Annotated in this window: 38 protein-coding genes and 5 pseudogenes; 25 read left to right on the top strand and 18 right to left on the bottom strand. The window is 70.9% G+C overall.

Features of this window, described 5'->3' with window-relative positions; genetic code table 11:
- Positions 1-84 precede the first annotated feature (84 nt).
- The 5 genes from IE251_RS05270 to IE251_RS40800 are packed head-to-tail and all read left to right on the top strand — an operon-like array spanning position 85 to position 14,412.
- Positions 85-894, top strand: coding sequence for a sterol desaturase family protein (locus IE251_RS05270; RefSeq protein ID WP_189751680.1), 810 nt, complete (start codon positions 85-87; stop codon positions 892-894).
- A gap of 40 nt (positions 895-934) precedes the next feature.
- Positions 935-10,414, top strand: a complete 9,480-nt coding sequence (locus IE251_RS05265) for a non-ribosomal peptide synthetase/type I polyketide synthase (protein WP_189751679.1) — start codon at positions 935-937, stop codon at positions 10,412-10,414.
- Positions 10,415-10,439: 25 nt separating this feature from the next.
- Positions 10,440-12,128 carry a phytoene desaturase family protein gene (locus IE251_RS05260; RefSeq protein WP_189751747.1) on the top strand — a complete coding sequence of 563 codons (1,689 nt, stop codon included), beginning with the start codon at positions 10,440-10,442 and terminating at the stop codon, positions 12,126-12,128.
- Complete coding sequence (locus IE251_RS05255; RefSeq protein ID WP_189751678.1) at positions 12,125-13,183, top strand: MDR family NADP-dependent oxidoreductase; 1,059 nt, start codon at positions 12,125-12,127, stop codon at positions 13,181-13,183. Before IE251_RS05260 ends, IE251_RS05255 begins: the two co-directional genes overlap by 4 nt.
- Before the next feature lie 35 nt (positions 13,184-13,218).
- A complete protein-coding gene (locus tag IE251_RS40800) occupies positions 13,219-14,412 on the top strand; it encodes a cytochrome P450 (RefSeq protein WP_229896607.1) in 1,194 nt (397 codons plus the stop codon).
- A 272-nt stretch (positions 14,413-14,684) separates the two neighbouring features.
- Here IE251_RS40800 and IE251_RS40795 read toward each other — a convergent pair.
- The 3 genes and pseudogenes from IE251_RS40795 to IE251_RS05240 all read right to left on the bottom strand — a co-directional run.
- Positions 14,685-15,194 (bottom strand): annotated as a pseudogene (locus IE251_RS40795) (relaxase domain-containing protein); the annotation flags it as partial.
- A 71-nt stretch (positions 15,195-15,265) separates the two neighbouring features.
- The gene (locus tag IE251_RS05245) at positions 15,266-15,928 is read right to left on the bottom strand and encodes an HNH endonuclease family protein (RefSeq protein ID WP_229896606.1); all 663 of its coding nucleotides are present in this window, start codon (positions 15,926-15,928) and stop codon (positions 15,266-15,268) included.
- 249 nt (positions 15,929-16,177) lie between these two features.
- Positions 16,178-17,014, bottom strand: coding sequence for a helix-turn-helix domain-containing protein (locus IE251_RS05240; protein ID WP_189751676.1), 837 nt, complete (start codon positions 17,012-17,014; stop codon positions 16,178-16,180).
- Between the two features lie 117 nt (positions 17,015-17,131).
- Here IE251_RS05240 and IE251_RS05235 point away from each other — a divergent pair, with 117 nt between their 5' ends.
- Positions 17,132-18,196, top strand: a complete 1,065-nt coding sequence (locus IE251_RS05235; RefSeq protein WP_189751675.1) for an aldo/keto reductase — start codon at positions 17,132-17,134, stop codon at positions 18,194-18,196.
- Positions 18,197-18,259: 63 nt separating this feature from the next.
- Here IE251_RS05235 and IE251_RS05230 read toward each other — a convergent pair whose 3' ends face one another.
- Positions 18,260-18,907, bottom strand: coding sequence for a hypothetical protein (locus IE251_RS05230; RefSeq protein WP_189751674.1), 648 nt, complete (start codon positions 18,905-18,907; stop codon positions 18,260-18,262).
- Positions 18,898-19,476: an RNA polymerase sigma factor gene (locus IE251_RS05225; protein ID WP_189751673.1), complete on the bottom strand. Its 579-nt coding sequence runs from the start codon at positions 19,474-19,476 to the stop codon at positions 18,898-18,900. The genes IE251_RS05230 and IE251_RS05225 overlap by 10 nt, the downstream gene beginning before the upstream one ends.
- A 152-nt stretch (positions 19,477-19,628) precedes the next feature.
- Here IE251_RS05225 and IE251_RS05220 point away from each other — a divergent pair, with 152 nt between their 5' ends.
- The 5 genes from IE251_RS05220 to IE251_RS05200 all read left to right on the top strand — a co-directional run bounded on the left by IE251_RS05220 (position 19,629) and on the right by IE251_RS05200 (position 22,098).
- Complete coding sequence (locus IE251_RS05220) at positions 19,629-20,117, top strand: Asp23/Gls24 family envelope stress response protein (RefSeq protein WP_189751672.1); 489 nt, start codon at positions 19,629-19,631, stop codon at positions 20,115-20,117.
- A gap of 48 nt (positions 20,118-20,165) precedes the next feature.
- Positions 20,166-20,333, top strand: a complete 168-nt coding sequence (locus tag IE251_RS05215; RefSeq protein WP_189751671.1) for a hypothetical protein — start codon at positions 20,166-20,168, stop codon at positions 20,331-20,333.
- A complete protein-coding gene (locus tag IE251_RS05210; RefSeq protein ID WP_189751670.1) occupies positions 20,330-20,734 on the top strand; it encodes an Asp23/Gls24 family envelope stress response protein in 405 nt (134 codons plus the stop codon). The genes IE251_RS05215 and IE251_RS05210 overlap by 4 nt, the downstream gene beginning before the upstream one ends.
- Before the next feature lie 166 nt (positions 20,735-20,900).
- Positions 20,901-21,470 carry a DUF6286 domain-containing protein gene (locus IE251_RS05205; protein WP_229896605.1) on the top strand — a complete coding sequence of 190 codons (570 nt, stop codon included), beginning with the start codon at positions 20,901-20,903 and terminating at the stop codon, positions 21,468-21,470.
- 22 nt (positions 21,471-21,492) lie between these two features.
- Entirely contained in the window at positions 21,493-22,098 is a 606-nt protein-coding gene (locus IE251_RS05200; RefSeq protein ID WP_189751669.1) for an alkaline shock response membrane anchor protein AmaP, read from the top strand.
- A gap of 113 nt (positions 22,099-22,211) precedes the next feature.
- Here IE251_RS05200 and IE251_RS05195 read toward each other — a convergent pair.
- Positions 22,212-22,688: pseudogene (locus IE251_RS05195) on the bottom strand (IS5 family transposase); the annotation flags it as partial.
- A gap of 469 nt (positions 22,689-23,157) precedes the next feature.
- Here IE251_RS05195 and IE251_RS05190 point away from each other — a divergent pair.
- Entirely contained in the window at positions 23,158-24,339 is a 1,182-nt protein-coding gene (locus IE251_RS05190; protein ID WP_234470172.1) for an IS110 family RNA-guided transposase, read from the top strand.
- Between the two features lie 22 nt (positions 24,340-24,361).
- On the opposite strand, the pseudogene IE251_RS05185 reads toward IE251_RS05190, so the two are convergent.
- Positions 24,362-24,703 (bottom strand): annotated as a pseudogene (locus IE251_RS05185) (transposase); the annotation flags it as partial.
- 210 nt (positions 24,704-24,913) lie between these two features.
- Here IE251_RS05185 and IE251_RS42295 point away from each other — a divergent pair.
- The 4 genes and pseudogenes from IE251_RS42295 (at position 24,914) to IE251_RS42280 (ending at position 25,984) form a co-directional block, all read left to right on the top strand.
- Positions 24,914-25,093, top strand: coding sequence for a transposase (locus tag IE251_RS42295; protein ID WP_434095171.1), 180 nt, complete (start codon positions 24,914-24,916; stop codon positions 25,091-25,093).
- A 15-nt stretch (positions 25,094-25,108) separates the two neighbouring features.
- Entirely contained in the window at positions 25,109-25,264 is a 156-nt protein-coding gene (locus IE251_RS42290) for a hypothetical protein (protein ID WP_434095172.1), read from the top strand.
- Between the two features lie 157 nt (positions 25,265-25,421).
- Positions 25,422-25,712, top strand: a pseudogene (locus IE251_RS42285) (DDE-type integrase/transposase/recombinase); the annotation flags it as partial.
- Between the two features lie 5 nt (positions 25,713-25,717).
- Positions 25,718-25,984: an integrase core domain-containing protein gene (locus IE251_RS42280; protein ID WP_434095174.1), complete on the top strand. Its 267-nt coding sequence runs from the start codon at positions 25,718-25,720 to the stop codon at positions 25,982-25,984.
- 243 nt (positions 25,985-26,227) lie between these two features.
- Here IE251_RS42280 and IE251_RS05175 read toward each other — a convergent pair whose 3' ends face one another.
- Positions 26,228-27,211 carry a transcriptional regulator gene (locus IE251_RS05175; protein WP_189751667.1) on the bottom strand — a complete coding sequence of 328 codons (984 nt, stop codon included), beginning with the start codon at positions 27,209-27,211 and terminating at the stop codon, positions 26,228-26,230.
- A gap of 278 nt (positions 27,212-27,489) precedes the next feature.
- On the opposite strand from IE251_RS05175, the gene IE251_RS05170 reads away from it, so the two are divergent.
- Positions 27,490-30,480 carry a S8 family serine peptidase gene (locus IE251_RS05170; RefSeq protein WP_229896604.1) on the top strand — a complete coding sequence of 997 codons (2,991 nt, stop codon included), beginning with the start codon at positions 27,490-27,492 and terminating at the stop codon, positions 30,478-30,480.
- Between the two features lie 75 nt (positions 30,481-30,555).
- Here IE251_RS05170 and IE251_RS40790 read toward each other — a convergent pair.
- Positions 30,556-30,753: pseudogene (locus IE251_RS40790) on the bottom strand (L-threonylcarbamoyladenylate synthase); the annotation flags it as partial.
- A 353-nt stretch (positions 30,754-31,106) separates the two neighbouring features.
- Complete coding sequence (locus tag IE251_RS05160) at positions 31,107-33,830, bottom strand: helix-turn-helix transcriptional regulator (protein WP_189751665.1); 2,724 nt, start codon at positions 33,828-33,830, stop codon at positions 31,107-31,109.
- Positions 33,831-34,007: 177 nt separating this feature from the next.
- Between IE251_RS05160 and IE251_RS05155 the strand changes: the two genes are divergently transcribed.
- The 3 genes from IE251_RS05155 (at position 34,008) to IE251_RS05145 (ending at position 38,675) form a co-directional block, all read left to right on the top strand.
- The gene (locus tag IE251_RS05155) at positions 34,008-36,155 is read left to right on the top strand and encodes a M4 family metallopeptidase (protein WP_189751664.1); all 2,148 of its coding nucleotides are present in this window, start codon (positions 34,008-34,010) and stop codon (positions 36,153-36,155) included.
- A gap of 221 nt (positions 36,156-36,376) precedes the next feature.
- The gene (locus IE251_RS05150) at positions 36,377-37,663 is read left to right on the top strand and encodes a phytase (RefSeq protein WP_189751663.1); all 1,287 of its coding nucleotides are present in this window, start codon (positions 36,377-36,379) and stop codon (positions 37,661-37,663) included.
- 565 nt (positions 37,664-38,228) lie between these two features.
- The gene (locus IE251_RS05145; protein WP_268253312.1) at positions 38,229-38,675 is read left to right on the top strand and encodes an Lrp/AsnC family transcriptional regulator; all 447 of its coding nucleotides are present in this window, start codon (positions 38,229-38,231) and stop codon (positions 38,673-38,675) included.
- 282 nt (positions 38,676-38,957) lie between these two features.
- Here the strand turns inward: IE251_RS05145 and IE251_RS41885 are convergent, their stop codons facing one another.
- Positions 38,958-39,131, bottom strand: a complete 174-nt coding sequence (locus tag IE251_RS41885) for an alpha/beta fold hydrolase (RefSeq protein WP_189751661.1) — start codon at positions 39,129-39,131, stop codon at positions 38,958-38,960.
- 17 nt (positions 39,132-39,148) lie between these two features.
- Positions 39,149-39,316, bottom strand: a complete 168-nt coding sequence (locus IE251_RS41880) for a hypothetical protein (RefSeq protein WP_189751660.1) — start codon at positions 39,314-39,316, stop codon at positions 39,149-39,151.
- Between the two features lie 36 nt (positions 39,317-39,352).
- Between IE251_RS41880 and IE251_RS05130 the strand changes: the two genes are divergently transcribed.
- The gene (locus tag IE251_RS05130; RefSeq protein ID WP_189751659.1) at positions 39,353-40,150 is read left to right on the top strand and encodes an MFS transporter; all 798 of its coding nucleotides are present in this window, start codon (positions 39,353-39,355) and stop codon (positions 40,148-40,150) included.
- Positions 40,151-40,306: 156 nt separating this feature from the next.
- On the opposite strand, the gene IE251_RS05125 is transcribed toward IE251_RS05130, so the two are convergent.
- On the bottom strand, positions 40,307-41,935 hold the full coding sequence (locus IE251_RS05125) for an alkaline phosphatase D family protein (RefSeq protein WP_189751658.1): 1,629 nt from the start codon (positions 41,933-41,935) through the stop codon (positions 40,307-40,309).
- Between the two features lie 133 nt (positions 41,936-42,068).
- Here IE251_RS05125 and ppk2 point away from each other — a divergent pair, with 133 nt between their 5' ends.
- A complete protein-coding gene (gene ppk2, locus IE251_RS05120) occupies positions 42,069-43,064 on the top strand; it encodes a polyphosphate kinase 2 (protein ID WP_189751657.1) in 996 nt (331 codons plus the stop codon).
- Between the two features lie 150 nt (positions 43,065-43,214).
- Positions 43,215-43,763, top strand: coding sequence for a P-loop nucleotide/nucleoside kinase family protein (locus IE251_RS05115; protein WP_189751656.1), 549 nt, complete (start codon positions 43,215-43,217; stop codon positions 43,761-43,763).
- Positions 43,764-44,117: 354 nt separating this feature from the next.
- On the opposite strand, the gene IE251_RS40775 is transcribed toward IE251_RS05115, so the two are convergent.
- Positions 44,118-44,555, bottom strand: coding sequence for a hypothetical protein (locus IE251_RS40775; protein WP_229896603.1), 438 nt, complete (start codon positions 44,553-44,555; stop codon positions 44,118-44,120).
- Between the two features lie 1,012 nt (positions 44,556-45,567).
- Here IE251_RS40775 and IE251_RS05105 point away from each other — a divergent pair.
- Together IE251_RS05105 and IE251_RS05100 are read left to right on the top strand one after the other, a co-directional pair.
- Positions 45,568-46,377 (top strand): alpha/beta fold hydrolase, encoded by an 810-nt coding sequence (locus IE251_RS05105; RefSeq protein ID WP_189751655.1) that lies wholly within the window; start codon positions 45,568-45,570, stop codon positions 46,375-46,377.
- Complete coding sequence (locus IE251_RS05100) at positions 46,377-47,690, top strand: PP2C family protein-serine/threonine phosphatase (protein WP_189751744.1); 1,314 nt, start codon at positions 46,377-46,379, stop codon at positions 47,688-47,690. Before IE251_RS05105 ends, IE251_RS05100 begins: the two co-directional genes overlap by 1 nt.
- Positions 47,691-47,746: 56 nt before the next feature.
- Here the strand turns inward: IE251_RS05100 and IE251_RS05095 are convergent, their stop codons facing one another.
- From IE251_RS05095 to IE251_RS40520, 4 genes are all read right to left on the bottom strand, one after another.
- Positions 47,747-48,484, bottom strand: a complete 738-nt coding sequence (locus IE251_RS05095) for a glycosyltransferase family 4 protein (RefSeq protein WP_189751654.1) — start codon at positions 48,482-48,484, stop codon at positions 47,747-47,749.
- A 194-nt stretch (positions 48,485-48,678) separates the two neighbouring features.
- Positions 48,679-49,842, bottom strand: a complete 1,164-nt coding sequence (locus IE251_RS05090) for a macrolide family glycosyltransferase (protein ID WP_200692134.1) — start codon at positions 49,840-49,842, stop codon at positions 48,679-48,681.
- Entirely contained in the window at positions 49,842-52,094 is a 2,253-nt protein-coding gene (locus tag IE251_RS41875; protein ID WP_189751653.1) for a cytochrome P450, read from the bottom strand. The genes IE251_RS05090 and IE251_RS41875 overlap by 1 nt, the downstream gene beginning before the upstream one ends.
- On the bottom strand, positions 52,091-57,671 hold a 5,581-nt coding region (locus IE251_RS40520; protein WP_229896601.1), incomplete at its 5' end, for a type I polyketide synthase. The genes IE251_RS40520 and IE251_RS41875, both read right to left, overlap by 4 nt.

Raw genomic sequence — 57,671 nt, 5'->3', positions numbered from 1 at the left:
CCGTCTGCGAGGAGGTGCACTCTGAACGGGAACAGCGTCCGCCGCGTCGCGTGTCAAATCGCCTATCCGGCACTCTTTCTGACAATGACCGCCGTGGCCTTGACGGCGCTTTATTTCCATCTCGATCCGGGTCCGGTCACCGCTCTTTTCCAAGTAGCCGTCATTTGCTATCTCGCGGCACTGGAGCGGCTCATCCCCTACGATCGCGAATGGCATCCGAGCCGCGGCGAATGGGGTTGGTACGGCGCGTATTTCCTGCTGACCGTCGCCGGCAGCATCGCCGCGCAGCTCCTCGTGTCGCTCTGCGTCCGTGTCATCTCTCCGGCGAGACCGGAACTTTCACTGTGGGCCGACATTCCGCTGGCACTGGCCGTCGGTTCCCTGGCCAGCTATCTGGGGCACCGACTGAGCCACGTCAACCCGTGGCTGTGGCGGCTGCACGGGATCCATCACGTCCCGGACAAGGTCAACGTCGCCAGCAACGGCGTCAACCACATTCTCGACATCACCTTGGCACAGAGCGCCGTACAGCTTTCTCTGGCATGGGTCGGATTCTCCCATGACGCGGTGTTCGTGGTGGGCCTCTTCGTCATCACCCAGGGTTACTTCATCCACGCCAATATCGATGTGCGTATCGGTGCGCTCAACCAGATCCTCGCGAGCCCCGAGCAACACCGTCTGCATCACAGCATCGATCTCTCCGAAGCCGGTCACTACGGCTCGGATCTGGCAGTGTGGGACCGGATATTCGGCAGCTACACCTGGTATGACGGCCGGAAACCGGAACAGGTCGGTCTGCACGATCCGGCATCCTTTCCAAGAACCGAGGCCATCGTCTCCAGCCATGTCCAGATCGTGCGTCGCCGAGCGGTACCCGGCCGACAGCCCACCTGACGACGAAAATCCGCCACTCCGGTATTGCAAGGATTCAGCCATGTCGGAATTACACCACGCACAGCGAGAAAAGATCGCCATCGTCGGAATCGGCTGTCGGCTGCCCGGCGGAGCATCCGACTATCGGACCTTCTGGCGGAACCTGGTCGACGGTAAGGACTGCCTCACCCCGACACCCTCCGATCGGTACGACATCGCCACACTCGCCAGCCGGGACAAGTCGAAACCTGGGCGACTGGTCGGCGGCCGCGGCGGATACATCGACGGATTCGACGAGTTCGACCCGGCCTTCTTCGGTATCAGCCCGCGTGAGGCCGCCCATATGGATCCGCAGCAGCGCAAGCTGCTGGAGGTCGCCTGGGAGGCTTTGGAGGACGGCGGGCAGAAGCCCGCGGAGTTGGCGGGCCGGAACGTAGGCGTCTTCGTCGGCGCGTTCACGCTCGACTACAAGATCCTGCAGTTCGCCGATCTCAGCTTCGAGACCCTGGCCGCCCACACCGCGACCGGCACGATGATGACGATGGTGTCGAACCGCATCTCGTACTGCTTCGACTTCCGCGGCCCCAGTGTCTCCATCGACACCGCATGCAGTTCTTCCCTGGTGGCCGTGCACCTGGCCTGCCAGAGCCTGAGCCGCGGTGAGAGCGAACTGGCCCTCGCCGGTGGGGCGCTGCTGCACAGTGCCCCGCAATACACCATCGCCGAGACCAAGGGCGGCTTCCTCTCCCCCGACGGCCGGTCCCGCACCTTCGACGCCTCGGCCAACGGCTACGTCCGAGCGGAAGGCGTCGGCCTGGTCGCTCTCAAGCGTCTGGACGACGCCCTGCGCGACGGCGACCCCGTCCACGCGGTCATCATCGGCAGCGGCGTCAACCAGGACGGCCGTACCAACGGCATCACCGTCCCGAACGCCGACGCCCAGATCACCCTCATCGAGCGGACCTGCGCCGAGGCCGGCATCACCCCCGGCAGCCTCCAGTACGTCGAGGCGCACGGCACCTCCACACCCGTCGGCGACCCGATCGAGGCGGGCGCGCTCGGCCACGCGCTGTCGATCGGGCGCCCACCCGGCGCTCCTTGCTACGTCGGGTCGGTCAAGACGAACATCGGCCACTCCGAATCGGCCGCCGGTATCGCCGGGCTGGTCAAAACCGTACTCAGCCTGAAGCACCGCACCATCGCGCCGCACATCAACCTCGACGAGATCAACCCCGCGATCGACCTCGCGTCGCTGCCCTACGAGATCCCTACGCGCACGGTCCCCTGGCCCTGCCACGACGGTCCGGCGCGCGCGGGCGTCAACTCTTTCGGCTTCGGCGGCACCAACGCGCACGTGCTGCTCGAAGCAGCCCCCGCGCCTGAGGCGACCGACGCACCGCAGCCACTCCCGTCGCCCTCCGGCTATTCCGTTCTGCCGTTGACCGCACGGGATCCTGAGCTTCTCTTCGACGTCGCCGAGAACATCCGGCAGGAGCTCTCCGGCGTCCACGGTCCCCCAGCGCCGCTGCCCGACCTCGCCTACACCCTGGCCCGGCGCCGCCAGCATCTGGAGTCGCGGCTGTCCGTCGTCTACGACTCGCCCGCCTCGCTGGACGAGGCCCTCGGCGCCCATCTGAGGGGCGAAGCCCACCCCCGCGTGCTCCTGGACCAGCAGCGCGAGGAGCGGGACCGGCGGCTGGTCTGGGTCTTCACCGGCATGGGGCCCCAGTGGTGGGGCATGGGACGGCAGCTGTTCGACACCGAACCGGTCTACCGGGAGGCGGTCGAGGCGTGCGACCGCGAAATCCGTGAGCTCACCGGCTGGTCGCTGGTGAAGGAACTGGCCGCCGACGAGGCCCACTCCAAGATGAGCGAGACCTGGCTGGCCCAGCCCGCCAACTTCGCCGTGCAGGTGGGCCTCGCGGCACTGTGGCGCAGCCATGGCGTGCGACCGGACGCCATCGTCGGGCACAGCACCGGTGAGGTCGCCGCCTTCTACGAGGCCGGTGTCTATACCCTGCGTGACGCGGCCAGGATCGTCGTCCACCGCAGCCGTCTCCAGCAGCGGTTGGTGGGCACCGGTTCCATGCTGGCGGTGAGCCTGTCCGAGACAGATGCCCTGCGGCGTCTGCAGCCCTACGCCGGCCGCCTGTCGGTGGCCGCCGTCAACAGTCCGGGCGCTCTCACCCTCGCCGGAGACGAGCAGGCCCTCACCGAGCTCGCCGACGAGCTGCGGTCCGAGGAGATCTTCGCCAAGTTCCTGACCGTGCGGGTGCCGTACCACTCGCCGTACATGGACCCCATCAGAGACGAACTGCTCTCCTCGCTCGCCGGCATCGAGCCGCGGCCGGCGTGCGTCCCGCTCTACACGACCGCGGGCGAGGAGGCGGCCGGCCGACGCGCCGAGGGTCCCGAGCTGGACGCCGGCTACTGGTGGCACAACGTCCGTGACAGCGTCCGGTTCAGTGACGCCATCGACCGTCTCGCCGATGACGGCCACCGGGTCTTCCTCGAAATCGGCCCGCACCCGGTCCTGGGCCATTCGATCAACGAATGTGCCGGCGCCCGGGGCGGCGAAGTGCGGGTCCTGCCGTCGATCCGCCGCCAGGAGGACGAGAGCGAGCGCTTCACCCTCTCTCTCGCGGCGCTGCACAGCCTCGGCGTCGACATCGCCTGGGACGTCCTCCATCCCACAGGCCGGCCGGTGCCGCTGCCCCGCTATCCGTGGAAGCGAGACCGGTACTGGACGGAGCCCAAGCCGGTCGAGCAGGTCCGTCTCGGCCGCCTGGACCACCCCCTGCTCGGGCGCCGCCTCGATACCGCCGAACCGGTCTGGGAAGCCAGGCTCGATGTGGAGTCCCTGCCGTATCTGCGGGACCACCGGATCCAGGGCAGCACGGTCTTCCCGGCGGCCGGCTACGTGGAGATGGCGACGCAGGCCGCCCGGGTACTGACCGGCGGCGACGCCGTCCTCGCCGACATCGACCTGCGCAAGGCGCTGTTCCTGCCGACCGGCCCCGAGAGCCCTGTCGGCGAGACTGCGACGGTGCAGCTGTCCGTCTGCACCGAAGACGCCGCGTTCACCATCGCAGGCGTTCCGCGGGAAGATACGGGTGAGCGGAGCGTGCACGCCCGTGGTGCCCTGCGCTCCGCGCAGCGCGGACTCCGTAGGAGCGCACCCCGGCTCGACACCGACGCGATCCGTGGGGGCGGCGCTCGTCGGATGGACGGTGCCGAATGCTACGCAGCACTCGCCGCGCTCGGTTACCACTACGGACCGGCGTTCCAAGGGATCGAAGAGGTATGGATCGGCTCCGACGAGGCGCTCGCCCGCATCCGACCGCCCGTGTCGATCGGCGACGACGCCGCCCGCCACCATCTGCACCCTGTGCTGCTCGACGCCTGCTTCCAGACGCTGCTGACGCCGCAAATCCTGGTCCAGGGCCAGGATGCCGCGCCCGGCACCGGCATCCGGCTGCCGCTCTCGATCGACGAGGTACGCCTCGACGCCGTCGGGGACCAGCCGCTGTGGGCGCACGCCACCCTCACCAGCCGCGCCGACGGCGAACTCGTCGGGGACATCGCCGTCTACGCCGACGACGGCACTCCACTCGGCGGTATCACCGGGTTCCGCGCCGCCGACGTCGAGAAGGCATCCGCAGCCGTCGGCCTGACCACCATCGATTCCTGGCTCGCCGACATCTCCTGGGTCGAGACCCCGCACGAGTCCGGGACGGCGAGTACGACCGAAACTCCCGCCCGGGACTGGCTCGTCCTCGCCGACGCGCAGGGCGTCGCCGATGAGCTTGCCACGCAGATCACCGCCCTGGGCGGGCGGTGCCATCTGGTGCGGCCAGGCCCGGGCTACGGCATGTCGCCGGACCAGCGCGAGTCGACGGTCGCACCGGGCTCCACCGCCGACCTGGAACGTCTCTTCGCCGAGCTGAGCGCGGCCGGGCAAGGGCCCTACGACCACGTAGCCCATTTGTGGAGTCTCGACCTCCCGCCCATCGACGCGGTCCGGACCGCAGCCGGCCTCCGCGAGCACGCCGGCCTCGGCGGCTACGCACTGGTCGCGCTCGCCCGGACACTGCCGGTCCACCATCCGGGCAGCAGGCTGCACATCGTCACCCGCGGCAGCCAGGCCGCCACCCCCGGCGATCCGGTCGAACCGCTGTCCGCACCGGCCTGGGGCATCGGGCGCGTACTGGGGCAGCAGGAGCTGACCGCCCACCGCGGCAGGCTCATCGACCTCGACCCCGCCTCCGGCGACGACGGCGCGGCCCGTTGGGCGGACGCCCAGGCCATCCTGCGGGAAGCGACCGCCGCCGACGGCGAGGAGGAGATCGCGCTGCGCGGCGACCGCCGCTACACCAGCCGCCTCACACCGGTCGCCGACCTGCCCCGCCCGCTGCCGCTGCGTCTGCGCGCCGACGGCGCGTACCTGGTGACCGGCGCGTTCGGCGCGCTGGGCCGGCACCTCTGCCGCCGGCTGGTCGCCCGCGGCGCCCGCCGCCTCGTCATCGTCAGCCGCACCCCGCTGCCCGACCGGGACCAGTGGCGCACCATCGACCCCGCCTCCGCCGCCGGCGACCGCGTCCGCTTCCTGAAGGAGCTGGAGGAGCTGGGCGCCCTGCCGATCCTGGCCACGCTCGACACCAGCGACGAGACGAGCCTGACCGCATGGCTCGCCGACTACAGGCGGCGGGAGTCACCGCCGATCCGCGGCGTGTTCCACCTCGCCGGCCAGGTCCTGGACACCCTCCTGCCGGAGATGGACCGGGCGGCCTTCGACGCCGTGTACGACCCGAAGGTCCTCGGCGCGTACCTGCTGCACCGTCATCTGGCGGACGAGCCGCTCGACCACTTCGTCCTTTTCTCCTCGATCGCCTCGCTGCTGACCACCGCCGGCCAGACCAACTACGCTGCGGGCAACGCCTTCCTCGACGCGCTCGCCCACCACCGCCGCGCCCGCGGCCTGCCCGCCCTCAGCCTGGACTGGGGTCCCTGGGCCACGGGCATGATCGAGGAGCTCGGGCTGATCGAGCACTACCGCACTCATCGCGGCATGAGCTCGCTGTCCCCCGAAGCAGGCATGGCCGTCCTCGAACGCGTCATCTGCCAGGACCGCTCACAGTTGCTCGTCGCCACCGTCGTCGACTGGCCGGTCTTCCTCGCCTGGTACCCCTCGCCCCCGCTGCTGGTCACCGACCTGGCTGCGGCGGCGGACGGCGCGTCCTCCGCTGCGGACAGCGACGGCAGCGGCCTCGACACGCTCCACGCCTCCTTCCGCGGCGCCGACGCCGACACCCGCCGGGCGCTGCTGACCGACCGTTTCACCCACATCGTCGCCGGTGTGCTGCGGGTGCGGCCCGAACAAGTCGACCCCGACGCCGGCCTGGGCGCCCTCGGCCTCGACTCCCTCCTGGCGATGGAGCTGCGCTCCCGTGTCCAGGCCGAGCTGGGCATCGCGCTGCCGGTCGTCGCCCTGCTCAGCAGCGCGCCTGTCAGCGACCTGGTCAGCCAGCTGTACGACGGACTCGTCGACCTGGTCTCAGCCGACGCGGATGCCGCCGGGGACGAGGCCGTCGTCGAACTCTTCCACGACGAGCGGCAGCATCCCCTGACCCAGAACCAGAAGGCGTTGTGGTTCCTCAAGCAGCTCAACCCCGACGGGTTCGCCTACAACATCGGCGGCGCCGTCGAGGTACGCGTGGAGCTCGACCCCGACCTGATGTTCGCGGCGTTCCGCGTCCTGATCGAACGCCATCCCAGCCTCCGCGCCAACTTCACGCATCAGGACGGCCGGCCCGTCCAGAAGGTCGCCCCGCCCGAGGACGCCGTGTTCCGGCAGGACGTCGGAGTCTTCGACGTCCAGGACTGGCCGTGGGAGGAGATCCACGATCTGATCGTCAGTGAGTACCGCGAGCCGTACGACCTGGAGCACGACCCGCTGGTCCGGCTGCGCCTCTTCCAACGCGGCCGTGACCGTTGGGTGCTGATGAAGGCCGTGCACCACATCATCTCCGACGCCATCTCGACGTTCACCTTCATCGAGGAGCTGCTCGCGGTCTACGAGGCGTTGAGCCGGGGCCGGCGCCCCGAGCTGCCGCCCGTCCCGGCCCGCTACCTCGATTTCCTCAACTGGCAGAACCGGTTCCTCGCCGGCCGCGACGCCCGGCGGATGCTCGACTACTGGAAGAGTCATCTGCCGGCCGACACGCCGGTCCTGAATCTGCCGACGGACAAGCCCCGCCCGGCCGTCCAGACCCACAACGGCGCCTCAGAGTTCTTCGTCCTCGACACCGACCTCAGCGCACGCGTCCACGCCCTCGCCCGCGAGCACGACGTCACCGTCTTCATGGCGCTCATCAGCGCCTACTACCTGATGCTCCACCATTATTCCGGCCAGGACGACATCATCGTCGGCAGTCCGGTGACAGGCCGCACCCAGGAGGAGTTCGCCGGGGTCTACGGCTACTTCGTCAACCCGCTGCCGCTTCACCTCGACTTGGCCGGCTCACCGACCGTTGCCGAGCTCCTCGCCCGTGTCCGGGACGTCGTGCTCGGCGGCCTGGACCACCAGGAGTACCCGTTTGTGCTTCTGGTGGAGGAGCTGGGCCTGCGGCACGACCCGAGCCGGTCCGCCGTCTTCCAGGCGATGTTCATCCTCCTGACCCACAAGGTGGCCACCGAGAAGTACGGCTACCGCCTGGAGTACATCGAGCTGCCCGAGGAGGAAGGGCAGTTCGACCTCACCCTCTCCGTGTACGAGGACGAAGCCGACCGGCGTTTCCACTGCGTCTTCAAGTACAACACCGACCTGTTCCTCGCCTCGACGATGCGGCGGCTGGCATCCCACTATGTCAACCTGCTCGACGCGCTGACCCGCGCCGCCCCCTCGCAGCCCGCCGGCCGGTTGCAGATGCTCGGCCATAAGGAGCGCGAGCGCATCGTGGGCCAGTGGAGCGGAGCGGGGCACCGGGCCGCCGCGCCGGACGTGCCGGTCCATCGGCTCATCAGCCGGATCGCCGCCGAGCGGCCCGGAGCGATCGCCGTCTCCGCTCCCACCGAGGACGGCGGGAGCCGACGACTGACCTACGGCGAGCTGGAGCACCGCAGCCACGGCCGCGCCCGGCGGCTGCGCGAGCTGGGTGTCGCCGACGGAGCGGTGGTGGCCGTCTGCCTGGACAAGTCAGCCGAGCTCGTCGTCACCCTGCTGGCGGTGCTCAGGGCAGGCGGCGCCTACCTGCCGCTCGACCCCGACAACCCGGCCGACCGGATGGCGTACATGGTCGCGCACGTCGGAGCCGCAGTGCTGGTGGTCGACGACGCCGGACGCGAGCGGTTCGCCGGCCTGCCGTGCCAGGTGCTCACCCTCGGCGACCTCACCGTGGAGACGTCCGGTGACGCACGTGAGCCGGCCGTCGACATGGACGCCCCCGCCTATGTCATCTACACCTCCGGCTCCACCGGCAACCCGAAGGCGGTGTCGGTCAGCCACCGCAACATCGCCTCGGCGTACGAGGCATGGCGGGTGGAGTACCGCTTCGGCCACGAGGTCACCGTCCATCTCCAGATGGCGAGCCCGTCCTTCGACGTCTTCACCGGCGACCTGGTGCGCGCCCTGTGCTCGGGCGGCACCCTGGTGCTCATCGGGCGCGAGCTGCTGTTCAACACGGCGATGCTGTACACCGCCATGCGGGAGGAGCGCGTCGACTGCGGGGAGTTCGTGCCCTCCGTCGTACGGGGCCTGATCGCCCACTGCGAGCACGAGGGCAGCCGCCTGGACTTCATGCGCCTGCTGATCGTCGGCTCCGACAGCTGGAAGGTCGAGGAGTACGACCGGCTCCGTTCCCTGTGCGGCCCGGACACCCGCCTGGTCAACTCCTACGGCCTCACGGAGGCCACCATCGACAGCACCTACTTCGAGGGGCCGACGGACGGCCTGGAGCCGAGCCGGATGGTGCCGATCGGGCGGCCTTTCCCGGGGACCGAGGTGTACATCCTCGACAAGCACGGCGATCCGGTGGCGCCCGGAGTCCCGGGCGAGCTGTGGATCGGCGGCGCGGGTGTCACCACCGGATACGTCAGGGACCCGGAGCAGACCGCGCACCGCTTCGTCACCCGCACCCTCAGCCGCGAGCCGGGTACACGGCCTGTGCGTCTCTACCGCACCGGCGATCTCGCCTGCTGGGACAGCGACGGGCGAGTGCACCTCCTCGGCCGCGCCGACTCGCAGGTCAAGGTGCACGGCCATCGCGTGGAGATCGGCGAGATCGAGTCCCGTCTCGCGCAGTGGCCCGCGCTGGCGCAGACGGTCGTCACCCTGCGGCCGGACCAGCGCGGGGAAAGCACGCTGTGCGCGTACGGCGTAGCGGCTCCCGGTACGGAGCTGGACTGGCGGCAGCTCCGCCGCCATCTCGCCGCGCACCTACCGACGTATCTGATCCCCGCCGCTTTCACCGAGCTGCCCGAGCTGCCCCTCACCCTCAACGGAAAGGTCGACATCGCGGCGCTGCCCGCGCCCCGGTACCCCGCCGACGACGAACGGCACGACCCGCCCGTGACCCTCTACGAGACGCGGATGGCCGAGCATTGGCGAGCCGTCCTCGGCCTCGGGCACGTCGGTCTCCAGCACGACTTCTTCGAGTCCGGCGGCAGCTCCATCAAGCTGATCGAGCTGATCCACAGCCTGCAGAACGAGTTCGACATCGCCATCCCGGTCAGCCAGCTCTTCAAGGTGACCACGCTGCACGGCATGGCCAGGACGGTGGAACACATCGTCACCGGAAGGCTCCCCGGCGCCCAGCCCTATCTGCGCTTCAACCGCGGCGCCGGGTCCGTCGTCTTCTGCTTCCCGCCCGCCGGCGGTCACGGACTGGTCTACCGGCTGTTCGCGGCCGAGCTGCGGGAGTACGAACTCGTCGCGTTCAACTACGTCACCGGTGACGACAAGGTGGCCCGCTACGCCGATCTGATCGACGCCCTCCAGCCGCAGGGCCCCTGCGAACTGCTCGGCTACTCGCTCGGCGGCAACCTGGCCTTCGAGGTCGCCAAGGAACTCGAACACCGCGGGCGCGAGGTCGGTGACGTCGTCATCCTTGACTCCTACCGCATCCCCGCCTGCTTCACCGCCGACGCCGACCATCTGGAGGAGTTCGAGCGTGAACTGCGCGAGCACCTGCGCAAGCACACCGGGTCGGAGCACCTCGCCCAGGAGACTCTCGACCAGGCCTGGGACTACATCGGCTTCTGCGGCCGTACACCCAATCTCGGTATGGTGCGCGCTCCCCTCACCGTGATCTCCGACGAGCGTAAGGTCGCCTTCTACGCGGCCGGCGAGCGCGGCACCTGGGACGGCAGCTCCGCCACGCGCAGCACGGTGTTGTGCGGCTCCGGCGTCCACGCCGACATGCTCGACCCGGGACATGTCGCGCACAACGCCGACCTGACCCGCTCGGCCCTTGCCAGGTGTCTGAGCGAGACCGGCATCGGCGCCTACGACGTCGCGCTGGGAGGTGAGGCATGTGGCTCGTGACGTGCGCAAACGCCGACGCCAGACAATGATCGTCATCGGTGGCGGGCTCGGCGGTCTGTCCACGGGCTGCTACGCGCAGATGAACGGCTACCAGAGCCGGATCTTCGAAATGCACGAGATCCCGGGCGGCTGCTGTACCTCCTGGGACAAGGGCGACTTCACCTTCGACTGGTGCGTCAGCTGGCTGCTCGGGTCGGGGCCCGGCAACGAGATGCACCAGATCTGGCTGGAGCTCGGCGCGCTGCAAGGCAAACAGATGCGCAACTTCGACGTCTTCAACGTCGTGCGCGGCCGTGACGGCCGAGCGGTGTACTTCTACTCCGATCCGGACCGCCTGGAAGCGCACCTGCTCGACCTCTCCCCCACCGACGCGAAGCCGATCAGGCAATTCTGCCGCGACCTGCGGAAGTTCAGGCAGTGCATGGCCGTCTACCCCTTCCTCACACCGATGGGGCTGATGGGACGGCTTGAGCGCTGGAGGACGCTGGCCGCGTTCGTCCCGTACATCAACGTCATCCGGCGATCGATGACCACGCTCATGACGGACTACTCCGCGAGGTTCACCGACCCGCTCCTGCGCGAGGCGTTCAACTACATTCTCTACGAGTACCACCCCGCGTTCCCGGTGCTGCCCTTCCACTTCCAGCTGGCGTCGCACGCGAACGCGACAGCGGGCGTCCCGGAAGGGGGCTCGCTCGGCCTCTCCAAGTCGGTCGAAGAGCGCTATCTGCGGCTCGGCGGGCGGATCACCTACAACGCCAAGGTCGAAGAAGTACTGGTCGAGAACGACCGTGCCGCCGGAGTCCGGCTGAGCGACGGACGGGAGTTCCGCGCCGACATCGTGGTCTCGGCCTGCGACGGCCACACCACGATGATGCGGCTGCTCGGCGGCCGGTATCTCAACGAGACCTACGAGCGCCTCTACACGAAGACCATCAACGAACCAGGGATGCTCTACCCCGGCTACGTGACCGTGTTCCTGGGCCTGGACCGCCCCTTTCCGGCGGGCGAGCCCTGTTCGACGTACCTGCTCGGCGAGGAGGAAGCGGCGGAATTCATCGGCATGGGCAAGCCCAGTATGAACGTCCAGTTCCGCAGCATCCACTACCCGGAGCTGTCACCGCAGGGGAGCACCGTCGTATTCGTCAGCTACTTCTCCGACACCGACGTCTGGCGGAAGCTGAGCCAGGGACCGGAACAGCGGAGCCGCATGCACAAGGGAGAGGAGGTCCACACCCTGGCGGTACGCCGCGGCCGTGCGTACTACGCCGCGAAGCGCCAGGTGAAGCGCGCCGTCACGGAATTCCTGGACCGGCAGTTCCCCGGGCTGGCGGAGGCGGTGGTGGCGCGTGACATCGGGACGCCGCTCACCCAGGTCCGCTACACCGGCAACTACGACGGAACCATCGCCGGCTGGCTGCCGTTCGTGGAGAGCGCGGAGACGGTCGAGGAGGAAGTGAAGAAGAACGGTCCGGTGGCGCCGGGCCTGGCGAACTTCTACCTCGCCGGTGTCTGGTCATCGATCGGCGGTCTCATCCGGGCGGCTGCGGCGGGCCGCCATGTCATGCAGTTCATCTGCCGTGACGACGGCGTGGAGTTCACCGCCGGCATCGACTGGTCCCAGCCGCCGCCCACACACATCGTCATCCCGGTCGGCCGGCGCCCCGCCCCGTCCCGGATCGCACCGGCCCCCACCGTCCAGGAGTCTGAATGAAGATCGAGAAGTGGACCGTGCGCGAGCACGTGCCGGGCTCTCCCGATGTCGACCGGATCTACGAAAAGGTGGTCGAGGAGGTGGACGTCTCCTCCCTCAAGGAGGACGAGATGCTCTTCAAGACCCTCTATGTGTCCGTGGATCCCTATCTGCAGGGCCTCGCCCTTGAGACGCCCATCGGCACGCACATGGTCGCGCACAGCATCCTGGAGGTGATCGCTGCCGGCCCGCGGGCGTCCTTCTCCGTCGGCGACCTGGTGCAGGGCTTCGGCGGCTGGCGTAGTCATGTGGTCGGCACGGGTGCGGGGTGGCGGTGGGAGCATGGCGAGTTCCCCGTGCCGTTCCCCGCGTACCGGAGGCTGGATCCGAGTCACTACGACGAGGCGCTGCCCCTCTCGACGGCGCTCGGCGTCATGGGCCCGCCAGGCCTGACCGCCTGGGGCACACTCACCAGGTTCTTCACCCTGAAACCGGGTGACACCTTCGTGATCAGCGGTGCTTCCGGCTCGGTGGGCTCGTTGGCCGGCCAGCTCGCCAAGCGCTCCGGCGCACGGGTGATCGGCACCACCAGCTCACCGGAGAAGGCCGGGTACCTGGCCGGGCTGGGTTTCGACGATGTCGTCCACTACCAGCAGGGTGACGCCCCGGAGAAGGTCCGCGAGGCGCTGCGGGCGGCGGCCCCGGACGGCATCGACAAGTACTTCGACAACCTGGGCGGGGCGATCACCGATGCGGTGTTCTCCATGCTCAACGTGGGCAGCCAGGTGGCCGTCTGCTGGCAGTGGGCGACCCAGGTCGCGGGCGACCATGTCGGGCCCCGCCTTCTTCCCTACATCATGTTCCCCCGTACGACCGTGCGCGGGATCTTCGCGGAAGAGTGGTACGACCAGGAGACACTCGCCGCGATGCATGACGAGCTCGGAGGAATGGTCCGTCGCGGCGAGATCACCTACCACGAAACCATCCGCCGCGGATTCGACTCCATCCCGGAGGCGTACCGCAGCTTGTACGAGGACAGGGCGGCCAATCGCGGCAAGGTCCTGGTCCAGCTCTAGGCTTCCCATTTCTCCCCGAAAGGCGGACATCGACGGTGCCCAACCGGCAAGAGACGCTCGCGTATCCCTTTGCTCAGGCCGAGAAACTGAAACTCCACCCTGTCTACGCCGAGCTGCGGAAACGGCCGCTGGCACGGGTGCGGATGCCGTACGGCGAGGACGCCTGGCTGGTCACCCGATACGCCGACGCCAAGGCGGTGCTGGGCGACCAGCGGTTCAGTATGGCCGCGGCGGCCGGGAGGGACCGGCCGCGCGTGCGACCAGTGGCGGTGAGCGGCGGTGGCCTGCTCTCCACGGACGGCCCGGATCACTCCCGGCTGCGGGGCACGGTGGCCAGGGCGTTCACCGCACGTCGTGTCGAGCGGCTGCGCGACCGCGTGCAGGAGATCGCCAAGGACCTGATGAACCGTATGACGGCGTCGGGTGCCCCGGCGGACCTCGGTGACCAGTTCGCCTTCCCCCTCGCGATCACGGTGATCGGCGAGTTGCTCGGGGTGAATCAGGACGGCCATCCCCGCATCCGGCACTGGCTGGACGTGATGATGTCCCACACCGTGACGGCTGACGAGTTCCACAAGTGGAACAACACTTTCGCCGCGTATACGGCCGACCTGGTGGAGCTACGGCGGCAACATCCGGGCGATGATCTGTTCAGTGCTCTCGTGCGGGCGCACGATCGGGAGGGGCGCATCTCCATGCGGGAGTTGCTCGCCCTCACGCCGGTTCTCATCAGCGCGGGGTTCGTAACGACGTTCAACCAGATCTCCAACTCCTGCTATCTCCTGTTGGCGCGTCCCGACCGCTTCTCCTCGCTGCTCGACCGGCCCGAGACGGTCCCCCTCGCGGTGGAGGAACTGCTGCGGTACGTGCCGCTGCCCAATGGATTCGCCTTTCCCCGTTACGCCACCGAAGACATCGAACTGGGCGGAGTGCTCGTCCGCGAGGGCGAGCCCGTCCTGATCGACACGGCAGCCGCCAACCGGGATCCAGCGGTGTTCGACGACGCCGAGGAACTCGTCCTCGACAGGGCCGCCAACCCTCACCTCAGTTTCGGTTACGGCCCTCACTTCTGCATCGGTGCCCACTTGGCGCGCGTGGAGCTGCAAGTGGCCCTGGAGACGCTGCTGGAACACCTGCCCGGCCTCGAACTGGCCGTCCCCGAAGACGCACTGCGCTGGAAGACGGAGAGCATGGTGAACGGCCTCCATGAGCTGCCGGTCACCTGGTGAGACGCCTGCGACGCGCGCCGTTCCAGGTTCTCCGGTGTGCGCAGCCACGTCGCCGGGTCGGTCGTCCGGTCCTCCAGGTACTCCTCGGGCATCGCGGCCTGCTGGTGGGCGTGGATGGCGACGGCCCGCTGGCGCCCCACACCGGCTCGCCGTCCTCGTCCAGGCGCTGCACGCGGTTCAGGACCAGGCAGTGGTCGTGCAGGAGGGGGGAAGCCGTCCCGGTTGTCGAAGTCCCGTAACACCGCGACGACCAGGGCGCGTCTTGGCGCGCCCGCGGTCCGAGGAGCACCGGGTCTGTGCGACCTCGTCTCCAGCCAGCGCAGCACGGTGGCGATGGCCAGCTCGATGACCCGGCGCGTCTTGTTGTCTCCCAACGCCCACAGCACGATCAGGGACGCCTGCGGCCGGAAGGTGAGGTCGAGGGCGAGCAGCGGGATCTGCTTGCGCGCCTCGATCTCCTCGATCCGCTGCCCGAGCACGGTCTCGCGTCGTGCCGTGGCCGGGTCGGCGCCGTCGTCCAGAAGGCCACGCTCGATGCGGTCGGCGTCCGGGTGCCGGCCCTGCCCGAAGACCAGCTCCAACTGCCGCTCGGACACCTCCGCGCCCGCGGTCAGTCCGAGCTCGGCCAGACCGGGCCCCCACCACCTCCCGGGCGGAAGGCCGGCCATCTCCTGGGCGTCCCTCAACGACTTGCCGGCCGGACGGCGGCCGTCCCCGAACGCGACTCCGCGCACGTAGTATCGCCACGCATCACGCCTCTGAACCTTCGCGACACTCAGCATCCCACCACGGGACACCAGCTCTGACCTGCAAAGAAGCGCGATCCCGTGCGGCGGGAGAGTCCACCGGAACTTCACCGCCTCTCCCGCGCCGCGGGTGCCCGCACCCACACGGCGCCCGCCCGGCGGACACCACCAGGGCCATGCAAATGCTGCGCGGCACCAGTCACACACCGCACCTCCACCGAAATCCACCAGCGGCGCCAGCACCCGTCGGCCGCTCCCCCACCCCCCGGACGAGACGCCACCCCTGCATCAGACACCGCGATCAACGCCCGCTCGTCACCCAGATCGTTGGTGTAGGCCTCCCGCTCCGCCGACGACCAGGCGGAGGCGCCGGAGTCCCAGGCCTCGGCGAGCGGGACCAGATGGTCGATGTCCAGGCCGCGCGGGCCCTGGATGTAGCGGTCGTCGTACGGGCTGTACCACTCTCCGCCGGTCAGTGTGCAGCGCGGGCCCTCCTCGGGCCCGGTCACGGCCTTCAGCACCTCGGCGCGGGTATTGCAGCCGTCCTTGTCCGCATCGACCCAGTGCCTGAACGCCGTGCGCTCATACCCGGTGCGATCCTGGTCACGGACGGGCAGAGCGGCCAGGACGTCCCGCACCGGCAGGGTGACGGCCCGACCGGCAGCGCGCCCGGCGGTGTCGGTGGTCGGGGCGGCGTGGGCGGTGGCGGTGGCGGGGACGAGCAGGGCCGTGAGGGCGGTGGCGAGGGCAGCGGTCCGGGCGAAGCGCACGACGAAGTCCTTCCGAAGGTCACTGGTCGTGCTCTTCGTAGCGAGGACTCCGTACGACACTCCCGGAGCGGTGGCCTCTGTCCGATCAGGGGATGCGAGCGATGGCCTGTGCGTGCGTCGAGCGGGGTTGTGGCCCGGGCAGGTCGTGGAGGTGGCGAGGTTCGGAAGGTGGGGCCGGTTGGTCGACGCGGTCGTGCCGAGGGCCCCCTTCGGCTGCAGCGCTCGCCATCGTCAGTCTTCTTGGCCCGGTCACCGTGCGTACAGCCGGTCCAGGGACCTGCGGCTCTTGTCGTCAGCGGGGCGGTAGACCAGCAGGCGCAGTTCCGGATCCTGGAGCGGCAGCAGGACTTCGAAGTCGACGGTGATCGTACCGACGACCGGATGCCGCAGCACCTTCCGGCCGCGTCCGTTGACGCCGACCTCCCGCTCCGACCACAAACGCGCGAAGTCCTCGTCCTGCGTGGCGAATTCGGCGATGAGGGCGGACAGGTCCCCATCCTGCGGGTGCGCGGCCCATGCCGCGCGCAAGTGGGCGATGCCGTCCCGCAGCACCTGCTCCCGGTCGGCGTAGAAGCCGCGCATCTCCGGGTGCAGAAGGCACAGCCACATCGCGTTGCGCCGTGACGGTGGCACGGTCTCGAAACCCGGTAGCAGGCGTTCCATTTCGGGATTCCAGGCGAGGATGTCGTAGCGGTGGTCCAGCAGCATGGCCGGCAGCGGTGAGAGGTCACCGACCAGGCGGGTCAGCGACGGCGCCGCACTGGCGGTCGGCCCGCCGGTGGTGCCGGGGCGGCGCCGTCCGGCCAGGTCGAACAGGTAGTCGCGTTCGCTCGGATTCAGGCGCAGGGCCCGGGCCAGCGCCGCCAGGACCTCTGCCGAGGGCCGCAGTCCGCGGCCCTGTTCCAGCCGGATGACGTAGTCGGTGCTGACCCCGGCCAGTTCGGCGACCTCCTCTCGGCGCAGCCCCGGTGTCCGCCGGGGCCGCCGGTGCGACGGCAGGCCCAGCCGGCCGGGGTCGAGGCCTTCGCGCCTGCTCCTCAGGAAGGCGGCCAACTCCTGTGCGGTGTCCATGGGTCGGGTCGTCATGACCGGCCCAACCGTCAGGGTGGGACCGGTCTTCCCAGGAAGTGCCGTCCCTTACCCCCGGGTCGCCGCCGCCACAGACTCGGTCCCGGCAACGGACCACGAGCACAGGAGGACCTGATGGCACTGACCCTCGACGCCTACCGGCTGCTGGGCCGCTCGGGGCTGCGGGTCTCACCGCTGGCCCTGGGTACGGCGACCTTCGGCACCGAGTGGGGCTGGGGCGCCGAACGGGCCGAGGCCCGCAAGCTGTTCGACCACTACGTCGGGCTCGGCGGCAACCTCCTCGACACCGCTGACACCTACACCGACGGCAGCTCCGAGCGCCTGCTGGGCGAGTTCGCCCGTGAGGAGCGCGAACGCCTGGTGCTGGCGACCAAGTACTCGACCCTGCGCCGCCCCGGCGACCCCAACTCCGGGGGCGGTCACCGCAAGGCCCTGTTCGGCTCGGTGGAAGGGAGCCTGCGGCGGCTGGCCACCGACTACATCGACCTGCTGTACCTGCACGTCTGGGACTTCCGGACGCCGGTCGAGGAGGTCCTGCGCGGCCTGGACGACCTGGTCCGGCAGGGCAAGGTGCTGTACGTGGCGATCTCCAACACCCCGGCCTGGCAGGTGTCCCGGATGCAAACGATCGCCGACCTGCGCGGCTGGTCACCGCTGGTCGCGCTGCAGCTCGAGTACAGCCTGATCGAACGCACCGCGGAGCGCGACCTGATCCCGATGGCCCGGGAACTGGGCCTGGGCGTGGTCCCGTACTCGCCGCTGGGCGGTGGGGTGCTCAGCGGCAAGTACGGCCGGGACGACGTGACCGCGGCGAGTGACGGCACCGGCGACGGCAGCCGCAGGGGCCTCAACCTCGCCCTGGGCGCGCTCACCGAACGCAACCTGGCCGTGGCCGGGGTCGTCCGGGATGTCGCAGCCGAGCTGGGCCGCACCCCGGCCCAGGTCGCGCTGGCCTGGACCCTGCGGAACCCGGGCGTGGCGAGCACACTGATCGGGGCCCGCACCCCCGCCCAACTGGAGGAGAATCTGGGTGCCCTGGGGGTCGATTTCACGGCCGCCCAGCTGGTCCGCCTGGACGCGGCGAGCGCGATCGAGCTCGGACAGCCGCACGACCTGCTGGCGAGCGAGCACATCCGGCGGGTGACCACGGGCGGCCTGCGGATCGAGACCCGCCGCTGACGGCCCAGCCCGACACTGCCCTCGGCCTTCTCGAGCAGGCGCGGTCGCCCCGGCCGGGCGAGATCATCGCACGGCGCCGCTCGCCGGGCCTGGGTGCGGGGGCGGGTCGGGCGTCAGGAGGTCGACGACGGTGATGTCGATGGCCGTCAGCGCGAGTCCCAGGTCCTGTCCGGCCGAGTGGAGGACCGACCGGCGCACCTCACCGGCCCGGTCGGGCAGTGGGCGGTCCGGGGCGGCGGCCAGGGTCATGGTCACCCGCACGCCGGCGTCTGCGCCTTCGGGCGCGAGCCGGCAGGACGCTGTCCGCGCACCGGGAACCGCGTCCGCCGCGGCCCGCAGCACCCGGGCGGCGGCGCGCTCGGTCATCCGCAGGTCCTGGTCGGGGTCGGCCACGGGCAGCAGCCGTCCCAGCCGTACCTCCGTCCTGACGGTGTTCATGACGCGGCCGGCGAGCGCGTGGTGGGCGGCGGCGTCCACGGCGCGCAGCGCCCGGGTGGCCGCGTCCAGCGTGGCCAGTGCCTCGACGGCCTCACGGCAGTGCGGACAGGAGACGGTGTGCGGGTCGGCGGCCGGCGCGGCGTCCCGCGCCTGCTCCCAGACCCGGCTGAGCAACCGGCCGCAGGGCAGCACCTCGTCACCCGCGAACGGCGGCGTGCCGGCGGGGGGTCGGGCGGGTGTGGCGGGGCGCGCCCGCGCGTCGTCTAGCGCCATGGGCTCATCGCCTCCTGGAGGGATCGGCGTGCCCGGAAGAGTCTGCCGCGCACGGTCTGTTCGCTGGTGCGCGTCATGTGGGCTATCTCCTTGTAAGACAGGCCCTGCACCTCGCGCAGGATCCAGCACAGCCGCTGCCCGGTCTGGAGACCGTCGAGCGCGCGGGACAGGGCGGCGACGGCCGCGTCCTGCTCGGCGCAGGGGGCGGGCTGGCTCCGGACGTCCCCCGCCGCAGGTTCGGGGGCCGTGTCCAGCGGGAGGGACGGCGGCCGGCGCCGGCGGCGCGCGGCCAGGCAGCGGTTGACGGTGATCCGGTACATCCAGGTGCGGAACTCCGCGGTGTGGCGGAACTCCGGCAGCCGCCGCCATGCGCTGACGAAGGCGTCCTGGACGGCTTCTTCCGCGTCCTGGGGGTTGCCGAGCATGCCACGGGCCAGGGCGAGGAGGGGCCGGCCGTGCCGCTGGACGAGAACGGCGAAGGCGTCCTCGTCCCCCTCAGCCGCCCGCACGGCCAGGAATCCGTCCGGCAGGCTGTGTTCCGGGGGTGGGTGAGCAGTGCGTTCGGTCATGGCGTTCCCGCACAGGGCTGGACCGTCCGGGTACCCGGACATTGATTTGTGATGTGTGTCACATCGAATGGGTGTGAGAGATGCCCCGCCCGCCGTATCCAACCTTGTGAGGGCGCCACACCGGTGCCCGCCGACCGATCGAGGCGACCGCCATGACCGAGAACATCACCAGCGTCGGCGGGGGCAGCCGGCCCGACGCGGGCGTGAGCGCGCTGAAGGGTCGTACCGGGGCCGGGGCCCCGGCCGAGACGCGGGGGAAGACCACCATCGCGGACGGCGTGGTGGCCAAGATCGCGGGCATGGCCGCCCGCGAGGTACCGGGCATCCACAGCCTCGGGGCGGGCATGGCCCGCGCCTTCGGCGCCGTGCGGGACCGCGTGCCCGGCACAGGCGGCGGCACGGGGGTCACGCGGGGGGTGAAGGTCGAGGTGGGCGAGCGGCAGGCCGCCGTGGACCTGGACGTCGTCGTCGAGTACGGCGTCTCCATCGTCGACGTCGCCGGTGAGGTGCGTACCAATGTGATCGGCGCCGTGGAGCGGATGACGGGCTTGGAGGTCGTCGAGGTGAACATCCTCGTCGACGACGTCCACCTGCCCGACGAGGAAGAAGAAGCCGAACCGGACGAGGGCCGCGTGCGGTGATCCACCCCCGCGTCCCGGGCGGGCGCGGGCGAGACGGGTGAGTGCGAGATGAACGCAGCGATGACGGGCCTCGTGGCCGGCATGGCCCTGGGCTTCGCCGGTTACTTCGGCGGCTTCTGGGCTTTTCTGCTGGTCCTGGTCCTCGGTGCGGCGGGGTTGATCGCCGGCCTCGCCGTGCAGGGCGACCTCGGCCTCGGGACACGGAGGCAGCGGTGAGGAGCCGGACCGGTTCCGCCGGCGAGGGGCCGGGCCCGGCGCCGGCCACCGGTCTGCCGCCACCGGCCGAGCGGGGCGCCACCGTCATCCCGGATCGGGTAGTCGCGCGCGTCGCCGCCCAAGCCGCCCGCACGGCGCAGGCGCGGCGCGCGGCCGTGCCGCCCGGCCCGGGTACGCCGGGGGCGCCGAGCGCCACCGCCGCGGTGCGCGCCGGATCGGTGCGCCTGCACCTGGCCATGGACCTGCCCTACCCGGCCGACCTCGCCTACGTCTGTGAGCGCATCCAGCGGGACGTGGCCGAACGGGTGGCTCACCTGACCGGCCTGCGGGTGGGAGAGGTCACCGTCACCGTCCGGCGGCTGGTGACCGCCGCCGACCCGGGCCGGGGGCGGGTCCGGTGAACGGCCGCGCGGCCCGGACCGTCCGGCCCGCCGCACGGGAAGGGAGCCCGCGATGACACCCGACCCCGGCCCGCCCGGCCGTGGCCTCACACCGTCCGCGCGTCCTGCTGTGCGGCTGACGAAGGAGCCCGGTCCGTCCGGGCACGCCGGACCCGATCCGGACACCATGGCCCAAGAGCGTGGCAAAGGGCGCCGGACCCACCGCCCGTGGTCCGCGCGCCGCCTGCCGGCGGCGCTGGTCGCCGCGGTGATTCTGGTGGCGGCGGTCGCGGCGCTGGCCGACGTCGTCGCCGTACGGGCCGGTCGCTCCTCGGCGGCCTGGCGGCGCCACCTGACCGACGCGCTGGCTACCCGTCCCGTGGACGACGTGTGGATGCTCACGGGAGCTGCCGCGGCTGCGGCCGTCGGCCTGTGGCTGATCGCGCTGGCCCTCACCCCCGGGCTGCGGCACTGGCTGCCCCTGCGCTCCACCGCCGGCTGCCCCCGGCTGCGGGCCTCGCTGGACCGCGACGGCGCCGCCGGCCTGCTGCGCGACGCCGCCCTGCGGGTCCCGGGCGTCGGCGCGGCGTACGTCCGGGTACGCCGCCACCGCGTCACAGCCCGCGCGGACGTCCGTTTCCGCGACCCCCGCCAGGTGAAGGACGATCTCACCGCCGTCCTCGGCCAGGAACGCGACCGGCTCGCTCTCGCAGCCCCTCCCCGCATCGTCGTACGGGTACGGCGACACACCGACTGACGCAGAACCCGGAGCCCGCGCCATGACCCCGCGATCCGCACTCAACCGTACTCTGCTGGCCCTCGCCGGACTGGTCCTGCTCGGCGGTGGACTGCTGATCCTCTTCGCCGGGTTCGACCTCTACCGCAGGCACGGCCTGGACCCGCCCGCCGGCTGGCCCCTGACCACCCCGGACGACGTCCTGCTCGGCTCCGCCGACCGGGCCCGCTGGAGCAGCCAGGGCTGGTGGTGGTGGCCCGCGGTCATCGCCGCGCTCGCCGTGGCCGCCCTGCTCGCCCTGTGGTGGCTGCTCACCCAGCTGAACCGGCACCGCCCCGGCGCGCTACCCGTCGGCGGCACGCCCCCGCGGGAGGGCGTCGAACTGCGCGACCGCGCGCTCAGCGACGCGATCGCGGCCGAGGCCGGTGCCCTGCCGGAGGTCCGGCACGCGGCCGTACGCATCACCGGCCGCCCCGCCCACCCGCGCACCCGCGTCGGGCTCACCCTCACCCCGCACAGCGCACCCGGCGCCACCCTCGGCGCCCTGTGCGAGGGCCCACTGCGGACCGCTCACCGGTCCACCGGCCTCGACATGCCCACCGAGGTCCGCCTGAAAATCGCCCGCCACCCGCCGCACCGCACGCAGTGAGCCGCAGTCCAACAGACAATCCTGGAGGCGGCTACGGTTCCACGGCCCGACGCAGACTTCCGCGCCTGGAGGGGAATGAGGCTGCAGCGGTTGCCCGTGCCGGCGGGGGCGGCTTACTGATCGTTTCGGAATGAGGTGCGCAGGCGGCGGAGGCATATGAGGCTGCAGGCCAGCTCGAGCAGGCCCTGGTGGAGATCAGCGCGTCGCTCCTAGCGGGTGCGGAGCCGTTTGAACTGGTGCAGCCAGGCGAAGGCGCGCTCGACCACCCAGCGCACCTTGCCCAGCCCTGAGCCGTGGGCGACACCGCGCCGGGCGATCATGGGCTTGATGCCGCGCTTCCACAGCAGGCGGCGGTACTTGTCGAAGTCGTAGCCCCGGTCGGCGTACAGTCGCCGGGGCTTGCGGCGGGGGCGTCCGCGCAGACCCCGGATCGGTGGGACCGCGTCCGGCAGGGGCAGAAGCTGGGTGACGTCGTGCCGGTTGCCGCCGGTGAGCGTGACGGCGAGCGGGGTTCCGTGACGGTCGACGATCAGATGGTGCTTGGAGCCGGGGCGGCTCCGGTCAACGGGCGAGGGACCGGTGCGATCCCCCCCTAATCCAGTGCGTAAGCAGACGGCCCGGGACCATGCACTGCCCCGGGGTGGCTGCTCGCATAGGACAGCGAATGCCTGGATCCCCCCTGGCCTCAAGGCCTCCTCAAAGAGCGGCATCGCTGTCCGTTGCGGGGCTCGCGGTGATGACGCGGGCGACAGGCTGACGCCTCCGTTTCTCCAGGCCCTTGAGGCCTCTGTCAAGAGCGGCGCAGCCCGGCGCCTCCGTGATCACCGCGAAACTCGCGGGGACTACTCGGACGTTGATCGTCACGGCGCGAGCCCGCTCCAGGGTCGACCTCTTGTTCATCCGCGAGCCCGCGAGCTCTGCAGAAAGATCGAGCCCCTGGAGTGCGCTGGTGTCGCGAACGGCTACTCAGATGGCGGACCAACGAGTCCTTGGATTAGGGCGCCGCGTGACCCGCATGTGCTCGTGACCTGCATAAACGGACGGAACTGGGAGGACAGCTTGACCGTGTTCTGCGGCATCGACTGGGCAGAGCGCCACCACGACGTCGCCCTCGTCGACGAAGCCGGCACTCTGCTCGCCAAGGCCCGTATCACCGACGACGCGGCCGGCTACCACCAGCTTCTGGACCTCCTTGCCGAGCACGGTGACAGCCCAGACGATCCGATACCGGTGGCCATCGAGACCAGCCACGGCCTCCTGGTCGCGAGCCTGCGCACGGGCAGTCGTCAGGTCTTCGCGATCAACCCGCTTGCCGCCGCCCGCTACCGCGACCGCCACGGCGTCAGCCGAAAGAAGTCCGACCCCGGCGACGCCCTGGTCCTGGCGAACATCCTGCGCACCGACATGCACGCCCACCGGCCCCTGCCGGCCGACTCCGAACTCGCCCAGGCGATCACGGTCCTGGCTCGAGCCCAGCAGGACGCCGTCTGGACCCGGCAGCAGGTCGCCAACCAGGTCCGCTCACTCCTGCGCGAGTATTACCCCGCTGCTCTGCTGGCTTTCCAGGGCAAGCAAGGCGGTCTGACCAGGGCTGACGCCCGCGTCATCCTCACTCTGGCGCCGACCCCGGCCAAGGCCGCGAAGCTCACCCTCGCCCAGCTGCGGGCCGTCTTCCGCGCCGAGTACGCCCACCAGCTCCCCGGCGTCGAGGACGTTTTCGGCCACCAGCTCCTGGCCCTGCTCAAGCAGCTGGACGCCACCTGCCAGGCCGCGGACGATCTCGCGGAGGCGGCCACAGCCGCTTTTCACCAGCACGCCGACAGCGAGATCCTGCTCAGCTTCCCGGGCCTGGGGCCCATGCTCGGCGCCCGTGTGCTCGCCGAGCTCGGCGACGACCGGGCACGGTTCACCGACGCCCGGGCGCTGAAGTCGTACGCCGGATCCGCCCCCATCACCCGAGCCTCCGGCAAGAAGCGCTTCGTCGGCCGCCGCTTCGTCAAGAACAACCGCCTCATCAACGCCGGCTTCCTCTGGGCCTTCGCCGCCCTCACCGCATCACCAGGAGCCAACGTCCACTACCGGCGCCGACGCGAGCACGGAGACTGGCACGCCGCCGCACAACGGCACTTGCTGAACCGCTTTCTCGGCCAGCTCCATCACTGCCTCAAGACCCGCCAGCAGTTTGATGAACAGCACGCGTTCGCACCGCTCCTGTCACCACCGACCGAGCAGGCGGCTTGACTTCATAGCCCCCTGAGATGTCTTTCAGGGCCCGGATGTGCGAGCCGTCCACCGCACAGTCGTCGAGATCCAGCAGGCCGACGCGGCGCAACTCGGTCAGCAGGAGGGCATGCAGGCGGGGCCAGACGCCGGCCTCGGTCCAGTCCCGCAGTCGGCGCCAGGCCGTCACCCCGGAGCAGCCAACGATCTCCGCGGGGACATCGCGCCAGGCGACACCGGTCCGCAGCACGTACATGATGCCGGCGAGTGCCACGCGGTCCGGAACACGCAGCCGCCCGGGATTGCGGTGACGTCGTTCGGGAGCAGGGGGCAACAGCGGAGCAATCCGCTGCCACAGGTCGTCGGGCACAAGATCAGCACGCACCCCCGACACACTGCCGACCGAGATCGTCGAGCACAAGACCCGCAGCTCAACTCATTCTGAACGATCAGTAAGTCCGCCCCGCTCGCTTCATGGCCGGCGGCACTGTGCGGCCGCCGCCGACCTGCTTGCGGTTGTCGTTCGGGACCTGTCCCCGAGTGGTGGACACCTCTGACTCCGGTCCCGGCAGGGGACGGGTAGGAGGCGCCTTCTATGGTGATGAAGGTTTACTCGCCCGAGTTCAAGACGGACGTGGTCGCGCTGTACCCGTCGGACCCGAGCCACACCATCGGGGGCATCGGCAGGGATCTGGGCATCAGCCGGGAGACGCTGCGCAACCGGGTGCGGGCCGAGCGGGCCCGTCGCAGTGAAAGCGGCATGACGAACAGCTAGACGAAGGACGTCCTGGTGAGCGAGGTCATCACGGAACAGGAACTGCAGGCCGAGATCGCTGCCCTGCGCGCAGAGGCGAAGGCGGTGCGCAAGGAGAACCCGGAAGCTCGCGGTCGGGCGGGACATCCTGCGCAAGGCGACGTAGTTTTCGCCGCCGAGATGAACTGGTGAACCGCTGCCGTTTCGTCGAGGACCACCACCGCGCCTGGGGCATGAAGCGGTTGCGCCAGGTGCTGGAGGTCTGGAGGTCGCCCGCTCCAGTTTCTACAAGTGGCGGGCCGACGCCGCGCTCGCCGGCCTGCGGCCGCGCAGACGCCAGGTCACCACCGTGCCCGGTCCCTCCGCCACGCCCGTGCCGGACCTGCTGCGGCGCGAACTCACTGCGGACACGCCGAACACCAAGTATGTCGGGGACATCACCTACCTGCTGGCGGGCGACGGCAAGTTCCTGTATCCGGCGACGGTGATCGACTGCTTCTCGCGCCCCCTGGTGGGCTGGTCGATCGCCGACCACATGCGCACCTCGCTGGTCGCCGATGCACTCCATGCGGCCGCCGCGACCTGCGGCAGCCTGGCCGGAGCCGTATTCCACTGTGATCACGGAGCCCAGCACACTTCCGGCGAATTCGCCGGTCCCTACGCCGAGTTGGGGTACGGCAGTCCATGGGTGCGGTCGGCACGAGCGCGGACAACGCGCTCGCCGAGAGCTTCAACGCGGCCCTCAAAGGCGAGACGTTCCGCGGCGCTCGCCGCTTCGATGGGGCCCGCGCCTGCCGCCGGGCCGTCTTCCGATGGACCACCCGCGACAACCGCCGGCGGCACTCGGCAAGCGGACAGCAGGCACCGATCGCCTTCGAACAGCAGCCAGCTACCCCGACACTCGCCACATAATGAACAAAAGGTGTCCACCCCTCGGGGACGCCCCCCGTCCGCCGAGGTGTAGTGCGACTGTGCGCGGCTCATGCGTCGGCTCTCTTCGTGCCTGCCTAAAGATCCCCTGTCACCGCGTCCGCCCGCGCGGTGGCCTCTCGGTAGAGCGGCAACCCCGGCAGGGAGTGCTCCGCAGTCGCTGGGGCGACGCTGTCAAGGACCGGACGCACGGAGAGGTGAAGGCCGGGCGACCCCCGGTCGGGCTCAGATCCAGCCGCGCTCCCGCGCCCGGACCCCCGCCTGGAACCGCGTACCGGCGTCCAGTGTGCGCAGCAGAGCCGCCACCCGCCGCGTCGCCGTGCGGACGCTGACCCCCAGCTGCCGGGCGATCGCCTCGTCCTTGAAGCCGGCGTGCAGCAGACGCACGAGCACCAACTCCTCGTCGGTAGGCCCTTCTTCCACCTCGTCCACCTGATGGGCGAGCAGCGGTTCGGCGCGTTCCCAGTACGCCTCGAACAGCTCGATCAGCCCGTCCAGCAGGCCCGACGGATGCACGAGCACGATGGATTCCTTGCTGCCACCGGTCAGCGGCACCATCGCCACCTTGCGGTCCACGATCCGCGCTTTGAAGGGGAGATGACGCAGCAGCCGCGACTTCTCTCCGAGCGCGGCAAGCCGCAGAACGGTCTCCATCCGGCCGGGCGGATCGATCGACTCCAGGCAGTACACGCCCCGGATGTCCACGCCGCGCTCCACCCACTCGCGGGTGGTCGCCTTCTCCTGCTCGTGGAAGTGCGGCTGACCGACCGCGTCCAGGTACGGCGGCTTGTCCAGCGTCCATAAATGGGTGGTGACGGACCGGTTCACCTCGTCGATCCGCCGGGCGATCACCTTCGGGTCCGAGAGCACTTCCACCAGGGCTTCCGGGTCCGACCTCAACTGATTGGCCCAGTACAGGCGGTGAAGGCCCGACAGTTCCGCCTCCACCTCGCCGTACAGCGTCTCCGCCTCGGACCGACGCCGGTGCAGCAGGGCCGAGAGCGCCGACCGGGGGCTCACCGCCTCCCAGCGGCCCCGGCCCACTCGCCGCACGAGGCCGAGACCGGCCAGCCGCTTCAACGCCTGCCGGGTACGCGCCACTCCGGCGCCCGCGCTCTCCGCGAGATCGCCCACCGTGCACTGCTGTCCCGACAACACCGTCCGGTACACGTTCTCGTCGAACGCGCTCACACCCACGGCTTCCAGCACAGCCGGCCCTCCTTGCCACGCGAGTGGACAGCGCGGGAGGCCCTTGCCTTCGGTGCGGGCCGACCGGTCTTCCCACGCGTGGCGCGTTTGGTCACCACGCCAAAGACGCCATCACGTTATCTGGACAGTCGGTATTTGCACAGCGTTCACTCATCCCGGACCACCCGTCAGTCACCTCTGGTGCCAGGCGGTTCGGAGATTCCCGCCCCCAGCGCACGCCGCAGGCGAGCACCCACGCTCGCCTCTCCGGCGTGCGTGGAAATCCATGAGGAGAGTCCGTGTCACTTCTGCCGCGAAGAACGTCGCGCAACCGGCGAGCCGCCCTCGCCGCCTCGCTCACCACCGCCCTTGCCGCGCTCAGCCTTCCCCTCGCCACGACCGCCACCGCCGCTCCCGTCGCCGCTCCGATCGCCGAATCCGCCACCGGCACCTACCTGGTCACCCTCGCCGACGAGCCTCTGGTCACCTACGACGGCGGGGTCGGCGACCTTGCCGCCACGAAGCCCGCCGAGGGCGGCAAGCTCGATGTCGCATCGGCCGCCGCCAAGCGGTACCGCACCCACCTGACGGACCAGCAGACCCGCGTCGCCAAGAAGGTCGGCGCCACCGTCCGGCAGCACTACGCGGTCACCACCAACACCTTCAGCGCCCGGCTCGACGCCCGCCAACTGGTGCGCCTCGCCCACACCGGGAGCGTCGTGAACATCGCCCCCGACCGTTTCCACCAGGCCACCGACGACCGGAGCTCCACCGACTTCCTCGGACTCTCCGGCCCCAAGGGGCTGTGGAAGGCCCTCGGTGGGACCGCCGAAGCCGGTAAGGGCATCGTCATCGGCGACATCGACACCGGCATCTGGCCGGAGAACCCCTCCTTCGACGCCCCGGCCCTGAGTTCCCGCAAGCCCGGCAAGAAGGACCGCTACCGCCCCTACCGAGTGGGCACGACCACCGTGATGCACAAGGCGGACGGCGGCACCTTCAAGGGCACCTGCCAGACCGGCGACAGCTTCACCGCCGCGGCCTGCAACGAGAAGGTCATCAGCGCCCGCTACTTCGGCGACGCCTGGTTCGACGCCGTTCCGGAGTCCAACCGGGCCGGATACATCTCCCCGCGCGACAGCCAGGGCCACGGCACCCACACGGCGTCCACCGCGGCCGGCAACGCCAACGTCCGCGCCACGGTCGGCGGTGAGGACCTCGCCACCGTCTCCGGCGTGGCCCCCGCAGCCGCCATCGCCGTCTACAAGGCCCTCTGGCAGAGCAAGGACGGCGAGTCGGACGGCGGTCTGACCAGCGACCTCGTCGCCGCCATCGACCAGGCCGTCGCCGACGGCGTGGACGTCATCGACTACTCGCTCGGCGGCATGTTCGAGAGCGCGTACGACAACCCGGCGCAGGTCGCGCTCCGCAACGCCGCCGCGGCCGGAGTCTTCGTCGCCACCGCCGCGGGCAACTCCGGCCCGAAGGCGTCCACCCTCGACAACACCGCGCCCTGGACCACCACGGTCGCCGCCGGCACCATCGCGTCGCACACCGGCACCGTGACCATGGGCAACGGCGCGAGCTACACCGGCATCAGCACCACCGTGCGCCGGCAGGTCGGCCCCGCCCCGCTCGTCCTGGGCTCCGCGGTCCGGGACCCCGATACCGTGGACGTCTACGCGGACTACTGCATGCCGGACTCCCTCGACCCCGCCCGCACGGCCGGGAAGATCGTCGTCTGCGAACGGGGCTACAACTCCCGCCTCGACAAGTCCGCCGAGGTCCGACGGGCCGGCGGCATCGGCGTCGTCCTGGTCAACTCCAGCGACGACAGCACGGACGGCGACCTGCACAGCCTGCCGGTCGTCCACCTCAACACCCCCGGTGCGACCACCGTTCGCACCTACGCCGCCACGGACGGAGCCACCGCCACCCTCACCAAGGGAGGCACCTCGGACGTCTACCCGCAGGTGGCCGGCTTCTCCTCGCGCGGCCCCTCGCTCGTCGGCAACGGCGACCTGCTCAAGCCCGACATCACCGCGCCCGGCGTCACGATCCTCGCGGCCGTGTCCCCGGTCGGCAACAACGGCCACGACTTCGACTACTACTCCGGTACCTCCATGGCCACCCCGCACATCGCCGGCCTGGCGGCGCTCTACCTCTCGGAGCACCCCACTTGGTCCCCGATGAGCATCAAGTCGGCCATGATGACCACCGCCACGCCGACGAAGACCGCGGACGGCAAGAACAGCGACGACGCCTTCGCGCAGGGCGCCGGCGAGGTGGACGCACGGGCCATGCTGCGGCCCGGACTCGTCTACGACTCGGGCGAGCGGGACTGGCTCGCGTACCTCGAAGGCTCCGGCGTGCACACCGGAACCGGAACGAAGGCCATCGACCCGAGCGACCTCAACTACCCGTCCATAGCCATCGGCGACCTCTTCGGCAAGCAGACCGTCACCCGCACCGTCACCGCGACCGCGGCCGGCACCTACCGCGCCCGGGTGGACCTCCCCGGCATCAAGGCCACCGTGAGCCCGTCCGTACTGCACTTCAGCCACCCCGGCCAGAAGCGCACCTTCACCGTCACCCTGGACGTGACCACCGCGCCCGCAGGACGCGCCGACACCGGGTCCCTCACCTGGACCTCCGGCCGCACCACCGTCCGCAGCCCGATCGTCGTCACCCCGCAGATCGTCCGCGCCCCCGCCGAGATCAAGGGATCCGGCTCCAGCGGCTCGACCCAATTCTCGGTCACCCCGGCCACCAGCACCCTGACGGCCACCGCCTACGGACCGGTCTCCTCGCCCGCCACCGAGGGCACCCTGACCACGACGCAGCAGATCTCCTACGACGCCGAGATCCCGTCCGGCACCAGGGCGTCGCAGATCACGGTCCGCTTCGACGCGGCGGAGGACACGCTCACGGGCGTCCTCTGGGGCAGCAAGGTCGGCGGGGTCCTCCAGGACGTCCACACCGCCGACGCCGACAGCGACGGAGCGGTCACCATCACCGTGCCGCATCCCACGGCCGACGCCATCTTCGTGTCCCTGGTCGCGATCGGGGCCGAGAACGAGACCGTCACTCCGTACACCTATCAGGTGAACCACATCACCGCGGACAGCCCCGTCACCGGCAAGGTCACGGTCACGCCCGACCGGGCCCGCGTCACCCCCGGCGTGCCGACCGACCTGACCGCCGCCTGGTCCGGTGTCCCGGCGGACGCCCGGTCCGGCGCCTGGATCGAGTACGGCAACGGGGCGGGCTCCTTCCTGACCCTCAACTGAATCCCGGCACCCGCCGACAGGGGCGGCACGCACACGCGTGCCGCCCCCACACGCGTGCTCCGCACGTGCCGGCCATTCGAACCGCGAAGTGTCGCCCGCTCGCCTGTGCACGATCTCCAGTTCGCCGACGAAGAAGTCGATGACGATGTCCACCTCGTGGTCCAGGCGCTCCTTGATCTCCCAGCGCTGGGTCAGCGGCTCCTCCTCATCGGGCAGCAGCAGCGTGCAGGAGAGCAGCGATTCGCCCAGTTCGGCGAGGAGCGCCTGGAGGACGCCGGACACACCGAGAACTGCCGGATCGACGTCTCCTCGCCTACGCCACGAGCCGTGGACGCACGCTGATCGACCGGGGGTTCTACCTGCCCACCTCCGACGATGGTCCGTCGGGTGGCGACCACCCGCCATGACACGGTCGTCACCCGCTGGGCACTCGACCACCCCGTCCACGACCTGTACGGCACCGAACCGGGTGCCCGTCTCTGGATCGATGCCCCCACCGAGACGGCCGGGCTGCACCCGGACGCTCGGCGGGCCGGCGTTCGAGCTGTTCCGATCCGTGGTGCGGGCCAGACGTCGTCGCCCGGTACACGACTGAGCCCGGCGGCTCCCGTAGCCGTCCGAGCGGGTCACTCACGTGCCGCTGTGAAGGCGTGCGCGAGTTGGACGCGTGAGTGCAGGCCGAGTTTCCGGTAGACGCGGGTGAGGGTCGCCTCGACCGTCTTGACACTGACGGTGAGGGTGGCGGCGATGTCACGGTTGCTCGTTCCGGCGGCGGCGAGTTCGGCGCAGCGTTGTTCGGCAGAGGTGAGACGGGGGTGGGTGTTGCCGCCTGTGGGGGCGGCTTCCAGTCGGCTGAGGGCTTGCGCGGCGTTTTGGGCCCAGGGGTGTGCCTGGTGGGCGGTGAAGAGGTCGGCGGCGCTTTGCGCGGCGGTGCGGGCACTGGCGCGTCGGCGTCCACGTCGTTCGGTGTGGCTCAGCGCCAGCAGGGTCCTGCCGCGTTCGAGGGGAAGGTCGTGGAGGCGGTCGGCCGCGTCGTGGAGGCGCTGGGCCGCGGTGTCGTAGTCGCCGCCGGCGGCGTCGAGGAGTGCCCGGGTGCGTTCGAGTGAAGGGAGGACCGCGTCTCTGCCGAGGCCGGTCGCGGCGCGGCGGGTGTAGTCCAGCAGGCTCTGCGCCTGGTCGAGGTGGCCGAGGGCGACGAGGGTTTCGGCGAGTTCGGGGTGCCAGCGCAGGACGGACGGGTCGTGGACCTGCTGGAGTTCCTCGAGGACCCGCACCTCTTGCAGGGCCTGCAGAGCTTCCTTGGGGCGGCCGGTGACCAGGAGGAGGTGTCCGAGGGCGAAGAGGTTGCGGGAGAGGAAGACCTTGTTGTCGTCCTGCCGGGCGGTGTCGACTCCGCGGCGTGCGTGGACGAGGGCGAGGTCGGTGCGTGAGGCGGTGCCCTCGACGAGGGCGGAGGTGTAGCAGGCCGGCCCGGGCGGCAGGCCCGCTCCGTCGGTCAGTGCTTGGGCGCGGGCGGCGTAGTCGAGGGCTTGGGCGCACCGTCCGGCGCGGATCTCCACCTCGGCGAGGCTGCGCAGGATGTCCACGGTGCCCTCGGCGTCCCCGGCCCGCCGGGCTTGGACGAGCAGGGGCAGCAGGAGGGTTCGGGCATCGGTCAGGCGGTCGTCGAAGAGCGCGTGGCGGGCGGCGAGGTGCTCCGGGGTGGTGTTGGCAGTGACGGCCGTGGTGCGGGGCAGGGACAGGGCTCGGTCGAGCGTGGCATCGGCCCCGGGTCTGCCGAGGATGCGTTGGAGGCGCGCCTGCATCGTCAGGGCGAGGGCGGTGGTGGTGGTGACACCGGCGGCCTGGGCGAGAGTGGCGGCCTGGGCGGCCAGGGCATGAGCCTGTTGGGGAGCGCCTTCGTTGACGTTGGCCCGGACGGCTTGACGGAGCAGGATCTGGGCGATCAGGTCTGGCCGGCCGGCCGCCTCGTGGACCGCTTCGGCGAACAGTTCGTCCGCGCCGTTCAGGCGTTGTCCGCTCGCGTCGAGCAGGGTCAGGAGGGCGCTGACGCGTTGGGCGGGACTGCTGTGCTGTTCCAGGACGAGGCGGGTGGCGGCCCGGCTGCGGGAGAGGTCGCCGCAGTGCGCGGCGTCGCGTACCGCGGTCAGTGCCCGCTCGGTGAGCAGCCCGGTGTCGTCGCGCGGGGTGCGTTCGGCGGCGAGGAGGGAGAGTTCGGCGGCCAGAAGGTGTTCGCCGCGCAGCCTGGCACGGTCGGCGGCGCGTGTGGTGTGCCGGGCCGTACGAGGGTCGGCGGTGTCGGCCGCCAGCGCGGTGTGCCGGTCGCGGCGGACGCTGTCACGGCTGGCGTCGGCCAGGCGCGCGTGCAGGAGGCGGCGTGTGGTGCCCGGCAGCCGGGTCGTGAGTTCCGTGCCGATCGCGGAGGCGGTGAACCGCACGCTCCCGTCCGCCCGCCCGACGTCGACCAGCTCTGCCGCCTCGGCCTGGGCCAGGAGGGTCTCGGCCGCCGGACCGGCGAGGCGGCCGAGCAGCTCGAGGTCGGGCCGGTCGTCCAGTGCGGCGAACGTCAGCAGTTCCTGTACCTGGGCCGGTACCTCGTCCAGCCACTCGCCCACCAGTCGGCGGGCCGTCGGCGGCAGGGCCGACTCGCTTTCACCGTCCCGGTCCGGGAGCGGGCGCGAGGCGTCGGCCAGCGCGAGGGCGAGGGCCGGGTTCCCGCCGCTGCACGCGTGGATCCGCGCGGTCTCGCGAGGGGGCAGCCGGTAGGGCGACAGCAGAACCGTGAGCTGGCCGGCCGTCAAAGCCGGAACACGCACCGTGTACGCGTCCTCGCCGCACCAGTGGCCTCCGGCCTCCGGGCGCCAGGTGCGCTCGGCGGCGATGACGGGAAGGTCCGGGGTCAGGCGCAGGGCCCAGCCCAGGACGGCCGCGCTGGCCGGGTCCAGCCACTGGGCGTTGTCCACCACCAGCGTCATGGGTGGTGCCTCCCGCAGCAGGGCGGCGGTCTGCCGGCGCAGCCGCAGGGCCGAAAGGGAACGGTCCGGGGAGCCCGGCCGGTCGGCTGCCTCGTCCAGTCGCGCCGTCAGCTCTCGTGCGGCGGGCAGTGCTTGGAGCGCCAGCGCGAGTTCGAGCAGCCCGGTGTACGGGATCCCGGTGTCCTGTGGGCCCGGCGCCAACCGCAGGACCGGCAGGCCCGACCGCCGTCCCAGGACGCCGGCTGCCGTGGTCTTGCCGCTTCCGGGCGGTCCGAACAGGACCACCCGGCGGGTGCCGTTCACATCTTCCGGCACCACCGGCAGCACGGGAACGTCCTCGTGGGACGCGCTCATCCACATCGCAGAGTCTGGCATCGGGCCATGGTGCGTCCACCGGGCCTCCCCGTCCAGATCAAGGGGTTGCCCCGATGTCGGCCACCCCCCGCGTCCTTAGCCTCATGGCCACAGCCGAGCCAACTGCCGCCGAATACTCCCCGCACCCCAGATGACGTTCCGCGGCACTCCCCAACAAGGCTTGGCGGAAGGATTGCGATGAACCGCAAGAACGCCCTGGCAGCCGCTGTCGCGGCAGCCCTCGCCCTGGGCTCCGTGGCCGTGGCGACCACTCAGTCCACCGCCGCCACCCCCCAGTCCACCACGGCCGCCGGCGCCTCCGCCGCCCGGCCCGGCGCCGGCTTCCGGGCGATGACGGCCGACGCACGCGGCGAGGCGATACGCACGGCAGGCCGGAACGCGGCCGCCACCGCCCGCGCGCTCGGCCTGGGCCCCGACGAGCGCCTGGTGGCCAAGGACGTCATGATCGACGCCGACGGTGCCCGGCACGTGCGCTACGACCGCACCTACAGAGGCCTGTCCGTCATCGGTGGCGACCTGGTGGTGCACCTCGCCAAGAACGGCAGGATCACCGGCTCGGACCTGGCGCACCAGGGCGCGATCCGGATATCCGGCACCACGCCGAAGCTGACGGCGACCGATGCCTCGGCTGCGGCCGTGCGGCACGCCAAGCACGTGAGGCACGCGAAGGCCGGCGGCAAGGACAGCACCCTGGTGGTGTACGCGGTCGGCAAGGTGCCCGTCCTCGCCTACCGTTCGACCGTCACCGGCGCGGGCGAGAACGGCCCGGCCTCGCGGCAGGCGGTGATCGTCGACGCGTCCAGCGGCGCCCCGCTGGACCAGTACGAGCTGCACCAGAACATCACGGGCACCGGCAACGGTGTCACCGTCGGCCAGGTCTCCATCGAGACCGCCCAGTCCGGCAGCGGCTACACCCTCACCGACGCGGCGCACGGCGGCACCGTCGTCTACGACTCGTACAACAGCCCGCAGTCGAACCCGAGGCAGAACGCCCGGCCCTTCTCCAAGGCCACGAACTCCTGGGGCAACGGCACCAACTCCAGTCGCGAGAGCGCCGCCGTGGACGCCTCCTACGGCCTGGCGAAGACCTGGGACTACTACAAGAGCGCCTTCAACCGCTCCGGCATCCGCAACGACGGCCGCGGCGCCCCCGCCTACGTCCACGTCGACAACAGCCTGCTGAACGCCTTCTACGACGACAACTGCTTCTGCATGTACTTCGGCGACGGCTCCTCGCAGAACGGCAACACCCCGGTCACCGCGGTGGACGTGGCCGGCCACGAGATGAGCCACGGCGTCACCGCCGCCACCGCCAACCTCACCTACTCCGGCGAGTCCGGTGGCCTCAACGAGGCCACCAGCGACATCTTCGGCACCATGGTCGAGTTCTACGCCAACAACAGCAGCGACCCGGGCGACTACTACATCGGCGAGAAGCTCAACATGACCGGCGGTTACATGCGCCGGATGGACAACCCCTCCGCCGACGGCAGGTCGCTGTCCTGCTGGAACTCGAATGCCGGCTCGGTGGACGTGCACCTCTCCTCCGGCATCGGCAACCACTTCTTCTACCTGGCGGCCGAGGGCACCGGGGCGAAGACCATCGGCGGACGTTCGCACAACGGGACCACCTGCAACAACGACACCTTCGCGGGCATCGGCAAGGAGAAGGCCGCAGCGGTCTGGTACCGGGCGCTGTCCACCTACATGACCTCCACCACCAACTATGCCGGTGCCCGTACCGCCACCCTGCAGGCCGCCGCCGACCTGTACGGCACCAACTCCCAGGAGCGGTACCTCATCTCCAAGGCCGGGGCCGCCGTCAGCGTCGGCACCGCCCTGCCCGACCCCGGCACCCCCACCCCCGATCCGACCGATCCCCCCAGCGGGAACGCACTGACCAACGGCAGCTTCGAGCAGGGCACCAGCGGCTGGACCCAGAGCGACGACATCATCACCAACTCGTCCCTGCAGGCCGCACGTGACGGGTCCTGGTACGCCTGGATGATGGGCTACGGCACCAACGCCGTCGAGTCCCTGTCCCAGTCGAACATCGCGGTGCCCTCCACCGGCGCCCCGAGGCTCACCTTCTGGCTGAAGGTCACCACCCAGGAGTCCGGCTCCGCGGCCTACGACACCCTCAAGGTCAACGTCAACGGCACCACCCTGGCCACCTACTCCAACGCCAACGCGAGCGCGGGATACGTCCAGAAGACCGTCGACCTGTCCGCCTACAAGGGCGAGACGGTGAAACTGGAGTTCGCCGGCACCGAAGACACCTACCTGTCGACCGTCTTCCTGGTCGACGACATCGCCATCGGCTGACCGAGCCCGCTCAGCGATGCTCCCGCGGCCTGACGCCCTGCTCGGGCGCTCCGGCCGCGGGAGCCGCCGCACGCGTGCGCAGCCGGTGAAAGCGGCCCGCTTTTTACTCCGCGGGTTTCGCGATGTGTTCAACCGCCGTCCACTTTTCTGCTGTGGGCATGACAAGAATGTCCGCGAGGGTCTTCTCTATCGGGACAAACTCCCTCATACAAGGAAGAAACGTGACCATACGTCTGGCATCCCGCGCCTCCGCGCTCGCTCTCTGCACGGCACTGGCGACCTCCTTCGCCCTCCCGGCCCAGGCCGCCGGAATCGACACCGTCTTGCCGAAGGCCGAGACCGCGCCGCTGTTCGACGACGAGGCCGGCGGCAACGCCAACGCGGACGACCCGGCGATCTGGCGCAACGCCGCCGACCCGGGCCGCAGCCTGGTGATCGCCACCGCCAAGCAGGGCGGTCTGCGGGCCTACGACCTGGACGCGCGCCAGGTGCAGTCGATCCCCGCCCCGGCCGGACCGAGCGCCGACGACAAGCCAGGCCGCTTCAACAACGTCGACCTGGTGCAGGGCCTGCGCCTGGGCGGCGTCCGCACGGACGTCGCGGTGGTCAGCGACCGCGGCAACGACCGGCTGCGGATCTACCGCATCGACCCGGACAAGCCCGGCGGCCCGCTCACCGACGTCACCGACCCGGGGGCGCGGCCCGTGTTCTCCGCCGACCAGGCCGAGATCAACAAGCAGAAGACCGCGTACGGCCTGGCCACCTGGACCGACCACGCCACCGGCCGTTCCTACGCCCTGGTCAGCCAGCGCAACCGCACCCGGATCGCCCTGCTGGAACTACTCCCCACCGCGGCCGGCACCGTCGACTACCGCCAGGTCCGCACCCTGGACCTGCCCTCCTCCTTCCGACTGCCCAACAGCACCTCCTGGACGCCCTGCGCCGAGCCCGGCGAACTGCCCCAGGTCGAGGGCATGGTCGTCGACCCCGCGGACGGCACCCTGTACGCGGGGCAGGAGGACGTCGGCATCTGGCGCATCGACGCCGGCCTGACCGGCACGCCGCTCCTGATCGACAAGGTCCGCGGGTACGGCGTCCCGGGCACGTACGACGAGCAGACCGAGGAATGCACGCCCGGCGCCGACCCCGGCTTCGGCGGCAAGCACCTGACGGCCGACGTCGAGGGCCTGACCCTGGTCAACGAGCCGGACAGCGACGGCTACCTGCTCGCCTCCAGCCAGGGCGACAACACCTTCGTCGCCTACGACCGCGAGCGCGACGAGGACAACGAGTACGAGAACGCCTTCCGCATCGCCGCGGCCTCCACCACCCTCGACGGTTCCGAGGTCTGCGACGGCGCCGCCGCCCTCAACGCCCCGCTCGGCACGCGCTACCCCAACGGCCTCCTCGTCGTCCAGGACGGCGAGGAGACGCCCGGCGACGGCGACCGCGAGGCCACCGGCTTCAAGTTCGTCGACCTCGGCGAGGTCGTCGACACCATCGACTGACGAGTGAACGCCGCGGGCGGTCTTCGAAGAGGAGGGCCGACCGTCCCTGGATCCAGGGCGTTCGCGGTATGACCCTGAGGTGGTGGCGAATCATGAAAGGGGCGGTCGCGTTGTCCCGGGGACTGGGCTCGCAACTTGCCTCGGTGGAGTTCACGCGACTGTTCCCTGCGGTCGAAGTCACGGTCTCAGAAGCACGCCTGGCCGGGCGAGGGCGTGCATCCACCGACGGCATCCTTGAAGATCCCGTTGTGTGGCCTGCGCGATGATCGCTGCTGGTGGACCTGATTCGGTACCCGGCCGGCCCCAGGATGTGGGGCCGGCCGTGGGGTGCCGGGGATGCCCGCGCACCTGTCATCTGGTCGGAGTCCGCGCCATAGGGGTTGGCCGGTGCGAGCCTCCTGCCGGGGGTCGCCCGGACATCATGACGATGTCAGGACGGCGGTCCCTAGGCGACAGGCCGGGCATCATGACGCACGTGTTGAGCGTGGTTCACTCGATCTTCAATGAGCAATGGAGCTTTCAGCGCGCGACTTGTGCGTGGCGCGCATGATTCGGGGAGTTGGCCGTGGACACGATCGATCGCCACATACTGAACATCCTCCGCAAGGACGGCCGAGCGCCCGTGTCGGAGATCGCACGTGCTGTGGGACTTTCAGCCGCTCCGTGCGCTCGCCGTATAGAGCGCATGGAGAGGGCGGGTGTGATCCGCGGCTACACCGCGGTCATCGAGGACAGCCGGGCGGGCATGCTTCAGGCGTTCATCGAGATCCGCCTGCTCGGCGCGACCGACAGTGACGAGATCCAGGGCATCTCCGAGAGCATCCCGGAGATCGAGGAGAGCCACAGCATCGCCGGCACCTCCGACGCCCTGCTCAAGCTCCGGATCCGGGACGTGAACCACCTTCAGCAGGTGATCAGCGCCGTACGCCGGACCGGCAAGGTGGAGGGCACCAAGACCTTCATCATCATGAACACCTGGACCCGCGCGACAGAGCAAGCTGGCACCCCGTAACCCCGAAACGGCATCCTGCCCGAGGCTCGGGGGCCATCCGCCTGCCGACGGCAGGCTTGTACAGCCGGACAGGGTTCCGTCGCCCCGCCTCGGGGGTCCGGGACACGCCGCTGAACAGCCCGGACAGCCGACGAGTGTTCGGGACAGCCGATCGCTGTTGTCTCGTCCGTCCTCACCGAGCACCGTACTTCGGGAGCAGGTGGAGAGTAATTGTCAAGACCTGTGGATCGGTGGCCATGAGTGGGGTCTGACTTTGGTGTCGTTGTGACCGCGCAGGCGTTCTCAGGCGAGGCCCTCGAGGAAGTCCGCGAGCGCGGTGTGTAGGTTCTCGGGCTGCTCCAGGTGCAGGTCGTGGCCGGTGCCGGGGGTGCTCATGGCCGTGGTGTCGGGTTGCTGCCGGAGCATCTCGTCGGCTTCCTGCTCGGGGATGAGGCCAGGACGACCAGGGTAGGGCACGCGACCTGCCCCCACTCCTACCGGAAGGAACGCTGGGCGTTCTCCGCCAGCGAGCGGACCATCACGTCCCGGTCGAAACGGGGCCACCATCCGTCCTCGCGTTCCTCCAGCCCGGCCGCCCAGCCTGCACCGACCGGTGCCGTCGCGGCCAGTCTCTTCGGCGTGCTGACGGCACTCGGCGGCATCGCCCCGATCGTGGCCCCCTGGCCGGCGGCACCGCCGTGAGCAACGCGGGCGGCTGTCGGGGCGTTTTCTGGATCCTGTCCGGGGCATCGCTCCTGATGTTCCTGGCCACGCTCTCCTTCATCCCCGAAAGCCTCCCCAAGCAGCGGCGGCGCCCCGGCGGTGTCGGAGCCACCCTGAAGGCCGCCCGGTCCGTACTCACCGACCGTGCCTATGCGGGATACACCCTCGCCTTCTCCTTCGCCTGTGGCGCGCTGTTCTGCTACATCGCCGGCTCGGCGTTCCTGCTCCAGAACGTCCTCGGCTTCACCGTGGGCCAGGCATCCGCCGCCTTCTCGCTCGGCGCCCTGACCGCAACCTTCTCCAGCACCGTCAGCACCAAGCTGGTCGGCCGCTACCACCCGCGGCTGCTGCTGCGTACCGGACTGGCCACGATGCTGGTCGCCACCACGGCGGCGCTGCTGGTCACCCTCGCCGGCCAGCTGAACCGTGTCCTCGCACTCGGGCTCATCGGGATCGCCTTCCTCGGCATCGGCCAAGTCCGCGGCACCGCCACGGCACTCGCCATCGAGCGGGTCCCGCACGCGGCCGGCACCGGCTCGGCCGTACTGGGCACCCTGCAGAGCATCCTGGGCGGCATCGCCTCACCGCTCGTCGGACTGGGCGGCGAGAACACCGCCGTACCGCTCTTCGCCGGCATGGCCCGCTGCTCCCTGATCGCCGTGCTCGCACTGCTGCTCACCCGCGGAGACACGCCCCCGCTCGGAAGCCCCCACGACCGCATCGAAGCATCAAAGAGCACCACCACGGGCGGGAATTCTGCGGTTCCTGGCTGATGAGCACGTGACGGCGCGGCCCTGTCAGGTCACAAGCGGCACCTTTGCCCGCCCTGCAGCAAGCCCTCTACGCGATCCGCGACGGCGACGAAGAAGAACTCCTTCACAGCAACAGCAACCCGGCGGACCTCGTGCGGCACACCGCTCGGCGCTGTACTACCCGGCGGTCAGGACGGTCTCGTGCACAGTCCGCAGTGTCTCGTCGGTACCGGTGCGCTCCAGGCACAGGTGGGCCGAACGGCCGCGCAGGGTGAGGGTCATGAGCTGGTTGCCGAACCAGGGCCCGCCCTGCTTGCGCCACCTCACCGGCGGCCGGGAGCAACGGCCGTGCCGGGCCAGCAACCGCCCCAGGAGGCGGGCCGGGGCGCTCCAGCCGAAGCGGAACCCGATCCGCATCGTCAGGGGCACCGAATTGTGCACGGGTGAGCAGGTGAGCTGGACGACCGGTATGCCGGGGCCGCCGGACGGCCAGGAGGCGCGCGCGACGTAGCCGTGGTGCACGTCCCCGGACAGCACGCACACGCTCGCCGGGGCGCCCGGCGCGGATCCGGCCTCGCCGATGAGGCCGGCAAGATCGGCGAAGGAGCGCGGGAAGGCCGCCCAGTGCTCCAGATCGGCGCCACGGCGCAGCCACTCGCCGAAGCGGGCCCAGCGGTCCCCGCGTTCCCCGGCGCACAGGGCCGCGTCCCAGCCCTCGGCGTCGTGCACCAGGTGCGGCAGAAGCCAGGGCAGTGAAGTTCCGATCAGAAGGTGGTCGTAAGCCCCCTCGTCGGCCAGGACCTGCTCGCGCAGCCAGTCGGCCTCGCCCGGGTGGAGCATGGCGCGCCGGTCCTCGTCCAGCACGCGTGCGGCCCGGGAGTCGACCATCACCACCCGGACCCGGCCGAAGTCGCGCCGGTAACTGAAGCGGACCGAGGAGGGATCGGCGTCGGCCCGTTCGGCGAGGGCGCGCAACGCGTGCGTGCCCTCGGGTGCGTTGCGCACGGCGGCCCAGGCCGGGTCGTCGGCCAGTTCGGCGGGGGAGAGGTTGCCCAGGTGCTGGTGGACCCAGTAGGACATCAGGCCGCTCAGCAGCCGTTGCTGCCACCAGTCGGTGGAGCGCATGTCGGCGAGCCAGGCGGCGGAGGTGTTCCAGTCGTCCACGATGTCGTGGTCGTCGAAGATCATGAAGCTGGGCACGGTGGACAGCAGCCAACGGATCTCCGGATCGAGCCAGGATTCGTAGTAGAGGTGGCAGTACTCCTCGTAGTCGGCGACCTGGCTGCCGGGCGCCTTGTCGAGGTCGCGGCGAGTGGCCAGCAGGCGCCGGGTCTCCTCGGAGACCTCGTCGGCGTAGACCTGGTCCCCCAGGAGCAGCAGGACGTCCGGACGCCGCGCGTCGGGGTCGGCCGTCAGCCGCTTGGCGAGGGTGTCGAGCGCGTCGGGGCCCACCGTGTCCTTGCCGTCGGCCGGGGGCGCAGCCCAGCGGCACGACCCGAAGGTGACCCGGACGGCGTCGCCGGCACCGGGCGACCGGATGACCGAGGGCGGGAAGCGGGAGTCGGGCAGAGGCCACACCGGCGCGTCATCCAGGAAAACCTCGTACGACGGCGAGGTGCCCGGTCGGAGCCCGGTCACCGTGACGAGGGCGTAGTGGTGCCCGGCCACCCGGAAGGTGGGGGCCGTGCCGCTCGCGCCGTCCGAGCAGCGCACGTGCGCCGTGCAGGGCACATCCGTCTCGACCCACACGGTCGCGCACGAGCCGTCGGTGTACCTCAGCAGTGGTCCCAGGCGCAGTTCGGCCATGTGATCGCCTTTCTGTCTCGCACCGTACGGAAAGGAACGACCGTAGCGACGGTACATGGGACCCGTTCGGGTGGGCACGTGGGAGAAGACTGGGGCGGGACGGCCCTGAGGGGCGAGGCGGAGAGGTGGTGTCGTGGCCGAGTACGAGCAGGCGACCCAGACCCAGGAGATCCACGCCACGGCACGCGAGGACGACCTGCTGCGGGGGCTCGAGGTGGACGACCGGCAGCCGGAACGGCCGGTGCTCCTGGACTCCGGCGGCCGGCCGATCGAGACCTGGCGGGAGAACCACCCCTACGACCACAGGATCGGCCGGCGCGAGTACGAGCAGACCAAGCGCATCCTGCAGATCGAACTGCTGAAGTTCCAGCGCTGGGTGAAGGACACCGGCCAGCGGGTCGTCGTGGTCTGCGAGGGACGGGACGCGGCGGGCAAGGGCGGCACGATCAAGCGCTTCACCGAGCGGCTCAACCCTCGCGGGGCCCGGGTGGTGGCGCTGGAGAAGCCGACCGAGCGCGAGGCGGGTCAGTGGTACTTCCAGCGCTACGTGGCCCACCTGCCGGCCCGCGGCGAGATCGTCTTCTTCGACCGTTCCTGGTACAACCGCGCGGGCGTCGAGCGGGTCATGGGGTTCTGTACGCAGGACGAGTACCGGCAGTTCCTCCAGCAGGCCCCGATGTTCGAGCGCCTGCTCACCGACGACGGCATCCTGCTGGTCAAGTTCTGGTTCTCGGTGTCCCAGGCCGAGCAGCGCACCCGGTTCGCGATCCGCCAGGTCGATCCGGTGCGCCGGTGGAAGCTCTCCCCGACGGACCTGGCCTCCCTCGACCGCTGGGACGACTACACCACGGCCAAGGTCGACATGTTCCGGGCCACCGACACGCCGCACGCGCCCTGGACGGTCGTGAAGAACAACGACAAACGGCGAGGCCGGCTGGAGGCGATGCGCAGTCTCCTCGACCGCTTCGACTACCCGGCCAAGGACCACGAAGCGGTCGGCACCCCCGACCCGTTGATCGTCGGCGCGGCGGAGACCCTGCTCGAACCGGGCGAGGAACCCACGGCCCTGTCGCCGACACCACTGGCCGGGCCGGGCGGCGAGCCCGGCAACCACCCGAACCCGCGGTGACGGACCGGCGGCGTCCGCGCGGCGTCAAGGCCTGTACACATCCGGCGGTGTCCGGCCGACGGCGACAGCCCGGAACGCCGCCCGGTCCGGCACCCGCTCTCCCGCGGAGCCCCCCGCCATGCGTGCGTGCCGTTCCGGCAGGATGAGCACATGCTCATCGTGATCGGCGGACTGCCCGGCACAGGCAAGACCACCCTGGCCCGGCTGCTGGCCCCGCGCGTCGGCGCGGTCCACCTGCGCATCGACACCATCGAACAGGCCATCGTCCGCTCCGGCCTCGCCCGGCACCCCGTGGGACCGGCCGGCTACGTCATCGGGTACGCCCTGGCCGATGAACATCTCCGGCAAGGACTGAGCGTGATCGCGGAATCCGTGAACCCCCTGGCTGTCACCCGTGACAGCTGGCTGAGCGTCGGGGTCCAGGCGGCCGTCACCGTCGCCGAGGTGGAAGTCGTCTGCTCGGACCCGGACGAGCACCGCAACCGCGTGACCACACGATCGACCGACATCCCGGACCTGCCACTGCCCGATTGGCAGCAGGTCCTCGACCGCGACTACGAACCGTGGAACCGGGAGCACATCGTCATCGACACGGCCGGGCAGGACCCGCGGCAGTCGCTTGCCGCGCTCCTCCGCCGTCTCGACCACACCCTGCGGATGCCGGGCGGTCCCGGACCGGAGGCCGCATCAGGGGTGTGAGCGGGGGCTTCGCCGCCGTCTCCCCCGGCTCGTTTGCCACGGTCTCGTGGCGTGGCCGTGGCCCAGTGCAACGCCGAGAAGTCGGACTCCGGGGAGAGCACGGCCTCTCGGGTGGTGACGTGGCACTTACCAGTAAGTACGCGTGATCTTGTCAGGCAGTCGTCCCTGCCGCCCCCCTCGCGGAAGATGACCGATGCCGCGATCAGGAAAGAACGGCGGAGCGTCGGGTCCGGGTCGGGATTTTCCAAATTTCCGATGTTTTTGTCGAGGAGCATGTTGCAGAGGGTTATTCCCTCCACGATGCAGGGGCGGGCGACTGATCGCTCTCACCCCAGGTGTGGCCGGAATTCAGGGTCACCTGACGGGCACGGCGGTAGTTCTGGTCGCCGTGCTGACGCATCCAGTTCGACTCGTACAGTTCATGCGCGAGCAGGTCAAAACCGCTGGGATGCGGTTTTCCATTCTGGAGGCGTTCCAGGCCCTGGCGATACGCGGATTGGCGTCGAATCGCAGCATTCCCGCATCGAGCTGATGCGATTCGACGAACAGGTGACTATAGATCTGATTGATGTCGGCCGCGGAACAGTCATGCGACGCCGCGGTCTGCGCCACCCGGTCCAGCTGGGCGTCGGCGCGGATCACGGACTCAGTGTTGGGCGCGGTCACCGCAGTGATCCGGCCCGCCCGGTAGGTGCGGTTCTCGGTCTCAGTGGTGGGCATGACCGATGTGACCAGGTTGCCGGCCGGGTCCCCGATGTACGTGGTGGTCTTGCCGTCGGCGGCCATCGTCACGGTGCGGCCATCGGCGTTGTACGTGTACGTGATCGTGTTGCCGTCGGAGTACTTGGGGGTGAGAGTCTGCCCGGCGGCGTCATAGGTGTAAGCGAAGCCGCGCGTTTTGGTCAGATCGCCGACCCCGTCGTAGACGAAGTCCTCCGAGACCTTGGAGTTCGCGCGGGTGGTCAGCTGTCCGGCGGCGTCGTAGCGCGGTGTACGTGTGGACGGTCCTGCCGCCCGTCGGGTCCGTCGCCGATGTCAGCCGGTTCGCGGTGTACGTGTACGTCGTTCTTGTAGCCGCGGCCAACGGTGTGGCTGGATACCGGCCCTGACAGGCGTGACGTGAGCTTCACGGACGTGTACTGACAGCCGTGGTCAGCGTGGTGAACGGGCTGGCCGGGGGCGACTTCGCGGCTGGCCAGGGCATACTCCAGCGTGTTCTTGCCGGTGCACTGCTCCGCATGGCCCCGTGGTCGTGGCTGTCGGCCTCCGTCTTCCGCCCGTCGCCTGCCATGGCCCGGGCGGGTCAGTGTTCACACCTCATCCGGCTGTGCACACGCCGAGTGCGCGACGCATACCCGGACGGCGGGCCGGCTGCCAGCCGATAAGCCGCCTGGCCGGTGCCCGCGGTCTCCATGGCCGGCCGCCGGGCAGCACCTCGCGCGGCCCCCGCGCCCACCCGAGCCAGCCGGACACGTCCTTCATGAAGCACAGGAGGGAGAGAATAGCGGCCGCGACGATGTGGGTCGTCAGCGAGTCCACCGACAGGTGCCCCAGGCCCGTCGTGCGGCCACCTGACACGGACCGACACCACCGCGTGATCATGGAGGAGGGGCACGGCGGCAGGCGAGCGTGCCCGGGTCGAGGACGGGTTCGTCGTCGCGGTGTTCCGGCATCACGAGTCCGCAGCCGTCGAGTGACACACGGCGGACCGCATCCGTCGCCGCAGCCTCTTATCGCAGGAGGGGGGAGTCATCGAGCGTCGCTCGATGACTCCCGGTATCCCGAATCTGCGAGGATGAGGCGTATGGACGTGCGCAGCAGGAACCAGGTGCGGGTGTCCGGGCAGCCGGGCGGGGCTGTCGTGATGCTGGCGCACGGGTTCGGATGCGACCAGAACTTGTGGCGTCTGGTGGTACCGACGCTGGAGCGTGAGTTCACGGTGGTGCTCTTCGACCATGTGGGAGCAGGCCGCTCGGACCTGTCGGCGTGGAGCGAGGACCGCTACTCCGGCATGGACGGCTACGTGGACGACGTGCTGGAGATCTGCCGGGAGCTGGACCTCGGTCCGGTGACGTTCGTGGGCCACTCGGTCAGCGCGATGATGGGCGTGCTGGCCGCGGCGCGACACCCGGAGTACTTCGCCGGGCTGGTGCTGCTCGCCCCCTCCCCCTGCTTCATCGACGATCCCGCGGCCGGGTACCGCGGCGGGTTCAGCGCCGAGGACATCGAGGAACTGCTGCAGTCCTTGGACGCGAACTATCTGGGCTGGTCAGGGGCGATGGCACCGGTCATCATGGGCAACCCCGAGCGCCCGGAACTGGGGCAGGAGCTGACCAACAGCTTCTGCGCCACCGACCCGGAGATCGCCCGGGTCTTCGCCCGGGTCACGTTCCTGTCCGACAACCGCGCCGACCTGGCGCAGGTGGCGGTGCCCACCCTCGTTGCCCAGTGCTCCAGCGACGCCATCGCCCCACCGGAGGTCGGCGCCTTCGTCCAGGCCCAGATCAAGGGAAGCCGGCTCGTCACCCTGAACGCCACTGGGCACTGCCCCCAGCTCAGCGCCCCCGAGGAGACGGCCCAGGCCATCGCCGCGTTCGCGAGGACACTGCGATGATGTGCCGGAACGACGGCGACCAGGGATGCGGCCCGGATCCCGGACAGCCCCCGGACGACGACCGGACTTTCGCCGCTCTGCTGGAAGACAGCGTCGAGGATCTGTACGAGAACGCCCCGTGCGGATATCTCTCCACCCTGCTGGACGGGCAGATCGCCAAGGTCAACACCACTCTGCTGGACTGGCTGGGCTACAAGCGCGCGGAGCTGGTCGGCCGGAGGAAGTTCAGTGATCTCCTCACCACCGGTGGGCGGCTTTATCACGAGACGCACTTCGCGCCGCTCCTGCGCATGCAGGGCAAGATCAGTGGCATCGCGCTGGAGCTGAGGGCGGCCGATGGCAGCCGGATGCCGGTCCTCGTGACCTCCACCGTCAAGAGCGGCAGCGACGGGCAGCCGCTGCTGATCCGCACCACCGTCTTCGACGCCCGTGACCGCCGCGCCTACGAGCAGGAACTGCTGCGCGCCCGCCAGGAGGCCGAGCGCGAACGCGAACGCCTCCAGCAACTGGCCACCACCCTGCAGCGGACGCTGCTGCCGCCGGCGGTGGGGAACGTGCCCGGACTGGACGTGGCCGCGTACTACCACATCGCCTCGACCGACGAGGTCGGCGGCGACTTCTACGACCTCTTCCCCCTCGCAGCCGGTACCTGGGGACTGTTCCTCGGAGACGTGTGCGGCAAGGGCACCGAGGCGGCGGCCGTCACCTCCCTGGCCCGCTACACCCTGCGTGCCGCCGCCGTCTACGACCCCGACCCGGCCGCGGTCCTCAGCAACCTCAACACCGTCCTCAACCACGAGTACAACGGAACCGACCCCCGGTTCTGCACCGTCATCTTCGGCCTGCTCACCCCCGACGGCGACCAAGGCGGCTTCCGTATCGTCCTCGCCAGCGGCGGCCACCCCCCGGCGCTGCTGCTCCGCGCGGACGGCACCGCCGACTACCTGCCCACTCCCGGCGGCCAGCTCATCGGCGTCGTGCCCGACGCCGACATCGCCACCATCACCTTCCGCCTCGATCCCGGGGACACCCTCCTGCTGCACACCGACGGTCTCACCGAGGCCCACACCGCCGTCCGCGGCGAACGCTACGGCGATGAAGCCCTCCTCGACTTCGTCCGGGCCTTGGCCCCCACCACCGCCCAGGGCACCATCACAGCCGTCCGCGACCTCCTCGGCACGCTCGGCACCGGGGTGGACGACGACACCGCCCTCCTGGCCGTCCACGTGCCGCGCGCCGACGGAGAAGAGCAACAGCGAGCGAGAGGAACACCCGCACGCGGAGCTCCCCCTCCGGCCCCGTCATCGAGGTGACCGGAGACCTCGATCCCACAGCGCACCCGGGGGCCGCCGCCTCCTGCCCGGGACGGTCACGCACTGAAGGGCCTGCGGGGCTCCTCATGGGTCGGCCATAGCCGTTCGTCAGGCGCGTGGCGCCCGATCGCGGCGGTGGCGACGCCGGCCGGACCGCCGGTCGCCCGCAGGACCGCCTGCCGTACCCCGGCCGCCGCGTGTCCGGGCAGGTAACGGACGGTGTACAGGCGGGCCGCCACGGTGACCGTGGCGGTCCTCGCGGCCCGGTCGGTGAGCAGATCGGCGCAGTGCCGTGCCAGGCCCTCGGCCGTGTCGGCGATCGCCAGGTGCTCACCGGCGACCACGTCGAGTCCCTCGGCGCCGATCGTGGTGCTGACCACCGGCACACCGTGTGCGAAGGCTTCCAGGATCTTGATGCGGGTGCCGCTGCCCACGCGCAGCGGCACCATCACCAGGTCGGCGCCCCGCAGGTGAGGTGTCATGTCGGGGGCCGCGCCGGTGACCTCGACGTGCGGGCCGGCCAGCGCGACGACCTCCGGTGTGGAGGCGCCCGCCAGTACGACCCTCGCGTGCGGGAGCCGCTCGCGGACCAGCGGGAGGATGTCCGCGGTCAGCCAGCGGGCGGCGTCCGTGTTGGGCGCCCAGTCGAAGGAGCCCTGGAACAGGATGGTCGCGCCGCCGTCGGGGCGCGGCGGCACCTGCGGGTGAGCGGGCGGAGCGGGGTAGGTGTTCGGGACCACGGCTGTCCGGTCCCCGCAGCCGAGCCGGGCCGCGTCGGCGGCGCAGGCGGCCACGACTACGTCGGCCTGCCGTGCGACCCGCCGGTGGACGCGGCGCCACCGTGTAGCACAGGAAGAACGGCGCCGTGATCAGGATGTACCGCTCGGTGATCAGCCGGCCCGACCCGAGCACGCCGTACGAGGCCGTGCGCGGGGACGGGTTCCACCGGGCGGGGTGCGGGTGCGGGCTGCCCGGTGGAGTCCGGCCGCTACCGCGTCAGCAGCTTCTCCAGGACGTCCGCCCCCTTCGACGCGCCGCCCGCCCCGCGCACGATCCGGCTCAGGGCCGCCGCCCGGGGGCGGCAGGCCCGGACGTCCTGGACGGCGTCGCGCAGGCCCCGCACGGTCGGCTCGGCGAGCGTCCTGCCGACCCGGAGTTCCTCCGCCCGCCGGGCGACCGCCCGCTGTTCCGGGATCTGCGGCACCGCCACGAAGGGCACCCCGTGGTAGAGAGACTCCATCGCCGAGTTCATCCCGGCGTGGCTCAGGAACACCTCGGTGTGTCGCAGCACCGCCACCTGCGGCACGTGCGCGTGCACCTCGACGTTCGCCGGGACCGGGCCCAAGGTCTCCCGGTCCAGTCCGCCCACCGCCATGACGACCTGCCAGTCGCTGTCCCCGAACGCCTCGATGCAGGTCCGGTAGAACCGGGGCCGGTCGTTGAAGACGGTTCCCAGCGATATCAGCAGTACCGGGGCGCGCGACCGGGGGCTCCACTCCTCGGCGGTCTGCCGGCTGCTCAGCGACGGCCCGACGAAGTGGAAGCGCCCGTCGAAGGTCTCCCCCGCCATCTGGAACTCGCGGGGGATGAACACCAGGGTCGTCGGGGCCACGTGGCCGAACATCAGGTTCGGGTCCTCGAGGAAGGTGTGGCCCTGCGCGAACTTCCCCATGTCCTGGATCGCGGCCACCAGCCGGGGGTTGGCGTGGTCGAAGTCGGCCGGTAGGTACACCTGCGCCGCCGAGAAGGACTCGTTCTCCGCGAAGGTCGGCACCAGGGAGATCTCCCGCACCCCGAGCAGGTTCGCCAGCATCCTCCCGGTGAAGGTCACCGAGTCGTAGCACACGGCGTCCGGCGGGTCGGCCGAGAAGTGCTCGGCCAGGACGGGGAAGGAGGCACGCGCGTCGTCGAGGTAGTACTCCATCGTCACGGCGAGTTGTTCCGCCGTGAACTCGCTCCGCGCCGCCATGTCGGGTGGCAGTCGCGAGGGCAGGGTCACCGGCGCCGCCCCGGCGGCGACGGGGCCGTCCATGGTGGCCGGTCCCGTGGCGTAGCTGACCCGGTGACCGCGCCGGACCATCTCTTCGACCAGCGGCAGGGTCGGGTTCACATGCCCGGACGCGGGCGCGCTCACGAAGGCGAAATGGGCCATCAGCCCTCCTCCAGGATGACCGGCAGAGTCTTGTGCCCGTTGGTGAAGAAGGAACCCAGCGGTTCGAGTTCGGACGACGGGACGGCCAGCTTCAGCCGGGGGAACCGGGAGAACAGCGCGGACAGCGCCGTCGTCGCCTCCAGCTTGGCCAGGGGGCTGCCGAGGCAGTAGTGCACGCCGTGCCCGAAGGTGAGGTGGTCGGCCCGCGACGGCCGGGTGACGGAGAAGTCCTCCGCGTCGGCCCCGTGCTGCCCCGGATCGCGCCCGGCCGCGCCGTAGGACAGCAGGATCGCCTCACCCTTGCGTATCCGCACGCCGTCCACGGAGATGTCCTCCACGGCGTACCGCAGCGGCAGGTTCGGCACCGGCGCCTGCCAGCGCAGGGTCTCGTCCACCACGTCCTCCCACGTGCTGGTCCCGGACCGGACCAGGGCGAGCTGGGCCGGGTGCGTGGCCAGCGCGTGGACGGCGTGGTCGAGCAGGTTGACCGTCGTCTCGAAGCCGGCGGAGATGGTCAGCAGCAGGGTGTCCAGCAGTTCCCGCTCGGACAGCCGTGTGCCGTCGGCTTCCCGCGCGGCGATCAGGTCGCTGGTCATGTCGTCGCCGGGGTCGCGTCGTTTGGCGGCCACGAGGTCCTTGAGCAGCATGTACAGCTCGCCGGAGGCGGCCTGCACGCCCGCCGGGTCCGCGTCGAGGCTGAACACCGCGTCCACCAGCCGCCGCAGGTCCGCACCCGTCTGCGCGGTCACCCCGAACAAGCCGGTGATGACCTGGATCGGCAGCGGGAACGCGAACCGTGCGCGCAGGTCGACCGCCTGCCCCGGCGGCACCGCGGCCAGGTCGGCGATCAGGCCGGCCGTGATCTCCTCGACGCGCGGCCGCATCGCTTCGATACGGCGCGGGGTGAACGCCTTGGCCACCAGGCTGCGCAGCCTGGTGTGGTCGGAGCCGTAGGCGGTGAACATGTTCTGCATCGCGACCCACATGATCAGCGGCCAGTCCGGCGGGATGTCACCGTCGTGCCACATGGGCCAGTGCTTGTTCGCGTCCTTGGAGACCCTCGGGTCGAGCAGCAGCTTCTTCGCCAGGTCGTGCCCGGTGACGGCCCAGGCCGACACGCCACCGGGCAGTTCGACGGGCGTGGCCGGGCCGCGTTCGCGCAGGGCAGCGGCCTCGCCGAAGATGTCGCTGCCCGAGGGGTCGATGACATACGCGTCGGCGGGCGGGGCCTGCGCGCGCACCGGTTCGGTGAAGGTGGTGGCCGTACGGGGCTTGGGCGGCTCGGTGACCTCCAGCAGGGACGCGGTGAACCGCGAGCCCATGCCGAGGCCGATCGACATGATGGTGTCGCCGGGCTTGAGGGTCTCGTCGTGCAGCAGGTGGTCGATGCCGAGCAGTTGGTCGCACGGCCCGACGTGCCCGAGCTCGCGCAGCATCGGCCAGGTGGTGCGGCCCAGGTCGATGCCGAGCGGCTCCAGCACGACGACCTCCAGTTGGGCCAGGCCCAGACCGGTGACGACGAACCTGGTGATGTCGGCGACGGCGACGCCGGCCTCCTTGGCGGCCTGCTCGACCGCGGTGACCAGCGCGCCGCTCATCAGCGTCAGATACGGGGCCAGGCCCGTGACCTCGATCGGCGTACGGTTGCGGTGGCCCTCGGGGTCCGGGATCGTCGGGGTGGCGAGGACCTCCATCTGGGTCGCGGAGCTGTTGGCGGTCGCGACCAGCCGGGCCCGGCCGCCCTCGCGGTCGAGCACGGCCGCGACCGCACCGTCGGCCAGGAAGATCCCGATGGTGGGCTGCCAGCGCTCCCACCGCGGCGGCAGGAACCGGGCGGTGGCCGTGACCAGGGTCGCGGTCGCGGCCGGGTCGGCCACCAGGTGCGCGGCGGCGGACTGCAGCGCGGCCGAGCCGCCGTTGCTGGTCGCCTCGACCTCGTAGACGAGGGCGTGGCCGAGGCCGAGGACGCGCTGGAGGTGGCAGGAGGACGCCATGTGGTCCTGGTGGTCCATCTGGGCGTAGGCGGCCATGGAGATGTCGGCGCCGCTGAGGCCGGACTCGCGCAGGGCTCCGATCGCCGCGTGCACGGCCATCGCGTGCTCGGTGACGTCGTCGGAGCGGGTGAACGACACGAAGTCCGACAGCGCGAGCAGCCGCCGCATGGTCTCGGTGTCCGGCACGGCCCGCGTCGCGGGCGTGCGGGGCGGCAGATAGCGCCCCGTTCCGCCGATGTAGACGTTGTCCCAGATCATGCATCGTCCTTTCCCCTGAGCGCGGACAAACCGGCTCCGTATCCGCTGAAGTCGAGAAGCCACGTGCTGATGGCCAGCGCCGTGGCCGCGGAGTGCTCCTCCAGTACGGTGAAGTGGTCGCCGGAGAGGGTGAGCACTTCCTGCGCGGTGGTGGACAGCCGGGGCCACGACCGCTTCCCGGTGCCCACCAGCAGCACCGGCGCGTTGACGGGCTCTGGGGCGCCGGCCAGATCGAGGTAACGGCCCATGGCGACCAGCCGGTCGTCGTCGACCGGCTGGACCTGGTGGCCGGCGTCGAGCATGCCGGTGAGCACACCCGGCAGGTCGTCGGGGTAGCCGTCGATCAGCACCACGGCGCTGGGCCGGGCCCCCCGCCGTTCCAGTTCCCCGGCGGTCGCCAGCGCCAGCCACGCCCCCACCGAACGGCCGACCAGCACCGGTGCGGCGACGGCCGACGCGGCCTCGGCGAGTGCCTGGACCAGGACATCGGCGTCGGCGGGCAGCGGGTCGCCGGCGAAGCCCGGCAGGGTGACGGCCGTGACGTCGCGGGCGGCCTCCAGCGCCGCGGCGAACCGCCCGTACTCCTCGATGCCGCCGGACGCCAGCGCGGACGGCAGGCAGACCAGCGACGGCTGGAGGAAGCCGGCCGCGAGGGCGACCGCCTCGGCCTTGGGCGCGTCGGTGGCCGGGCTCAGCCGGGACGCCGTGGCCAGCAGGTCGAGGCCGTCCCGCGCGCGACCGACGTCGACGGCCTTGCGCAGCAGGCGCTCCATCGGCCCGGCGACCCGGTTCTCCGGGGAGCACAGCTGCCCGTAGAGGTGGTTGACGAGCTGTTCGGGTGTCGGGAAGTCGAAGACGAGGGTCGCCGGGAGCTGGAGTTGGGTGGCCGCGTTGAGCCGGTTGCGCAGTTCGATGGCGGTCAGCGAGTCGACGCCGTGGTCGCGGAACAGTTGTCGCGGGTCGTCGATCCCGCCGGGTGCCATCCCGAGGATGCTCGCGCTGTGCGTGACGACCAGGTCGAGCAGCAGGGCGCGCTGCTCGGGCTCGGGCAGGGCGTCGAGCCTGGCCCGCAGGTCGCCGGGGCCGGTCGCCGGGGCCGGCGCGCGCCGCGGCCGGGCCAGTCCGCGCAGCAGCGCGGGCGGGGCGTCGATCGCCGCGAGGTCGAGACGGACCGGCACCAGCGCCGGGCGTTCGCCGGCCAGGGCGGTGTCGAACAGGTCGAGGGCCTGCTCGGTGGCCAGCGGCAGCATCCCGGTCCTCGCCAGCCGGCGGTGGTCGGCTTCGGTCAGGTTGCCGGTGATGCCGCTGGACTCGGCCCACTGGCCCCAGGCCAGGGAGGTGACCGGCAGACCGCGCGCGTGCCGGTGCTCGGCGAGTGCGTCGAGGAACGCGTTCGCGGCGGCGTAGTTGGCCTGCCCGGGAGCGCCGAACACCCCGGACGCGGAGGAGAACAGCACGAACGCCCGCAGGTCCAGGTGCTCGGTGGCCTCGTGCAGGTGCCACGCGGCATCGGCTTTCGGGCGCAGCGCCGTGTCGATCTGCTCCGGTGTCATCGTTTCCACCACGGCGTCGTCGACGACCCCGGCGGCGTGCACGACGACCCGCAGGTCGGGGATCGAGGCGACGAGATCCCTCAGTGCACCGCGGTCACCGGCGTCGCAGGCGACCACGGTGAGGGCGGCACCCAGTTCCTCGCGGAGCCCGGGCGGCTCGGCGCCGCGGAGCCCGGCGAGCACCACGTGCGGGGCGCCGTGCCGCGCGACCAGGTGCCGGGCGACCAGGACACCGAGGGTGCCGGTGCCGCCGGTGATCAGCACGGTGCCGTCCAGGGGCGCGCCGTTCAGGGGCCCGGCCGGCCGGGCCGGGGCGGCCCTCACCAGTCTCGGTACGAGGGCGGCTCCGTCGCGCAGCCGGATCTCGGGCTCGCCGTCGCTCACGGCGGCGCGCACCGCGGCGGGGATCGCCCGTCGTGAGGCGGCCGTGCCGTCGTGCCGGACGGTCAGGATCCGCCCGGGGTTCTCGCTGTGCGCGCTGCGCAGGAAGCCGCGGGCGGCGGCCGAGGCCAGGTCGTCGCCGGTGAGGACCACGAGCCGGGCCGACGTGTCGGTGGCGAGGAACTCCCGGACCCTGCCGAGCAGTTCCCGGGTCACCGCGTGGGCGGCCGCGACCGGTTCGCCCTCGCCGGCGACCTCGTGGAGGACCGTGTCGGTGTCCGGGCCGTCCGGTGCCGCCAACGGGGCCCAGTCGACGGCGAACAGCGCGTTCGATCGGCGCCCGGCACCGGGACCCGCCGCTTCGACGGGCCGCAGGACGATCTCGTCGATGCTCACGACCGGCGTCCCGGCGGTGTCGGTGATCCGCACCGCGCAGGTGTCCGGCCCGGTCGGGTGCAGCACCACGCGAACCGTCGCGGCCGACCCGGTGACCGACACACCGGAGAACGAGAAGGGCAGCCGCGCCGGGTTGCCGCCGGCACCGCCGTCCTCGGCCGCGAGGCCGGCGAGCAGGGTCAGCGGCTGTATGGCGGCGTCCAGGAGCGCGGGGTGGACGCGGTAGCCGGTGAGCTGCGCGGGGTCCGCCGGGAAGCTCACCTCGGCGTGCAGGTCCTCGCCGTGCCGCCGGACGCCGGTGAGGCCCTGGAAGGTCGGCCCGTAGTCGTAGCCGGCTTCGGCGAGCCGGTCGTAGAGGGAGCCGATGTCGATCGGCGCGGCCTCGCTGCCGTCCGCCCCGGGTATGTCCGCCCGGTCGGCCCGTGTCGCCCGGTCCGCCGACGGACCGAGCACGCCGGTCGCGTGGCGGGTCCACTCGTCGGGCTCGGCGGAGGTGCGGGAGTGGACGGTGACGGGCCTGCGTCCGGTGTCGTCGGGCGCGCCCACGGTGACCTGCACGTGCGCGTCGTCGCGCTCGGACAGCACGAGCGGCGCCTCCAGGACCAGCTCGGACAGTACGGGGCTGGCCGTGTGCTCGCCGGCGTGGACGGCCATGTCCACGAACGCCATCGCGGGCAGCAGCGTCGAACCGAGCACGGTGTGCTCGGCCAGCCAGGGGTGGACGGACGCCGAGAGCTTCCCGGTCAGCACCACGCCCTGCCCGTCGGGGAGCTTCACCAGGGACCGCAGCAGCGGGTGGTCGGGCGTGTCGAGGCCCTCCGACGGGGTGGTGGGCTGGAGCCAGTAGCGCTCGTGCTGGAAGGGATACGAGGGCACCCGCGCGCCCGCTCCGGCCGGTGCGGTGGAGGGTGGCATCCAGCGCGTGGCCCCGTCCGCCCACAACCGGCCCAGCCCCGCGAACAACCGCTCCGCAGAATCACCACCACGCCGCATCAACCCATTACCCACCAGCAGCGGATGCGGCCCCACCTCCACAAACCCCGTGACCCCCCGGCCCACCAGCCACTCCACGGCATCGGCGAACCGCACCGGCTCCCGCACCTGCCGCACCCAATACCCAGCCTCCCCCATATCCACCGGACAACCAGCCACCGTGGACACCACCGGAATCACCGGCTCACCGAACGACAAACCCCCCGCCACCCGGCCCAGCTCCTCCAGCACCGGATCCATCCGCGCCGAATGAAACGCATGGCTGACCGCCAACCGCCCAACCTCACGCCCACGACCCCGCCACACCTCACCCACCGCCACCACCGCCGCCTCATCCCCCGACACCACCACCGCATCCACCCCGTTCACCGCCGCCACCTCGACACCCGCCACCAACGACCCCACCACCTCCTCCACCGACGCCCGCACCGACACCATCGCCCCACCACCAGACAACCCCTGCATCAACCGCCCCCGCGCCCCCACCAGCACACACGCATCCTCCAACCCCAACACCCCCGCCACATGAGCCGCCGCCACCTCACCCACCGAATGCCCCACCACGAAATCCGGCCGCACCCCCAACCACTCCACCAACCGGAACAACGCCACCTCCAACGCGAACACCCCACGCTGCGTGAACGACGTCTGCCCCAACACCCCCTCCCCGTCCTCGAACAACACCTCCACCGGCAACCCCAACAACCCACACACCTCGTCCAACGCCCGCGCGAACACCGGAAACACCCGATACAAACCCCGCCCCATCCCCACCCACTGACCACCCTGACCAGAGAACACGAACGCCGACCTGCCCGAGTCCCGGGCCTGGCCGGTCACCAGCCCGGGATGTACCTCCCCGCGCGCAAGGGCCGCCAGCGCGTCCGGTCCGGTCACCATGGCCCGGTGGGCGAACCGGGTCCGCGCGGCGAGCGCGGCGCCGATGCCGTCCGCGTCGGGGGCCTTGGCCGCGTACGCCTGGAGTCTGCGGGCCTGAGCCCGGAGCGCCTGCTCGGACTTGGCCGACAGCAGCCACGGCACCGCGGCCGCGGGGGCGGGCGTGGAGGACGTCTCCTCGGCAGGGACCGGGTCCGGGACCGGTGCCTCCAGGATCACGTGCGCGTTCGTACCGCTGATGCCGAACGCCGACACACCGGCACGGCGGGGCCGGCCGTTGTCGGGCCACGGCCGGGCCTCGGTCAGCAGCGAGACTCTGCCCGCCGACCAGTCGACGTGCGAGGTCGGCGCATCCACATGCAGCGTCGGCGGCAACTGCCCGTGCCGCATCGCCATCACCATCTTGATCACACCAGCAACACCCGCCGCCGCCTGCGTGTGCCCGATGTTCGACTTCACCGACCCCAGCCACAACGGCTCCACCCGGTCCCGGCCATAGGTCGCCAGGAGTGCCTGCGCCTCAATAGGGTCACCGAGAGTGGTGCCGGTGCCGTGCGCCTCCACCGCGTCCACCTCGGAAGGCTCCAGCCCGGAGTTCACCAGCGCCTGACGGATGACGCGCTCCTGCGACGGACCATTGGGTGCCGTCAACCCATTGGACGCCCCGTCCTGATTGACCGCCGAGCCCCGGACGACCGCCAGCACCCGGTGGCCGTTGCGCCGGGCGTCCGACAACCGCTCCAGCAGCACCAGACCCGCGCCCTCACCCCACGCCGTACCATCCGCCGCCTCGGCGAACGCTTTCACCCGCCCATCGGCCGCAAGCCCCCGCTGGCGGGAGAAGTCGATGAAGGCGGCGGGTGTCGCCATGACCGTCACACCGCCGGCCAACGCCAGCGAGCACTCCCCCGCCCGCAGGGCCTGCGCCGCCAGGTGGATCGCCACCAGCGACGACGAGCACGCCGTGTCCACCGACACCGCCGGACCCTCCAGCCCCAGCAGGTAAGACACCCGCCCGGAGGTCACGCTCGTCGCCGTGCCGGTGGCCACATAGCCGTCGGCGTCGCGCGAGATCTGGTCCACGCCGCCCGCGTAGCCGGAGGCCCAGATGCCGGTGAAGACGCCCGTCTGGCTGCCCCGCAACGACGTCGGATCGATCCCCGCGTCCTCCAACGTCTCCCACACCGTCTCCAGCAGCACCCGCTGCTGCGGATCCATCGCCAACGCCTCACGCGGCGAAATACCGAAGAACGCGGCATCGAAGCCACCCGCGTCCGCCAGAAAACCGCCCGACCGCGTGTACGACGTCCCCGGACCACCGGCCGGATCGTAAAGACGACCCACATCCCACCCACGA

Origin of the sequence: Streptomyces eurythermus (genome assembly GCF_014649115.1) — a bacterium.
Classification (GTDB): Bacteria; Actinomycetota; Actinomycetes; order Streptomycetales; family Streptomycetaceae; genus Streptomyces; species Streptomyces eurythermus.
Note: the sequence above shows the minus strand (reverse complement) of the source record. Positions and strands in the feature narration are given on the sequence as shown.

Bases quoted from the DNA above. Each gene is read 5' to 3' on its own strand.
- IE251_RS05260 (WP_189751747.1), top strand. From the start codon at position 10,440: ATGATCGTCATCGGTGGCGGGCTCGGCGGTCTGTCCACGGGCTGCTAC.
- IE251_RS42295 (WP_434095171.1), top strand. From the start codon at position 24,914: ATGGTGATGAAGGTTTACTCGCCCGAGTTCAAGACGGACGTGGTCGCG.
- IE251_RS41880 (WP_189751660.1), bottom strand. From the start codon at position 39,316: ATGCCGCCGAGTGCCGTCAGCACGCCGAAGAGACTGGCCGCGACGGCA.
- IE251_RS05115 (WP_189751656.1), top strand. From the start codon at position 43,215: ATGCTCATCGTGATCGGCGGACTGCCCGGCACAGGCAAGACCACCCTG.
- IE251_RS05205 (WP_229896605.1), top strand. From the start codon at position 20,901: ATGGCCCAAGAGCGTGGCAAAGGGCGCCGGACCCACCGCCCGTGGTCC.
- IE251_RS05230 (WP_189751674.1), bottom strand. From the start codon at position 18,907: ATGGCGCTAGACGACGCGCGGGCGCGCCCCGCCACACCCGCCCGACCC.
- IE251_RS05265 (WP_189751679.1), top strand. From the start codon at position 935: ATGTCGGAATTACACCACGCACAGCGAGAAAAGATCGCCATCGTCGGA.
- IE251_RS05215 (WP_189751671.1), top strand. From the start codon at position 20,166: ATGAACGCAGCGATGACGGGCCTCGTGGCCGGCATGGCCCTGGGCTTC.
- IE251_RS05200 (WP_189751669.1), top strand. From the start codon at position 21,493: ATGACCCCGCGATCCGCACTCAACCGTACTCTGCTGGCCCTCGCCGGA.
- IE251_RS05090 (WP_200692134.1), bottom strand. From the start codon at position 49,842: ATGGCCCATTTCGCCTTCGTGAGCGCGCCCGCGTCCGGGCATGTGAAC.
- IE251_RS05235 (WP_189751675.1), top strand. From the start codon at position 17,132: ATGGCACTGACCCTCGACGCCTACCGGCTGCTGGGCCGCTCGGGGCTG.
- IE251_RS05105 (WP_189751655.1), top strand. From the start codon at position 45,568: ATGGACGTGCGCAGCAGGAACCAGGTGCGGGTGTCCGGGCAGCCGGGC.
- IE251_RS05160 (WP_189751665.1), bottom strand. From the start codon at position 33,830: ATGCCAGACTCTGCGATGTGGATGAGCGCGTCCCACGAGGACGTTCCC.
- IE251_RS05155 (WP_189751664.1), top strand. From the start codon at position 34,008: ATGAACCGCAAGAACGCCCTGGCAGCCGCTGTCGCGGCAGCCCTCGCC.
- IE251_RS41875 (WP_189751653.1), bottom strand. From the start codon at position 52,094: ATGATCTGGGACAACGTCTACATCGGCGGAACGGGGCGCTATCTGCCG.
- IE251_RS05125 (WP_189751658.1), bottom strand. From the start codon at position 41,935: ATGGCCGAACTGCGCCTGGGACCACTGCTGAGGTACACCGACGGCTCG.
- IE251_RS05225 (WP_189751673.1), bottom strand. From the start codon at position 19,476: ATGACCGAACGCACTGCTCACCCACCCCCGGAACACAGCCTGCCGGAC.
- IE251_RS05270 (WP_189751680.1), top strand. From the start codon at position 85: ATGACCGCCGTGGCCTTGACGGCGCTTTATTTCCATCTCGATCCGGGT.
- IE251_RS05240 (WP_189751676.1), bottom strand. From the start codon at position 17,014: ATGACGACCCGACCCATGGACACCGCACAGGAGTTGGCCGCCTTCCTG.
- IE251_RS05255 (WP_189751678.1), top strand. From the start codon at position 12,125: ATGAAGATCGAGAAGTGGACCGTGCGCGAGCACGTGCCGGGCTCTCCC.
- IE251_RS05220 (WP_189751672.1), top strand. From the start codon at position 19,629: ATGACCGAGAACATCACCAGCGTCGGCGGGGGCAGCCGGCCCGACGCG.
- IE251_RS05100 (WP_189751744.1), top strand. From the start codon at position 46,377: ATGTGCCGGAACGACGGCGACCAGGGATGCGGCCCGGATCCCGGACAG.